We start from the raw sequence: 56,467 nt of genomic DNA, 5'->3' as shown, positions 1-56,467 counted from the left end.
GCAAAAAGGCGACGTGCTGTTCGTCGTCGACAAGGAACGCTACACCAGCGCGCTGGCCCAGGCCGACGCCGTGCTGGCCGCGCAAAAAACGGAAATGGGCCGCCGCGGCAAGGAAGCGCAGCGCCGCGCAGGCCTCGACGCCAGCATCATCTCGACGGAAAGCCGCGAAAGCGCCGCCTACGCCGCCAGCTCGGCCTCGTCGCAAGTGCAGGCCGCCGTGGCCGCGCGCGCGCTGGCGCAACTGAACCTGGAACGCACCACCGTGCGCGCCCCCGTCAGCGGCTACGTGACGAACCTGAACGTGCACAAGGGCGATTTCGCCGCCGTCGGCGCGCCCAAGCTGGCCGTCATCGACAGCGCCTCGTACTACGTCGTCGGCTACTTCGAAGAGACCAAGCTGGGCATGCTGGCGCAGGACGACAAGGCGGAAATGAATTTGATGAGCGGCGGCACCCTGCACGGCCACATCGAGAGCATCGCGCGCGGCATCACCGACCGCGACGCCGCCACGGGCCGCGAACTGCTGGCCGACGTCAATCCCACCTTCAACTGGGTGCGCCTGGCGCAGCGCGTGCCCGTGCGCATCCACATAGATGAACAAGACAGGAATCAGGTCCTGGTAGCCGGCACCACCTGCACCGTGGTGATCACGCCCCATTCGGCACCGGCGCCGAAACCGGCGGCGGCGCACCCGGCATGATCATGATGCGCGGCGGCGCCGGGCGCCTGGCGGAAATCGCCCTGTTCCTCGACGCTGCGGTGCTGGGCAGCTTTTCCGCGGCCGGCCGCAAGCACGGCCTGTCGCCGGCCGCCGCCAGCGCCGCCATCGCGCGCCTGGAAACGGCGCTGGGCGCCACCCTGTTCGAGCGCACCACGCGCCAGCTGCGCCTGACGGCAGAAGGTTTGCACTATCGCCAGTACAGCGAACAGGCGCTGGACTTGCTTGCGCAGGCCGAAGACGGCTTGCACGCGGGCGGCGGCGCCGTGCGCGGCATGGTACGGATCTCGGCGCCGTCCGACATCGGCCGCCAGCTGCTGCTGCCCATGCTCGACCGCTTTGCCGCGCTGCACCCGCAGTTGCGCCATGCGCTGACCCTGACGGACATGACGGCCAATCTGGTGCAGGACGATATCGACCTGGCCATCCGCTACGGCGAGCTGCCCGACAGCGACATGGTGGCGCGCCTGCTGCACCGGGGCAGGCGCGTCGTGTGCGTGGCGCCCGCGCTGGCCGCCAGAGTGGGCGTGCCGGCCGCGCCGCGCGACCTGGCACAGCTGCCGACGCTGGTGCTCACGGCCGGCGACGGCGCGCCGCAGGAATGGCGCTACCGCGAAAACGGCAAGCGCCACAGCCTGCGCCTGGCGGGGGACTGGCACAGCAACGACGGCGAAATCATCCGCCGCTGGGCCGTGGCCGGCCATGGCTACGCCTACAAATCGCTGCTCGACATCGGCGACGACCTGCGCGCGGGGCGCTTGCAGACGGTGCTCGACAATTATTTTGCCGACAGCGTCCCCCTGAACCTGCTGTACCGGCGCAGCCGCTTCCAGCCGCCGCGCGTCGCCCTGCTGGCCGACTTCCTCGTGCAGCAGTTCGCCGCGCTGCAAGCCTGACGGCCGCCCTTACTGCGGCAGCACGCCCAGCTGGCGCAGCAGGGTCAGGTTGTCTTCCAGGTGCCAGTTATCGCTGATGCGCCCTTGCGCATTGACACGGTACAGATCAAACGCATGGAAATCGACGGCTTGTCCCTGCCCCTGCAAGGGTCCCTGCGGCGTGGGGAAGACACCCGTGAAGCGGCCCGTGAAATGCAGGCGCAAAGTCACCCGGTCGCCCGCTACCAGCATCTCCTCGATGGCCACCTTCAAGTCCGGCACGGCCGCGTGAAACACCTGCGACGCCTGCAGCGGGCCGGCCAATCCCTGCGGCCGGCCGGCGGGCAAGGTGCGGTCCGTAAAATCATCGGCCAGCGCCAGACGCGCCACGGCCGGGTCGCCGCTTTCCCAGAACGCGGCATAGCGGCGCGCGGCCAGCGCCACCGCGGCGTCGGCTTTCGCGCCGGACAAATGGGCCGGCATGGGCAGATTGATGGCGCAATGGGCTGGCGCGGCGGCCAGCAGGGACAGGGCCAGGATGGCGGGAGCAAAAGTGGACATGGTGGTTCCAAATGAGTTGATCGGCGTGCATATGGCACACCACCATTCTGGACTCGCTTGCCCTGCTTGATAATTGGCCCCGTGCTTGAAGCAATTGCTTGCAAGGGTTGAAAATAAGTTGAAAATGCGTTGAAAATCAGCGCCCGCCGGCCACGTCGAGGATGCTGCCCGTCACATACGTCGCGTCCGGCCCCAGCAGGTACAGGATGGCATCGGCGATTTCTTCCGGCTGGCCGCCGCGCTGCATGGGCACGCCCGATGCCAGGCGCGCCACCCGTCCCGGTTCGCCGCCCGAGGCGTGGATGTCCGTGTAGATGATGCCGGGCCGCACGCCGTTGACGCGGATGCCTTCGGCCGCCACTTCCTTCGCCAGCCCCAGGGTCAGGGTATCGACGGCGCCTTTCGAGGCCGCGTAATCGATGTATTCGTCCGGAGAACCGATACGCGCCGCCACCGACGAGACATTCACGATGCGTCCGCCCTGCCCGCCGCTCGCCGTCGACATGCGCCGCACGGCCTGCTGGCAGCACAAAAAGTAACTGATCACGTTGGTGCGCAGCACGCGTTCGAGGCGCTGGGCGGACATGTCGACCAGCCGGCATTTCCGCTCCAGCACGCCCACATTGTTGACCAGCGCCGTGAGCATGCCCAGGCGCGCATCGACTTCATCGAACAGGCGCGCCACGTCCGCTTCCTCGCTGACGTCGGCCTGCACGGCGATGGCCTCGCCGCCCGCCGCCACGATGCGCGCGCACAGTTCCCCGGCCGCCTGCGCATCGCGCACATAGTTGATGCAGACGGCATAGCCCTGGCGCGCCGCCAGCAGCGCCGTCGCCGCACCGATGCCGCGGCTGCTGCCGGTAATCAGGATCACTTCCTTCATTGTCCCTCCTCGATGGTTGTGGTCTCATGATACCCGCAAGCTGCAGACGTAAAAAAGCCCGCACAAAGCGGGCAGTTTGCCGATCCATCCCTCATCGTCACGACGCCGGAGAAAATCGTAGCGAGCGGCAGTGAGGCTCGGCGCCCCCTTGTGGCCAAGAAGCGCAACCGTACTTTGTACGGGGGCGCCGAGCCGGTGAGCATCGCCGGCCGCAAAGCGCGACGCGCAGTAGATTTTATCCGGCGTTCTATGACCTGAAGTGCGTCATGGCATAAGTCAGGTGCTGCCACCAGTGTTCGCGCGTCTGCACGCTGGACAGGCATTTCGCATCGACCTCGTTCTTGAACGCGGGGTCCACGCAAGCCTTGCTGGCCAGCGCATTGCGCTGGTTTTCCACGTTGACGATGGCAATCGACAACCACGCCACGAGGGCGACGGCCAGTACGCACAGGGTCCAGGGCAGCTGTTTCATGGTGTTCTCCGGTGTTACTTCTTCGCTGGCGCGGGAGCGCGCTCTTTCAGGACGCGCGCCACCAGTTCATCCATCACGCGCAGGGTCGCAGCCTGGGTTTGCGGCTCGGACTGGCCAGGACGCGACAACTGCGCCGGCGACGTCACGAAGCGGCCGTCGATGACGATGGTCGGCGCGCTGTCGATCTTGCTGGCCGCGATCAGTTGCTCGTTGCGTTTCAGCTTGGTCTGCACGCCGAACGAATTGAACATGTCCAGGTATTTCGCCTTGTCGATGCCGTTCTTGACCAGCAGGTCGAGGATGGCGTCATCGCGGTTCAGGCGGTTGCGCTCGACGTGGATGGCGCGGAAGATCTTGTCGTGGAACTGGTCCAGCTGGCCCATCGCTTCCAGGGTGGCATAAGCGTGCGCCTGCGGATCCTTCGGGCCGGAGAAGGCCAGGTGGATGCGGCGGAAGGCGATCTTGTCGCCCTGCTTCTTGACCCAGTCGTGCATCAGCGGATCGAGCGCGTAGCAATGCGGGCACGAGTACATGAAGTACTCGACCACTTCCACCTTCTTGCCCGTGTCCGTGCGCACTGGCGTCGGGAGCGTGGTAAAGCCGGTATCGGCCGCCATGGCGCCGCCGGTGGCCGCCACCAGGGTGACGGCGGCAAGCAGGGGACGCAAGAAACGCAGAAAACGCATAATAATCCTTCATCATAAGTGGTCGTGAACGGGGCGAGATTACCACTTTTTGCGCCGGGCGATGAAGCCCGGGCGGAAAAAAGGCGCTTTTGCGCGCTCCGTTTGCGCCCGATTAAGCCGCTCTTAAGCGCCGCCGTGCCCGTGCCTCAGAAATGGTAGCGCGCGGCCACGCGCAACTGGCGCGCATCGTTGAGGTAAATGCTGGAGCGGCAGCCCGGCGCATCGCCGTAATGGCGGCGGTTGGCCAGGTTGCTGCCGGCCAGCTCCAGCTCCCACGCGCCCAGCTTGCGCACGTAACGCCCGTCCACGGTGGCAAACGCAGGCACTTGCGCCAGGCAGCTGCCGGCGAAATCGGGGCCGTAACGCAGGGCGCGCAGCCATTGCACGCCCACGTCGGCACTGGCGCCGCCCTGCCCCGTCCAGTACAGGCGCAGGCTGGCCAGGGTTTTCGGCACGAGGGCGATGTCCGGGCCGTCATAGGCGTAATCGTCATAGCGCGCATGCACCTGGCGCAGCTGAGCGTCGAGGCGCCAGTCGCGCGCCAGCGCCATGCCGGCCTCGATGGCGATGCCTGCGCGGCGCGAGGGGTCGAGGTTGCCCGCAAAGCCCAGCTGGCCAAGGTTCTGGTCGAAGACGATCTGGTTGCTCAGGCGCTCGCTGAACACGCGCACGGAAGCGCTGCGCGCCGCGTCGCCGAAGGTGGCACCCACTTCCATTTCGCGCCGCAGCTGTCCCGCCAGGGGACGGTAGCCGGCGCGGGTATAGCCATCGTCATCAATGCGGTAGCTGCGCGCGGCCCTGGCGTACACGCTCAGCTGCGGGCGCAGCTGCAGGCTGCCCTGCAAGTCCCACGCATTCTGGTTTTCCCAGTCGCTGCCGCCGGCGGGCATGTCGGCCGGGTCGAGCTGGAACTGTTCATGCCGCAGTCCCAGCAGCAGGCGCGGCGCATACAGGCCGCCGAAGGCCAGCTCTTCGCGCAGCAACAGCGCGCGCGAGTACTGGCGCCGCTGCGCATCGCCCGCGCGGCCCGAGCGCCGCTGCCACTGCATCAGGTCCAGGCCCACTTCCGTGTCCGTGCCCACGCCAGCCACCTTGCCGTAATGGCGCAGGCGCGGCGCCAGCTGGCGGCGGCGGCTGCTGTACGTCGATTCGATGCTGCCGTCCTCGCCCGCATAGTGGGCCGTAGCGCGCTTTTCCCGCTGCGACAGTTCCACGCCCAGCTCGAAACTGCCCACATAGCGCTGCACGAAGGCGCTGGCGCGCCGCACCTCATAGCGGTACAGGTCTTCCGGGCGGGCCGTCAGCAAGGCCAGGAACGGTGCTTCGGGCGCGGGATAGCGGGTGTCCTGGTTCAGCTGGTCGGCGCTGAAGCCGAAGCGGCCCTGGCGCAGCTTCCATTCCGCGCCGCCGTTGAAGCCGCGCTGGTGAAACACGCTGCCATCGCGGTAATTGCCATTGCGCAGGCCATCGATGGCCACGTCGAGCGACATGCCGCCCTGGTCGCGCGACAGGGCGCCGCGCATGCTGTGCTGGCCGCCCTGCGCCAGTTCGGCGGACAAATCGCCGTGCGTGACGCCGGCCGCGCCACCATCCGCGCCGTCCTGTGCGCGCGCAGGCATGGCCAGGGTGCACAACAGCAAGATGCGCGCGGCGATGGTCAGGGCGGAAGGGGGAGGCATCATGGCGGAAAGCTGGGTGCGCTACCTGGGCGCGAACGCACGGTAGTAGGAGGATGGCAAAAGCGAATCATTATACGCACGGCGCGCGGCGCCGCAACAGCGAGCTGGGCTGTCAGCATAATCCATTGCTTATTTGTAATTTTTACAGGTATATTAACGAGCACCCGGCGATCCTGGGCGCAGCCGACTGCATTTGAAAATCAACAAGTCACTGTGGGAGTCACGCATGGAAAGTCGTAGCACGCCGCGCCGCCGCATTGTCCCCCTCCCGGGCAAGTTCAAGGTTCTGGCCATCGCCGCCCTGCTGCTGGCCGGCCTGGCCCTGCAGGCCGAGCTGTTCGCCCAGCAGGACCAGGGCAAGCTGGCCAGCGCGCCCATGCCGCCGGCGCCGTCGGCCGACGGCATCGCCCTCGCTTCGCCGCATGCGGCCGCCGTCACCACGCCCAGCGCCGGCAACGCCTGGGGCGGCGCGCGCACGGGTGCGCAAGCGACGCTGTCGGACCGCGTGGTCGACTACCAGATCGAAGCGACGCTCGATCCCGTCAAGCACACGATAGACGGCCGGCAGAAACTGCGCTGGCGCAACCGCAGCGCGCAAGCCGTCAGCAGCGTGTACCTGCACCTGTACCTGAACGCCTTCGAGGGCGAGCATTCGACCTTCTTTACCGAGAAGCGCAAGCTCGATACGGGCTTTCGCTCGGGCGTCGGCACGCGCGACGGCGAGTGGGGCTACATGGAACTGCGCAGCGTGACGCAGAACGGGGCCACGGCGCCCTGGCATTTCGTCCAGCCCGACAACGGCCCGGCCACCGACCGCACCGTGGTGCGCGTCGACTTGCCACAGGCCGTCGCGCCGGGCGCCGAGACGACGCTCGACATGCGCTTCTTCGACCAGCTGCCGCGCGTCATCGCGCGCACCGGCTATTTCGGCAGCTTCCATCTGGTGGGCCAGTGGTTCCCGAAGATCGCCGTGCTGGAACTGCCCGGCGAACGGGGCGCCACCGCGCCGCGCTGGAACGCGCATGAATTTCACCTCAATTCGGAGTTCTACGCCGACTTCGGCCGCTACGACGTGAAGCTGACCGTGCCCAGGGAGTACACGGTGGGCGCCACCGGTGAATTGCAGGGCGCGCCGCAGGAGAAAAACGGCATGCTCACGCACCACTATGTGCAGGGCGACGTGCACGATTTCGCCTGGACGGCCGACAAGCGCAGCGCAGCGCCATTGACGGGCAGCTGGAGCGGCCCTGGCAGCCCGCCCGTGGCCATCCGGGTGCTGTACCCGCCCGAGTATGCGTCGAACGCGGCGCCCGCGCTGCAGGCGGCGAAAGACTCGCTGACATATTTCTCGCGTACCCTGGGTCCGTATCCGTACAAGACCCTGACGGTGGTGATCCCGCCGTTCAATGCGGCCGAAGCAGGCGGCATGGAATACCCGACCTTCATCACGGCCTCGAGCTTCGCCAGCCTGCAGCCGAAGACCATCGCCGGATTCGGCCTCGACTTCGTCACCATCCACGAATTCGGCCATGGCTATTTCTACGGCATCCTGGCCTCGAACGAATTCGAGGAACCGATCCTCGACGAAGGCTTGAACGAGTACTGGGACCAGCGCATGCTGCGCGCGCGCGGCCAGGACATCCACGCCACCACGCCCCTGCTCAAGCGCCTGGGCTTCGCTCCCGCCTTCAAGGTCTTCGAGGCCGAACGCATGGCCGCGCCGCGCCAGGATGCGGCCGACCCGCTGGGCCAGAATGCGTGGGAACGCCTGCAGGGCGTGGGGCCCGTCTACAGCCGCACTGCCACCACCCTGCGCGACCTGGAAGCGCGCATCGGCAGCGAGGCCATGGAACGGGGCTTCAAGGCCTATTACGAACAGTGGAAATTCCGCCACCCCAGCGTGGCCGACCTGCGCGAAGCGCTGGCCGAGGCGACGGGCCAGCGGCGCATCGTGGAACAGGTCTTTGCGCAGCAAGTCCATGCCAGCGCGAATATCGACGACCGCATCGGCAGCTTCACCAGCGAAGAGCAGACGCCGCTGGCCGGCCTGGCGCTGGTGAACGGCAAGCGCGTGGAACGCACGCCCGAGGCGCTGGAAAAAGAAGAGGACAAGGTGCGCGCGGCATGGGACAAGGCGCACCCGGACGCCAATCCCGGCACGGGACCGTATCCCTATCTGACCAGCGTGGTGCTGCGCCGCCGCGGCGCGCCCGTGCCGCAGGTACTGCTGGTGAAATTCGCCGACGGCAGTTCCGAACGCGTGGTGTGGGACAACGGGCAACTGTGGCAGCGCTACACCTGGAGCAAGCCCGTGAAGGCCGTCTCGGCCGAACTCGATCCCGACCGCGTGCACTACCTCGACGTCAACAAGCTCGATGACAGCCGTACCCTGAAAGCCGACACGTCCGCCGCGCGGCGCTGGAGCCTCGATATCGCCGCCGCCTTCCAATACCTGCTTTCCCTGATCGCCATCGTATGAGCGCCACTTCCACGCCACGGGCCAGCGGCCTGACCCTGACCACGCGCGCCAGCCGCGCCGCCCTGCAATGGCGCTTGCTGCTGCTGTGGGCCGGCCTGCTGCTGATCCCGACCATCGTTGCCGTCATTCCCGTCTGGCGCACCTTGAGCGCCAGCCTCGACCAGGCCGTGCATGCGGCAGCGCTGGCACAGCGGCTCGACCTGATGACGTTGGCCGACCTGGCCGCCAATGCCAGCCGCAATGGGGCCGCCATCAGCCAGGCCGCCATCGCCGCCATCGTCCTGACCCTGCTGCTGTCGCCGCTGCTGAGCGGCCTGGTGGTGACGGCCGCGCGCGCCCCTGCGCCGCCCGGCTTCGGTGCCCTGCTGACGGGCGCCTTCAGCGAATACGGCCGCATGCTGCGCATGCTGTTGTGGAGCATCGTGCCGCTGGGCGTGGCACTGGCGATCGGCGCCGGCGCGCTGAAACTGGCCGACAAGCATGCGGCGACAGCCATCCTGGAAGCCGACGCCGACCTGGCCCGCCACCTGGCCTTGCTGCTCGCGGGCGTGCTGTTCCTGCTGGCCTGCGCCACGCTCGACGCGGGCCGCGCGGCGCTGGCCGTCGACCGGCGCCGCACGTCGGCCGTCAAGGCCTGGTGGCGCGGGCTCGGCATGCTGCGCCGGCGTCCGCTGGCCTGCCTGGCCATCTACCTCGTCATCACCGTGCTGGGACTGGCCCTGTATGCGCTGCTGGGCGTGGCACGGCTGAACCTGGCCGGCCCCGGTCCGCTGGCCATCGCGGCCGGTTTGCTGGCGACGCAGCTGGCGGCGCTGGTGCTGGCGTGGATGCGCAGCGCGCGCCTGTTCGCGCTGATCGGCGTCAGGCGTTCAATCGCCTAGTCAGGCCCCCAGGCGCGCTTCATCGGCGAGGAAGTCGATGAAGGTGCGCACCTTCGAGGACAGGTAGCGGCGGCTTGTATAGACGGCGTACACCTTGCCGCCCGCCAGCTTGAAATCGTCGAAGAGGCGCACCAGCCGCCCCGCCGCCAGGTCCGCATCCGTCTGCCACGACGGCAGCAGCGCGATGCCCATGCCGTCGAGCGCGGCCGCGTGCAGCAGGCTTTCGTTATTGCATTGCAGCACGGGCGAGAACTTCACCGTTTCGCGGCCCTGCGGCCCGTCGAAGGCCAGCTCATTGCCGTTCGCCAGCAAGGAATAGCTGATCATGGCGTGCTGCGTGAGGTCTTGCGGCAGCTGCGGCCGGCCCGCGCGCGCCAGGTAGGCGGGCGCGGCCACCAGGTGGAAGGCGATGCTGCCGATGGGCCGCGCGATCAGGGCCGGCGACGGCGCCTGGCTCACGCGCAGGGCAAGGTCGAAACCCTCTTCCACCAGGTTGACCACCCTGCCGCTCAAATCGATGTCGAACGTCACTTCCGGGAAGCGCTCGCGGTAAGCCACCAGGGTGCGCGTAAAGATGGCATTGGCGAACCAGACGGGGGCGCTCAGGCGCAGCATGCCGCGCGGCACCACCGTCGTGCGGCCCACGGTCGCTTCCACTTCGTCGAGGTTGTCGAGCATGTCGCGGCACTGTTCAAAATACACCTTGCCGATTTCCGTCAGGCTCAGGTGGCGGCTGCTGCGGTTCAGCAGGCGCGCGCCCAGGTGGCGTTCCAGGTGCATCACGTGCTTGCTGACCATGGCCGGCGACAGATCGAGGCGCTCGCTGGCCCGCACGAAACTGTCCAGCTCCACCACGGCGCGAAACACGCGCATGCTGCGCAAGGTATCCATGACTGCCCCATCATCAACAAAATGGAAATGATATATCAATAATAGCGATCTTGATCAACTGACCGCGCATGACTATCATCGATAGCATCAGTCATTCCACTGCGGAGCCGCCATGCAAGAGCACACCTTCCCCACCTATTTCCTGTCGCACGGCGGCGGCCCTTGGCCGTTCATGAAAGACCAGTTCGGCGGCCGCTACGACGTGCTGGAAGCGTCGCTGCAGGATATCCCGCGCCAGATCGGCGCGCGCCCGAAAGCCGTGCTGGTCGTGACGGCGCACTGGGAAGGGCCGCAGTTTCTCGTCTCGGCCAGCCCCAAGCCGGGCATGATCTACGATTATTCGGGCTTTCCGCCGCACACCTATCAAATCCAGTACCCGGCACCGGGCGCGCCGGCACTGGCGGCGCAGGTAAAACAGTTGCTCGATGCGGCCGGCCGTCCGGCACGCCTCGACCACGAGCGCGGTTTCGACCATGGCACCTTCAGCGCCCTGTTCCCCATCTACCCGCAGGCGGACGTACCGCTGGTGCAACTGTCACTGAAACACGGCTACGACCCGCTGACGCACGTCGAGGTGGGCCGCGCGCTGGCCGGCCTGCGCCGGCAAGGCGTGCTGATCGTCGGCAGCGGCCTGAGTTACCATAACCTGCGCCAGTTCGGCCAGGCGGGCGCCGTCGCCTCGCATCAGTTCGACGCGTGGCTGCGCCAGACGATGGCCTTGCCGCCGGCACAGCGGCTGGAACAGTTGCTGGCCTGGGACCGGGCGCCCGGCGCGCGCCAGGCCCATCCGCAGGAAGACCATCTGCTGCCGCTGATGGTGGCGCTCGGCGCGGCCGAGCAGGAAGCGGCCCACGTCGTCTACCACGAAGAGGATTTCTTTGGGGCGCTGGCCGTGACCAGTTTCAGGTTCGGGGCGGCGAGCGGAAATGAGCAGCAAGCCGGGGTCAGACCCTCAACACCGCTAACGGCTGGTTCAGCGTCAACGTAACCGGGGGTCTGACCCCAGAATTTGCTTTGGAGTGAATTCGGAAGCCGGGGTCAGACGGGGACGCCGAGTCCCGCAACACCGCCAACGGCAGGTTCGACGCCTACGTCACCGGGGGTCTGACCCCAGAATTTAAAAAAGCCGCTAGCTAGCGGCTTTTGTTTCATTACGTGCCGCGCTTGCCCCGCGCCGCATTCTTCGCCTTTTCAGCGGCAATTTCCGCCGCCTTCGCCGCTTTTTCCGCCATTTCGGCCGCATGCTGGGCCATCAGGGCCGCGCGCGTGTCCGGCGTTTCCAGCGAGATGCGGCCCAGGATGCCGCTGCGGTAGTCGAGCAGCAGGGTGTGCGACGCTTTCTCGAAATCGTAGTCGCCGCCCTTGATGCGGAAGCCGCGTTTGGCGGCGATGCCCTCGACCACGCCGATGGCGTCGACTTCGCCGATCTTGGTGCCGTAGCGGGTTGCCAGCAAGTCGGGGTAGCGCTTGAGCAATTCCTCGGCCAGGAAGACGGCCACTTCATCTTCGATCAGCGCGTTCGAGCCGATCGCGTGGCTGGCCGCCAGCATCAGGCCGTCGCTGGGGATGGCGATCTTCGGCCACAGCATGCCTGGCGTGTCGACGAGAATGGTGTTCTTGTCCAGGTACAGCTTTTGCTGCATTTTCGTCACGGCCGGCTCGTCGCCGACCTTGGCCACGCGTTTTTTCAGCAGCGCGTTCATCAGCGTCGACTTGCCCACGTTGGGAATACCCATGATCATGATGCGCAGCGGCTTGGTCGGCACGCCGCGGTGCGGCGCCAGCGACTTGGCCAGGTCCGGGATGCGCGCCACGTCGCCCGGCTTCTTGGTCGTCATCGCATACGCGGTCACGCCTTCCTGGGCATTGAAATAGGCCACCCAGGCGGCGGTGGCGGCAGGGTCGGCCAGGTCGGTCTTGTTGAGGATTTTCAGGCAAGGGCGCTGGCGGAACAGGCGCAGCTCGTCCACCATGGGATTGCAGCTGGCTGCCGGCAGGCGCGCGTCCACCACTTCAATCACCAGATCGGTGTTTTCCATGGTTTCGGCCGCTTTCTTGCGGGCCGCGTTCATGTGTCCTGGGTACCATTGTATCGCCATGCTCTTGCTTTCAAAATCGTTCGGTCAATCCGCTATTTTACGTGGTTGCCGCCGCGACGTCCCATTTTCCGCCGCCAGCGCCAGCCGTGCGACGCGAACGAGACAATTGGTGATAATTTGGCAGTTACACGAATGATAAGATCCGCAGTCCGTCCAGCCTGGCCGGTTTCCACATTGCAAGTACAACCTGGCACGCATTCCATGCATCTTCCCCGTTTTTTCCTCCTCGTCCCCCTTTGCGCCTGTCTGCTGCCCGCCATGGCCCAGGAACAAGCGGCGGCGCCAGGCGACGCAGCGAACCAGGAAATACAACAGATTGTCGACGTGCAAGGCACGCGCGATCCCGACCTGCGCCCCTACCGCACCATGCTCAAGGGACTCGACGCGTACGCCGACTACCAGCGCCTGGCGCCAGGCGCGCCGCTGCGCTTCATGCTGATCCCCGCCACGCCGAAGGCCAGGCTCGAAGGCGTGACCCTGCACCTGTCGGCCGACAATCTGTCCATCCCCGTGCCGCTGGCAGCGGACGGCGGTTTCACCTTGACGCGCGACAAGACCGCCTACGATGCAAATGCCGACCTGGTCAGCAACAAGAAGCGCGACACCGTGCGCTGGCGCGCCGACATTCACACGCCGGGCCTGCCCCAGAACGTGCGCCGCCTGGGCGACTTGCGTCTGGAATGCGAAATCCGCTGGGCCGTCGAGCAGGATGACCTGCCGTTTGTGCGGCGCAACCTGTTCCGTCTGGCGGGCGGGCCTTGCCACTCGTCGCTGATCCACGTGCCCTTTCCCGTATTCCGCAAGCTGCTTGCCGTGCAGGCGCGCTCGGGCGAGCGCACGCTGGACATCCGCATCACGGAAGACCGCCAGCGCTACGTGCCGCCGCTGCATGACGTGAGCTGGGACGACAATACCCTGCTGACCCTCACGTATGCCGATGACGGCAACATGACGGAAGCCGCCCCGGCACCACCCAAGAAGGCGGCGCTGCGCCAGTGATACGCGCGCGGGAACCGGGTCAAATATTTCTACGCGGACTTTTATATTTACTGAAAGAAACAAAAAAGTATGCTCTAATATCGCCTCTTAAATGAAAAGCAATGTTTTCCGGACTGGCTGGCACAGGCGCACGGAGACAGGCGATGGGATAGCTCGATATGATGATGGAACACACTGGCATGGCGCCCAAGCGCGTGCCGCGCAATGACTGGAAGAAGGAATGCCGGCAGCTGCAGGGGCAAGTGGCGCAGCTCGAGGAGCGCTTGAAACGTCAGAGCGCCGACAGTTATGGCTTGCAAATGCTGTATGACCAACTGGTCAATGAAATCAAGCACCACCGCGACATGTTGCAGCTCGACAGCTTCGATGCGGATAAATCATCGCTTGTCTACACGCAAGCATGGCGCCGCTTCATGGCCGGCGACGCGCTCGACTATCAGACCCACCGCCACACGCATTCCAGCCGCCGTCCCACCTTGCTGTAGTGCGCTGCGCCGTTACAGTTCCGCCAGCGCCTTCACGTGCGCCGCCACGCTGCGGCCCAGGGACGACAGGTTGTAGCCCCCTTCGAGACAGCTGACGATGCGGCCCTTGCCATACTGATGGGCCACGGCCATCATCTGCTGCGTCATCCATGTGTAGTCGGCCTCCACCAGGCCCATGCCGCCCACGTCGTCTTCGCGGTGGGCATCGAAACCGGCGGAAATGAAAATCATCTGCGGCTGTTGCCGGTGCAGCGCCGGCAGCCAGTGGTCGAGCACCAGCTGGCGCACGGCATCGCCCTTCGAGCGGGCCGGCACGGGCACGTTGACGCGCGTGTCGGTGTAGGATTCGACATCGCTGTACGGATAGAACGGGTGCTGGAAAAAACTCACCATCAGGATGCGCGGGTCGTGCGCCACGGACTCGGCCGTGCCATTGCCATGGTGCACGTCGAAGTCGACGATGGCAACGCGCTCGAGGCCACGCACGTCGAGCGCATGCTTGGCGGCGATGGCGACATTATTGAACAGGCAGAAACCCATCGGTTCGCTGGGCCGCGCATGGTGGCCGGGCGGGCGGATCGCGCAGAAGGCGTTGCTGATCTCGCCATCGATGACGGCATCCGTGGCTGCCACGGCCGAGCCGGCCGCAGCCAGTGCCGCCTCATAGCTGTGCGCATTGAGCAGGGTGTCGCCGTCGAGCGGATAGTAGTCGCCCTCCTGCGGCACATTGTCGCGCACCAGGCCGATGGCCGTGGCGCTGTGGTTGCGCTCGATATCGGACAATTGCGCGCGCACGCCGTCACGGTGCTCGACCAGGTCGCTGATGTGCGCGAGGATCAATTGATCGTTGATGGCCTGCAAGCGGGCCGGTGATTCTGGGTGCCAGTCGCCCATTTCATGGCGCTGGCAATCGGGATGGGTATAAATGGCTGTGCTCATGCGCTGTACTGGTTACCTCTGTCTCTGTCCATTCTCCGGGAACACTGCATGGCATTCCTGTTCGCCCTGCGCGTTCTCGCATAAAATCACTGGCTGGTCTGTGCCGCCCTTGCCGTCCTTGCTGCCTCTCTAATCTACCACGTGCGCGCAACGGGCGGGCGGCACGACTTGACCTGTCCAAAGCGATTGTAAATTAAATAATCCGACTTACTGTGATAGAAATAGCATGTTTTCGAAAATACACCAGGCCGCACAGCAGATCGGCGAAGTTCTCGTCGGCAAACACTTGCAGATCCGCCAGGCCCTCGCCTGCGTGCTGGCCGGCGGCCACCTGCTGATCGAAGACGTGCCCGGCGTGGGCAAGACAACCCTGGCCCACGCGCTGGCCATCTCGCTGGGCCTGCAATGGAAGCGCCAGCAATTCACCAGCGACCTGCTGCCCGCCGATGTGGCCGGCATGAGCGTGTATGACCGGGGCAGCGGCAGCTTCCTCTTTCATCCCGGCCCCCTGTTCACACAAGTGCTGCTGGCCGACGAGATCAACCGCGCCACGCCGAAGACGCAATCGGGCCTGCTCGAAGCGATGGAAGAGCGGCAAGTGACGCTCGATGGCGTCACGCATGCGCTGCCGCAGCCGTTTTTCGTCATCGCCACACAGAACTGCGCGCACCAGCTGGGCACCTTCCCCCTGCCCGAATCGCAGCTCGACCGTTTTCTCATGTGCGTCACCCTGGGCTACCCCGATGCGGCCGCCGAACGGGCGCTGCTGCTGGGCGCCGACCGCCGCGCCATGCTGCACACCTTGCCTGCCGTCATGAACGCGGAAGAATTGCTGCAGGCGCAAGCGGGCCTGCGCGCCATCCACGCCTCGGCCGCCGTCGTCGACTACGTGCTGGCCCTCGTGCATGCCACGCGCGCGCCGGGCGTGTTTGCCGATGGCCTGAGCCCACGCGCCGCATTGGCACTGCTGCAGGCGGCGCGCGCCTGGGCCGCGCTGGCCGGACGCGACCACGTCACGCCCGACGATGTGCAAGCCGTGCTGCTGCCCGTCTGCGCCCACCGCCTGCATGCGGCGCAAGGCTCGCTGGATAGCCGCGCGCTGCTGCAGCACATGCTGTTGAGCATTCCCGTCTGAGCGGCATGCGCTGGCGCAATATCTCTTGGCTGCCGGCGCGTCCCTGGCTGGGCGCGCAGCGCGTGCACATCCGCCCTTCGCGCGCGGGCCTGGCGTTTGCCGCGCTGCTGCTGGCGCTGTGGATCGCCGCCGTCAATTACCGCCTGGGCCTCGGTTATGCGCTCACGTATTTCGCCGCCGCCTGCGCCATCGCCGACATGCTGTTTGCCAGCCGCAACCTGGCGGGCCTGGCGCTGGCCGCCACGCCGGGCAGCCCCGTGTTCGCGGGCAGCCACGCCTTGTTCACCTTGCACCTGATCAACCGCAGCGCGCGCCCGCGCCATGCGATCCACCTTGCCATCAGCGGTGTAGAGGCAGCGCCCAGCCTGGCCGACATCGCCGCCCACGGGGAAACAGCCGTCAGCATCGTCGTGGCGGCGCGGCAACGCGGATGGCTCGATGCACCCTCCGTGCGCCTGTCCGGCAGTTTTCCGCTGGGCCTGTTTGTGGCATGGTGCCACTGGCAGCCCGACGCGCGCGTGCTCGTGTATCCGCAGCCAGAACAGGGCGCGCCGCCGCTGCCCTTGCCTGCCTTCACGGTGCGGCCGGCAAAGCAGGCATGGCAGCCAGACCCGCCCGATGGCACCCTGGAACTGGCCGGCGTGCGCGCCTACCGGCCCGGCGACCCTTTGCACCGCCTGGCCTGGCGCCAGATCGCCCGCCACGACGGCGAGCACGTATTCAGCAAGCAATTCCAGCCTGCCGCCGGCGCGCCGGCAGGCGCATCCCATGGCAGCATCGTGTTCGAGCACGCCTCGCTGCACGCGCTGGCGCCGGAAGCGCGCCTGTCGCGCCTGGCCGCCTGGGTGCTGCAGGCGGAACGCACGGGCTTGTCATATGGCTTGCGCCTGGGCGCGCTGACCTTGGCGCCGGCCCTGGGCGCCAGCCAGCGCGACGCCTGTTTGCGCGCACTGGCCCTGCACGACTCACCTCCCAGCAAGGAGTCAACATGATCCGCTGGTTCAACAGCTTGCCGCGCGAGAAAGCCGACATTGTGCTGCTGTTGCTGGCGGCCGCCATGGTGCTGGCGCCGCACGCGCTGCACCTGCCCCCATGGCTGTCGATGGCAAGCGCCGCCCTGCTGCTGTGGCGCGCCGTCATTACCGTGCGGGGCAGGCGCCAGCCGCAGCTAACCCTGCTTGCGCCGCTGGCCCTGTTCGGCATCGCCGGCGTCTACGCCAGCTATGGCACCGTGCTGGGACGCGATCCCGGCGTGGCCATGCTGGCCCTGCTGCTGGCCTTGAAGTCGCTGGAAATGCATGGCCGGCGCGACATCTTCGTCTTCGTCTTCCTCAGTTTTTTCCTTCTGCTGGCGAACTTTTTCCATACGCAAGGCATCCTCAGCGCTGCCTGGATGCTGGCCACCGTCATCGTCCTGCTGGCCGCCCTGCTGTCGGCCCAGTACGGCGCCGTGCAGCCCCGCCTGGCGCAACGGTTAAATTTGCTGGGACGCATGCTGGCACTTGCCGTCCCCCTGTCGGCCGTCATGTTTCTTGCCGTGCCGCGCGTCGACGGCCCCCTGTGGGGCGCCGCACCAGAAGACGCGCAGGCACGCACGGGCTTGTCCGACAGCATGCAGCCGGGCGCCATCGCCTCGCTGGTCCTGTCAAGCGACCCTGTCTTTACGGCCCGTTTCAGCACGCCGCTCCCGCCGCAAGACCAGCTGTATTGGCGCGGCGTGGTGCTGGGCGACTTCGATGGCGCCACCTGGACGCGCAGGGGCGCAAAGGGGCGCGCGCCTGCCAGCGACAGCCGCATCGACATCGCGCTGCAAGGCCAGCCCAGCCAATACGAAGTCACCTTGCAGGCGAGCGGCCAGCGGCGCATCTTCGCGCTTGACGTGCCGCGCAGCATCGAACGCTTGCCCGGCAACCCGTATGTCGTGTCGTCGGCGCTGGAAGTGCTGACCATACAGCCCATTACTTCGACCGTGCGTTACCGCGCCAGTTCCCAAGCGCGCTACCGGCTGCAGGCCGGCTTGTCGGCCGCGCAGCAACAGCCATGGCTGGCCTTGCCCGCTGGCAGCAATCCGCGCAGCGTGGCCTGGGCCCGCGCCCTGCGCGGCCATAGCGCGCATGCGCTGGCGCCCGCCGACGCCGTCGCCGCCGTGCTCGAGCACTTCCGCCGCGCGCCCTTCCGCTACACCCTGCAGCCGCCGCTGCTGGGCAAGCATGGCGTCGACGACTTCCTGTTTCGCACGCAGTCGGGCTTCTGCGAACATTACGCGGGCAGCTTCGTCGTGCTGATGCGCGCCATGGGCATTCCCGCCCGCGTCGTCACCGGTTACCAGGGCGGCGCACGCAACAGTGACGGCGCCAGCCTGACGGTGCGCCAGTCCGACGCCCATGCCTGGAGCGAAGTGTGGCTGGCGGGCCGGGGCTGGGTGCGCATCGATCCCACGGGCGCCGTCGCGCCCCTGCGCACGGAGCGCAACCTCGACGCCGCCCTGCCGCCGCCCCCGTCGCCGCTGACGGCGTGGCGCGCCCTGGCCGGCCTCGACGGCGGCGCGCAAGGAGCGCTTGCCGCATGGCGCCAGCAATGGCAGCAGGCCGAGCACGCCTGGAGCAGCTGGGTGCTCGACACCACGCCGCAGCGCCAGCGCGCCATGCTCGATCACTTGAAAAACTTGCCAGCGAAGCAGCTGGCAGTCGCTTGCGCCGTGCTGGCCGTGCTGTCCGCCGTGGCCGGTGGACTGGTCTGGTGGCGGCAGGCGCGGCAAGGCGATCCGCTCGACCTCCTGTACGCGCAGTTTTGCCGCCAGCAGGCGCGGCGCGGCTACAGCCGTGCGCCGCATGAAGGTCCGCACGGTTATGCTGCACGGTTGGCCGCAGGCAAGGCCACACAAGAGGCGCACGCCGCCATCGCACAGTTTCTGGCAATCTATGCCGCGATGAAGTATGGTAATGCCCACCCAGACGAACAACTCCGCGCGCGGCGCAGCTTGCGCCGCCTGTTAACCCAATGCCGATGAGACGCTCCTTGTTACCGATCAAAACCTCCGCCCTGTCCCTGCTCCTCTCCCTTCCCCTGTGCCTGACGACCGCGCACGCTGGGGAAAACAGCCATATTTCCGCTGCCGACCGCGCCCGCGCCGTGCGCGCGGCCAAGGCCCCGCCTGCCAAGGCGACAGCCAAGAAAGCACCGGCAAAATTCGACTTCGAAGGCGAGTTTGTCGACTATGCCAACTGGAAAGAAGTACGCGCCTTCCTCGACGACATGTCCGCCAAGCATGGCTTTGACCGCGCCGGGCTCGATACCCTGATCGGCAAGGTGCGCTATGTCGAATCGACCGTGCAGCTGATGAAGCCGGCGCCGCCCGGCAAGCCGAAGAACTGGCAAGCGTACAGCGCCCGCTTCATCGAGCCGGTGCGCATCAATGCGGGCGTGAGATTCTGGGAAGAGAATGCGGAAGCGCTGGCGCGCGCCGAGCGCGAATATGGCGTGCCGGCCGAGATCATCGTCGGCATCATCGGCGTGGAAACCGTGTACGGACGCAATACGGGCCGTTTCCGCGTGCTCGACGCGCTGACGACCCTGGCGTTTTCCTATCCGGACAGTCCGACCCGCGCCGCGCGCATGGAATTTTTCAAGGGAGAACTGGAAAACGCGCTGTTGTACGCGCGCAAGGATGGCATCGATCCCTTGACCCTGCTCGGCTCGTATGCGGGTGCCATCGGCCTGCCTCAATTCATGCCCAGCAGCATCATGAAATATGCGGTGGACTTCGATGGCGATGGCCATATCGACCTGCGTAATTCCACGGCCGACGCCATCGGCAGCGTCGCGCATTTCCTCGTCGAACATGGCTGGCGGCGCGACGACCCGGCCATCAGCACGTATCCCGTCACCGTGTCGGCCAGCCGCACGTGGGAAAAGTTCGTCGGCCAGGGCTTGCAAGCCAAATACCGGCTGGGAGAATTGCAGGAAGCCGGCGTGAGTACCGTCGTGGCCACGCCCCAGAACATGTTGTTTGGCTTGATCGATTTACAAAATGGTTCAGAAGCAACTGAGTATCACTTGGCAACCAATAACTTCTTTGCTATAACTCAGTACAACAGAAGTTATTTTTATGCCATGTCAGTGATTGACCTGGGCAAGGCCATCAGTCAAGTGCGCGCACGCTAACCGAAAGTCAGTGTAAAGTTATAATATTACTTGTAAGAAAGCGTAAGCGATGTTGAAGCGACCGGCAAACAGGTCTATGGTGGGGCCGATAACATGTGCCAGCCTCGCTCGCCAGCCTTTGTGCGGCACGGGATGCAGTAGTGGTTTTATACTTAACTTTTGTCAAAGTACAATTTTTGCTCTATCATAGAGCATAATAAAGAATAAATAGGTGTTGCAGCTAGACAACACCGGTTCTGTACAAAGCAAGATTAGCGGGCTTTCCCGCCTGAAATTGAATCCTGTTGTACAATTGTGTATATATCATGAAAAACTGTATCCCGGATCGTACCGTGTGTGAATTCGTTCCTTTTAGTAAAGAATGAACATGAACGCAGCAAGAGCGAGCTCCGAGTGTTTTTTACTTTGCAGTGCAACTACAGAAGGAACAATAACATCATGACAAACCAAGTCGGCATTGATATGAACAGCGATTCGGACTCCGACGATCTGCTTCAGTACAACCCAAACAGACTGCTCGATACCCTGATCGAAAACCTGCGCCTGAAAAACGACGCAGCCCTGTCCCGCGCGCTGGAAGTGGCGCCACCGGTCATCAGTAAAATTCGCCACCACCGCCTGCCGGTCGGCGCATCGCTGTTGATCCGCATGCACGAAGTCAGCGACCTGAGCATCCGCGACCTGCGTTACCTGATGGGTGACCGTCGTAACAAATTCCGCATCAGCGACAAGCAATTCAAGCCAAAAGAAGGCGAAACGCCACAAGGCTGATCCTGCCAGTTCGCAGGTTTTCCCTCCCCGCCATGGGGAGGGGGTATTTCCAGCAGTTCTCAGGCCGTTCTGGCCGACCTCACTTCACATCCTTCCCCGTTACGCAGGGAAAACACCTGTGGACAGATATCTGTCGCCACGGTCGCAGACGACGAACACGATGGTCGCGTTTTCCACCGTTTGCGAGATGCGCAGCGCGATTTCGCACGCGCCGGCTGCCGAGATGCCGCAGAACAAGCCCTCTTCCGCCGCCAGGCTGCGCGCCATGCGCTCGGCCACGCCCTGGCTCACGTATTCCACCTGGTCGACGCGCGATTTGTCGTAAATTTTCGGCAAGTACGCTTCCGGCCACTTGCGGATGCCGGGAATCTGCGAGCCTTCCTCGGGCTGGGCGCCGATGATCTGGATGGCGGGATTTTGCTCCTTCAAATAGCGCGACACGCCCATGATGGTGCCCGTCGTACCCATGGCGCTGACGAAATGCGTGACCTGGCCATTGGTATCGCGCCAGATTTCCGGCCCCGTGCTTTCATAGTGGGCGCGCGAATTGTCTTCGTTGGCAAACTGGTCGAGGATGACGCCGCGGCCATCCTTCTGCATCTGCTCGGCCAGGTCGCGCGCATACTCCATGCCGCCCGTCTTCGGCGTCAATAAAATGTCGGCGCCGTAGGCGGCCATGCTCTGGCGGCGCTCCACGCTCAGATTGTCGGGCATCAGCAACAGCATCTTGTAACCGCGCAAGGCAGCGGCCATGGCCAGCGCGATGCCCGTATTGCCGCTGGTCGCCTCGATCAGGGTATCGCCGGGCTTGATGACGCCGCGCTCTTCAGCGCGCTTGAGCATGGACATGGCCGCGCGGTCCTTCACGGAGCCGGCCGGATTGTTGCCTTCCAGCTTGCCCAGGATGACGTTGTTGCGCGCGAGCGCATCGGCACCCGGCAAGCGCGTCAGTTGCACCAGCGGGGTATTGCCTATCGTATCTTCAAGTGTCTTGTAAGCCATCGTGTCTGTTTGAGTAGATTCAACAAAGACCCATTCTAATATGAGATGCTGGACGGCGTATCGCTGATCGGCGGCGGCATTCGGGCCCGCGCGCGCGCGCCGCTGCGCCGCCATTGGCCGCATGGCGCCTGCCGCCCCGCCATTTCCGGGCGTGCGCAAGGGGTATTGCGGCAGGCGCGCGCCGCATGCGCTAGACTCGCCACTGTTAGTTATTTTTGTTATTTGCTTATTCAGCCTCCGAACGGACCCGCCATGGCCAGCAGCACACCCGAATTCATTCCAGAAACGACGCAGGACGATCCCGTCCAGTTCGCCACGCTCGACTTGCAGGGCCGCAGCCACCAGATCTCGCCCGTTTTCAATGCGCTCGAACTGCAGCGCTTGCAGCGCTACGGCACGCGGCGGCGCTTTGCCGACGGCGAAACGCTGTTCGAAGCGGGCAGCAGCAGCTTCGGCATGCTGGTGATACTGTCCGGGCGGGTCAGCATCACGCGCCACGAAGTGCTGGGGCAGGCGTCCGTGCTGCGCGAAGTGGGCGTCGGCCACTTCATTGCCGAGGTGGCGCAATTGTCCGGCCGCCCTACCCTCGTCAATGGCAGCGCCGTGGGCGAGGTGGAATTGCTCGACATCAGTTCGGAATCCTTGCGCGCGCTGATCGTGGCCGAGGCGGAGATGGGTGAACGCATCGTGCGCGCCCTGATCCTGCGCCGCGTGGCGCTGATCGAATCGAATTCGGGCGGGCCCGTGCTGGTGGGCCCGCGCGGCAACGGTAATCTGTTCCATCTGCAAAGCTTTTTATCGAGCAATGGCCATCCGCACACGGTGCTCGATCCGGCCACCGATGCGGCCGCCGCCACGCTGGCCCAGCGCTACCAGCCCACGCCGCAGGAATGGCCGCTGGTGGTCTGTCCGGACGGCAAGATCATGAAGAATCCCGGCAATGCGGAACTGGGACGCTGCCTGGGCATGCTGCCCGATTTGTCCGGCGACAAACTCTTCGACGTGCTGGTGGTGGGCGCCGGTCCCGCCGGCCTGGCCACGGCCGTGTATGCGGCCTCGGAAGGGCTATCGGTGCTGGCGCTCGAGCAGCGCGCGTACGGCGGCCAGGCGGGTGCCAGCGCACGCATCGAAAATTATTTGGGCTTTCCTACCGGCATTTCCGGCCGCGCACTGGCAGGACGCGCCTACGTGCAGGCGCAAAAGTTCGGCGTCGAGATCGCCACCCCGGCCAGCGCCGCCAACTTGCTGTGCGACAGCTGGCCCCTGCGCGTCAAGCTGTGCGACGGCACGCAGGTGCGCGCCCGCACGGTGGTGCTGTCGTGCGGCGCGCGCTACCGCCGTCCCTCGCTGGCCAACCTGAAAACGTATGAGGGACGGGGCGTGTATTACTGGGCCTCGCCCATCGAAGCCAAGCTGTGCCGGCAGGAAGAGATCATTTTAGTCGGCGGCGGCAACTCGGCCGGCCAGGCCGCCGTGTTTCTCTCAAGCCACGCCGCAAAGGTCCACATGGTGATCCGCGGCGAGGGACTGGCGGCCAGCATGTCGAGCTATTTGATCGAGCGCATCGCCGCCACGCCCAATATCACCTTGCACACGCACACGGAAATCATCGCCCTCGAAGGCGACGACGACGGCTTGACGGAGGTGCGCTGGCGCAACAACCAGACGGGCAAGGAGTGCGATTGCGCCGTGCGCCGCGTATTCCTGTTTGTCGGCGCCGATCCGAACACGGACTGGCTGCACGACTGCGCCGTGGCCGTCGACGAGCAGGGTTTTATCCGCACGGGCTTCGACGTCACGCGCGCCGAATGCCGCGCCCACGGCCATGCCGCGCATTTAGCCTACCCGCCTCCGGACTTGCCGGAACGGGCCGCGCTGGAAACGAGCGTGCCGGGCGTGTTCGCCATCGGCGACGTGCGCGCCGGTTCCACCAAGCGCGTCGCTGCCGCCGTGGGCGAAGGCGCGGCCGTCGTTTCCCAGATTCACGGTTTCCTTGCCCGCTTGCCTGTCAACAGCGCCTAGCGCAAGGGCATGGGATACGTGGCCACGCTGACATTGCCGTCGCGGTCGATGGCCTGGACGCCAAAGAAATAGCTGTCTTTCGATAGCTTGACCTTGGCCTCGGTGACATTGCCCACATCCTGCGCGCCCTGCCACTGGTCGGCCGTCGTGGCGCGCCAGACGATGCGGTAGCCGGCCAGGTCCGGCTCCGTGTTCGGCTGCCACAACAGCGTGGTGGCGTTTTCCAGCTGGGCCGTGCGCACCTGCACGCCGGCGGGCGCGGCCGGCGCCAGGGCCAGCGAAGCGAGCGCCGCCGCATTCACGCGCGCCACTTTCGCCACGTAGTCATAGTCGACGAATTGCGGCAGGTCGCCATACTGCAGGCCATTTTCCACGCGCACATCCTGGTGCTGGTGAGCAAAATCCTCGTGCGGTTCCGTGAAACGCAGCGCCGCGTAGCCTTGTGCCAGAAACGGCATATGGTCGCCGCCGCGCAGGTAACGGTCGGCGCGCTGGATGACGTTGACCTTGAAACCGGGAACGTAGCGCTCGCCCACCTGTTTTACATGGCGCGCCAGCTGGCGCGAGAGCGAATCGTTTTCGCCGCCCGTCGCCACCAGGGCGCGCACGCCGTCGCTCATCTCCTTGACGGCCGGGATACCCTCGGCAAACAGCCGCACCTGGCCGCCATCGACGGTGCCGTCTTCCGCGCGCGAACTGCCGATGATGTCGTTATTGAGCATGCCGGCGATGTTGAGTTTATTCAACTTTGCCTGCTGCGCCCAATGGCCGGAACCCAACAAACCCTGTTCCTCGGCCGCCACGGCCATGAAGACGAGCGTGGCGTCGAACTGGTGGCGCGCCATCGCGCAAGCCATTTCAATGACGGCCGCCGTGCCCGAGGCGTCATCGTTGGCGCCGGGCGCGTCGCCCTGCGCATCCATCACGTCGGTGGCGCGCGAGTCATAATGGCCGCTGACGACATAGATGCGCCCGGCCGACTGCGGCTGGCTGCCCGGCAAGGTCGCCACCACGTTGACGATTTCCGTCGGCCGCGCAATGCGTTTCGACACGGGCGCCACATGGCTGTCGAACGCCACCTGCAGTCGTCCGCCCGCCTGCGCGCCGCAGCGCTCCAGCTCGGCCTTGATCCAGCGCCGGGCCGCGCCGATGCCGCGCGTGTCGGACACGGTATCGGACATGGTGTGGCGCGTCCCGAAACTGACCAGCTTGCGCACATGCGCCTCGATGCGCTGCGGCGAGATGTCGGCCACCACCTGCCGTATCTGCTGCTGCGCCGGGTCGGCGCCCGGCGCCGCCGCCACACTCGCCGACAGCATGGCTGCCGTCATTGCCGTCATTGCCGTCACAATCCCTGCCATGCCGCCGTCTCCCGATGATTGATTGAGCTGACCATTCTCGCATTTTTGACGGCAGGCAAGGATGTTCCAGGTCGAAAATCGTGCATTGTAGAAACTGCTACAATCGGCCACTCCCCCGTTCACGAAAGGCACGCATGCGCCAGACCGCCCTCCATCCCGCACGCCGCAGCATGCGCGCGGTCCGCTGACGGTGCGCCGCATGCTCGTCAAATTGCTGCTGCTGGCCACCTTGTTTGCCGTGCTCAGCATCGCTGCCCTGTACAGCTACGGGCGCTTCGCCGAACGCTCGCTGGGCGCGCCGGGAACGGCCTTGCCCGTGGCGACGGATGCCACCCTGCTCGACCGCGTACTGGCGCCCCAGCTGGCGCAACGGCCGGGCCACAGCGGCACGGCCCTGATCGACGACAACCTGGAAGCGTTTGCCCTGCGCGCCCTGAGCGCGCGCGAAGCGGGCCGCAGCATCGACCTGCAATACTACATCTGGCATAACGACGTCACGGGACGCCTGCTGGTGCGCGAACTGCTGCGCGCGGCTGACCGCGGCGTACGCGTGCGCGTGCTGCTCGACGATATCAACGCACGGGGCCAGGACGCCGCCATCCTCGCGCTCGACAGCCATCCGCTGATCGACGTGCGCATCTTCAATCCAAGCCGCAACCGCGACGGCATCTGGTGGCGCGCCGTGGAAATGGCCTTGCGCGCCGTCAGCCTGAACCGGCGCATGCACAACAAGGCCTGGATCGTCGACGGCAGGGTGGCCCTCGTCGGCGGGCGCAATATCGGCGATGAATATTTTGATGCCGCCGAGCAAGTCAATTTCCAGGATGCCGACTTGCTGCTGGTGGGACCCGCCGTGCAGCAGACGAGCGACATCTTCGACCGCTTCTGGAACAGCCGCGCCGTCCTCCCCATACGCGCCTTGCACGCCGGCAAGGACGCGGGCGCGCCGGAACTGCAGGCTGTGCGTGCGCGCCTCGATACGCTCACGGGCGAAGTGGGCGCTTCCCCCTACCTCCAGCAGCTGACCGATGCGGGCCAGCTGCAGGCCCACCTCGATGGCCGGCTGCGCCTGCACTGGAGCGGGCAAGTGCAGGTGCTGTCGGACCCGCCGGAAAAAGCCGCGCCCGTGGCCAGTTTGCAGCGCAGCGAGCACTGGCTCATGCACAGCCTGCTGCCGCTGCTGACGGACGCGCGCGAGGAAGCGCTGCTGACCTCGCCCTACTTCGTGCCCGGCGCGGCGTTGAGCACGATGCTGGCCGACAAGGTGGCGGCCGGCGTCCAGGTCCAGGTGCTGACCAACTCGCTGGCCGCCACCGATGTGGCCCTCGTGCATGCGGGCTATGCGCGCTACCGCCAGGCGCTGCTCGATGGCGGCGTCGCCCTGTTTGAATTGAAGACCCAGCACCGCAAGCGCATCAGTCTGATGGGGTCGAGCCGCGCCAGCCTGCATACCAAGGCCGTGGTGGTCGACGGCCAGCGGGGCTTCGTCGGTTCCTTCAACCTCGATCCCCGCTCGGCCCAGCTGAATACGGAAATGGGCGTGCTGTTCGACGATGCCGCGCTGGCGGCCGACATGCGCGCGCTGTTCCTGCATTCGACGGCGAGCGACACCAGCTATCGATTGTTCCTCGACAACGGCGCCCTGCGCTGGTCCGACGCCACCGAGCAGCCCGCCAAAGTGTGGACGCACGATCCGGAGTCCGGCTTCTGGCGCCGCCTGCTGGTGTCCGTGATGCGCTGGCTGCCGATCGAATCGCAGCTGTAGGTGTATAAAAAAAAAACCCCGCGCGGCCGGTACCACGCGGGGTTTTCTTCTCGTGCTGCGCGGCACCACCACGCAACACGCTTTACGACAAAACGCTTATTTTTTCTCGGCTTCCGCTTTCTTCGCCTCGGCGGCAGCCAGTTTCGCTTCTTTCTTCGCGGCAGCGGCAGCAGCCTTCGCTTCTTTCTTGGCAGCGGCAGCTTCCTTCTTCGCTTCGGCAGCCGTTTTCACGGGAGCGGCATCGGCCGCTGCAGCGGCAGGCGCGGCGGCAGCTTCTTTCTTGGCGGCAGCGGCGGCAGCCTTGGCTTCTTTCTTCGCGGCAGCAGCTTCTTTTTTCGCTTCAGCGGCTGTCTTGGCTGGCGCCGCAGCGGTGTCGGTCGCAGCAGCTGGCTTCGGTGCGGCTTCTTTCGCTGCAACTTCCTTCACAGCAGCTTCCTTTTTTACCGGGGCAGCTTTCGCCGCCGGAGCGGGTGCCGCCGGCGCGCCGGACTTGGCCTGGCCATTCACTTGCAAGCCCGCTTCCGACAACTTCACGGAACTTTTCGGACCGATGCCCTTCACGCGGCTTTCAAAATCGGCCCAATCCTTGAAGGCGCCGCCCTTGGCACGCTCGTCGATGATGGCTTTCGACGTGACGGGGCCGATGCCCTTGACGCTGTCGAGTGCCGCCTGGTCCGCCTTGTTGACATCGACCTGGGCAAAGGCAAAGCCCATCGTCGCGATCAAGGTGGCGATGGCCAGCAGTATTTTTTTGAACATGGGTATCTCTCCGTGGTGTGGTTTCAAGATGACTCGAACGCAAGGGAAGAGCAGCGCCTTAACGGCTTTAACGGCTGGGACGTGATACGGTTGACAAGACGGGACGGCGGAAGGATGGGAAAACCTGCGCCAGATCAAACGCTCCGGCGCAGGTGGTACAGCATGGTTATTGGGAGAACAGCTCGTCGCGGGTGACGGTGGCCGTGCCCAGCTTGCCGACGACGATGCCGCCGGCCCGGTTGGCCGTGCGCACGGCGTCGCCCAGGCCCATGCCGGCGCCCAGCATGGCCGCCATGGTGGCGATCACCGTGTCGCCGGCGCCCGAGACGTCGAACACTTCGCGCGCATCGGTGGGCATGTGCAGCACCTCGTCGGCCGTGTACAAGCTCATGCCCTCTTCGGAACGGGTCAGCAGCAAGGCGTCCAGGCCCAGCTGCGCGCGCATCTGCTGCGCGCGTTCCGTGAGCTGCTCTTCCGTGCTCCAGTTGCCGATCACGCGGCGCAGTTCCGACTTATTCGGAGTGAGCACTGACGCTCCCGTATAGCGGCTGAAATCATCGCCTTTCGGGTCGACCATGACGATCTTGCCGGCCGCCCGGGCCGCCTTGATCATCTCGGCCACGTTCACCAGGCTGCCCTTGGCATAGTCCGACAGGATCACCACGTCGTAGTGCGGCAAGAGGGCATTGAATTGCTTGAGCTTGTCGCGCAGCACGGTATCACTCGGTGCATCCTCGAAGTCGATGCGCAGCATCTGCTGCTGGCGGCCGATCACGCGCAGCTTGATGATGGTGGAAATGGCCGCATCGCGCTGCAGATAGCTGTGGATGCCGCCGCCTTCGAGCAGGCGCTCGACCTGGCTGCCGGCCTCGTCGTCGCCGACCACGCCCAGCAAGCTCGTCTTCGCTCCCAGCGCGGCCGCGTTGCGCGCCACGTTGGCCGCGCCGCCCAGGCGCTCTTCGCGCTTCTCGATGCGCACGATGGGCACGGGCGCTTCCGGCGAAATACGGCTGACATCGCCGAACCAGTAGCGGTCCAGCATCACATCGCCCACCACCAGCAGGCGTACCTGGGCCAGCGCGGCCGGCGCCGTCAAGGCGACTACCTCCTGGGCGCTCATGCGCGCGTCAGGATCGAGCGACCGATCCCGTGGTATTCGATGCCGTTCTCGGCCATGACGGCCGGCTCGAACAGATTGCGTCCGTCAAAGATCACTGCCTGCTTCAGGCGCGCCTTGACCTGCTCGAAGTCGGGGCTGCGGAAGGCTTTCCACTCGGTCACGATGACCAGCGCATCGGCGTCCTGCAGCGCATCCTTCGGACTGTCGGCAAAACGCACCCTGGCCAATTGCTCCGGCGTCAAGTCCAGTTGCAGCACGCGGCGCGCCTCGGCCATGGCGACGGGGTCGTACACGGCCACCGTGGCGCCGCGTCCCAGCAAGTCGGCCAGCAGCACGCGGGCCGATGCTTCGCGCATGTCGTCCGTATTCGGCTTGAAGGCCAGGCCCCACACGGCGAAATGCCGGCCCGTCAGATCTTCGCCGAAGCGAGTGACCACTTTGCGTCCCAGCACCTGTTTCTGCTGGTCGTTGACGGCTTCGACGGCGCGCAGGATCAGCAATTCCTGGCCGTGGCCGCGTGCCGTGCGCTCGAGCGCCTGCACGTCTTTCGGGAAGCAGGAACCGCCATAGCCGCAGCCCGCATACAGGAAGCTGTGGCCGATGCGCGGGTCGGAACCGATGCCGTGGCGCACGGCTTCGATATCGACGCCCACCTTGTCGGCCAGGTTCGCCAGTTCATTCATGAACGAGATGCGCGTGGCCAGCATGGCGTTGGCCGCATATTTCGTGAATTCGGCCGAGCGTACATCCATCCAGTAAGTGCGTTCGTGGTTGCGGTTGAACGGCGCGTACAGGCTTTTCAGCAATTCGCGCGCGCGTTCGCCTTCCGGCGTGGCGTCGACGCCGATGACGATGCGGTCGGGGCGCATGAAGTCTTCGACGGCCGCGCCTTCCTTGAGGAATTCCGGATTCGATGCCACCGAGAACGTGGCGGCCACGCCGCGCGCGTCCAGTTCGCCCTGGATGGCGGCGCGCACTTTTTCGGCCGTGCCGACGGGCACGGTCGACTTGTCGACGATGACCTTGAAGTCCGTCATGTACTTGCCGATGCCGCGCGCGGCGGCCAGCACGTATTGCAGGTCGGCCGAGCCGTCTTCATCGGGCGGCGTGCCGACGGCGATGAATTGCATCGCGCCGTGCGCGGCGGCCGCTTCGACGTCGGTGGAAAAGGTCATGCGTCCGGCGGCGCGGTTGCGCGCCACGACTTCTTCCAGGCCCGGTTCATGGATGGGGATGCCGCCGCTGTTGAGCAAGGCTACCTTCTGTGCGTCCAGGTCGAGGCAAAAGACGTCGTTGCCCAGCTCCGCCAGGCAGGCGCCGGTCACGAGGCCAACATAGCCGGTGCCGATAATAGTGATTTTCATGGATGTACCGTATGGATAAAAAGCAGGTCTTACATAGAAGTACACGCCACATTGCTCAGGGCAAGGTGACGTGTACGAATCAGTTCATGACGTTAAGTTCTTCTGTGCGGCGCGGTGGATACGTTTCCCACTTGTTGCAGCCAGGGCAGTGCCAATAGAACTGGCGTGCCTTGAAGCCGCAATGGCTGCACTGGTAGCGGGCCAGCTTCTGCGTGTAGCCGTGCACGAGGTTTTTCACCATCGACAGCTCGGACCAGATGGCGGCCGGGGCGTCCATCATGCGCGCTTCCAGCAGTTTGTCGAGGCCCAGCAGGGTCGGCGTGCGGCGCAGCTCGGCGCTGACCAGCTGCTTCGCCGCTTCCACGCCGTCGAGCTCGATAACGGCCTTGAAGACGACTTCGATCAGGTCGATCGACGATGCCTCTTCCAGGTAGGAACGCAGCAGGTTGACGCCTTCCTGTGCACGGCCCAGCTTGGTGTAGCCATCCATCAGGCGCTGCGCGACCAGGGCCACGTGCGGCACGCTTTGCTGCTCCACGCGGCGCCAGGTGGTCAGCGCGCCTTCCACGTCGCCGCGCGCCAGCAGCACGTCGCCCGTCAGGATGGTGGCGCGCACGCTCTTGCGGTCCGTCTGCAAGGCTTTTTCCAGCAGCGGCATGGCGTCGTCCGGCTTCATGTGCACGAGGGCGTCATGCGCCAGTTCGCAATAGAACTGGGCGATTTCCTTCTGGCGCGCGCCGGCGCCCGATTCCTGCAAGCCCACGGCCGCTTCGATGGCGCGTGGCCATTCCTTTTCGCGCTGGTAGATTTCCAGCAGCGCGCGGCGCGCCTGGGCCGCATATTGCGTGTCGACCAGGCTGTTGAAGGTTTCTTCGGCGCGGTCCAGCAAACCTGCTTTCAGGTAATCCATGCCCAGCTCGTAGGCGGCGTGGCCCTGCTGTTCCAGCGGCAAGTCCGGACGGGCCAGCAAGTTCTGGTGCACGCGGATGGCGCGCTCCGTTTCGCCGCGGCGGCGGAACAGGTTGCCCAGCGCAAAGTGCATATCGGCCGATTCCGGGTCCAGCTTGACGACTTCGATGAAGGCGTCGATGGCCTTGTCATGCTGCTCGTTGAGCAGGAAATTCAAGCCCTTGAAGTAATTGCGCGGCAGGCTGCGCGATTCCGACACCAGTTGATGAATGTCCACGCGCGCGGCGATCCAGCCCAGCGCGAAAAACATCGGGATACCCAAGAGCCACCAGAGTTCAAAATCCATGCGATTGTTTTTATTCGAGTAAGAGAGATAGGAGCGACGGCGCCGCTTACTGCGCGCTCACGCTGTCCGGTTGCGGCTGGACATTGCTGGCCACGCCAACGGTCTGCAGCGCGGCAATGGTGGTCTTTTGCTTGTTCGCTTCGCGGCGGTGACGGAACACGGTCGGCGTCAGCGCCAGTACGCCCAGGCTGGCGCCGGCGACAAAAAAGCCCAGCAGCATCAGGACCAGGGGGCCGCGAATTTCATAATTGAGGAAAACATGCAGGTCGACAACCTGCGCATTCTTCAGCGCAAAACTGAAGAACAGGACGAAAAGAACACAGCCAACGATGGTGGAGATGATTTTCATCGATAGGTCCAGAGTGAACAAAAAAATGCCCGTACCACATGGCACAAACGTAGAGTGCTGATCAAACCGTAGCGAGCGGCAGCGATTTGTGGCCGAGAAGCGCAACCGTACTGAAGTACGGTGAGCATCGCCGGCCGCAAAGCGCGACGCGCAGTAGGTTTGAGCAGTGCTCTACAGCATATTAACAAAAAAAAGCGGCATCCAAGGACGCCGCTCTTTATGTCGCCTTCCAGCAGACGATTAATCCTCGATGATCGGTTGCCCGACCATCGCGTCCACCCGCTCGCGCAACTGTTTGCCCGGTTTGAAGTGGGGTACCCGTTTTTCAGGAACCATCACCTTGTCGCCGGATTTCGGGTTGCGGCCGATGCGCGGGGGCCTGCTGTTCAGGGCAAAACTGCCAAAACCGCGGATCTCGATACGCTGACCGGTCGCCAGGGCGTTGGTCATCGCATCGAGAATGGTCTTGACGGCATACTCCGCATCCTTCGCCACCAGCTGAGAATAACGCTCAGCGAGGCGGTTGATCAGCTCGGACTTTGTCATCTGCCGTATCCGCAGTCTTAGTTCTTGTTATCGAACTTAGCTTTCAACAAGGCGCCCAGGCTGGTGGTGCCCGAAGCTGCGTTGTTGTCGGTAGCTGCCATCTTCTGCATGGCTTCCTGGGTTTCAACGTTGTCTTTCGCTTTGATCGACAGTTGGATACCACGGGCTTTGCGGTCGATGTTCAACACCATCGCTTCGACGGTGTCGCCAACTTTCAGGTGCGTACCAGCATCTTCAACGCGGTCGCGCGAGATTTCGGAAGCGCGCAGGTAGCCTTCAACTTCTTCGGACAGTTGGATCACGGCGCCTTTAGGCTCAACCGATTTAACGGTACCGGTGACCAGCGAACCTTTGTCGTTCATGGCTGCGAAGTTGTTGAATGGGTCACCTTCCAGTTGCTTGACGCCCAGGGAAACGCGCTCGCGCTCAACGTCGATGGCCAGAACGATGGCTTCCAGTTCGTCACCTTTCTTGAAGCGACGCACGGCTTCTTCGCCGGTTTCGGTCCAAGACAGGTCGGACAGGTGCACCAGACCGTCGATGTTGCCGGCCAGGCCGATGAACACGCCGAAGTCGGTGATCGATTTGATCGCGCCGCGGACTTTGTCACCTTTCTTATGGGTAACACCGAAGTCGTCCCATGGATTGGCTTTGCACTGTTTCATGCCCAGCGAGATACGACGACGCTCTTCGTCGATTTCCAGAACCATTACTTCTACTTCGTCGCCCAGTTGGACAACTTTGTTAGGAGCAACGTTTTTGTTCGTCCAGTCCATTTCGGAAACGTGTACCAGACCTTCGATACCCTGTTCCACTTCAACGAACGCGCCGTAGTCGGTCAGGTTCGTTACTTTACCGAACAGACGGGTGCTTTGTGGGTAACGACGGGACAGACCGGTCCAAGGATCGTCGCCCAGTTGTTTCACGCCCAGCGAAACACGGTTTTTCTCTTGATCGTACTTCAGGACCTTGGCGGTGATTTCCTGGCCAACCGTCAGTACTTCCGACGGGTGACGTACACGGCGCCATGCCAGGTCGGTGATGTGCAGCAGGCCATCGATACCGCCCAGATCCACGAACGCGCCGTAGTCGGTGATATTTTTGACGACGCCGGTCACGACCGTGCCTTCTTTCAGCGTTTCCATCAGTTTCTGACGCTCTTCGCCCATCGAAGCTTCGATGACGGCGCGGCGGGACAGAACCACGTTGTTACGCTTGCGATCGAGCTTGATCACTTTGAATTCGAGGGTCTTGCCTTCGAATGGGGTGGTGTCTTTGACAGGACGGGTATCAACCAGCGAGCCCGGCAGGAATGCGCGGATGCCGTTGGTCAACACGGTCAGACCGCCTTTGACTTTACCATTGACGGTACCGACGACGATTTCGCCCGATTCCATCGCTTTTTCCAGAGCCAGCCACGAAGCCAGACGCTTGGCTTTATCGCGCGACAGGATGGTATCGCCGAAACCGTTTTCCAGCGATTCGATCGCCACGGAAACGAAGTCACCAACTTTGACTTCCAGTTCGCCGTGGTCGTTCTTGAATTCTTCGACAGGGATGAATGCTTCGGATTTGAGGCCAGCGTTCACGATCACGAAATTGTGGTCGAGGCGCACGACTTCAGCGGAAATAACTTCGCCGGAGCGCATATCTTGACGCGACAACGATTCCTCGAAGAGCGCAGCAAAACTTTCCATACCGGTAGATTCGTTAGTTGTAACAGTAGACATAGGGTTCACACAGGTTATCCAGCAGAGATCGCACGATGCGACTTAAACTGGGTTAGGTTTTTGACACACCCGGACAGGCCAGGAGCCGTCAACGGGCACCACATAGCATAGAAATCACACTATTTTGCTGCAGCTGCATACCATTTCAACACGGTTTCAACGGCATCATCTGCCGTCATTGCCGACGTATCGAGGACATGCGCCCCTTCCGCGGGGACCAGCGGCGCAATCGCACGGTGAGTATCACGTTCGTCCCGCGCCTGCAAATCCATCAGAAGGTCTTCCATATTAGCAGAAAAACCCTTGTCTATCAATTGCTTGTAGCGCCGTTGCGCGCGCGCCTCGACGCTGGCCGTGAGGAAGACCTTCAATTGGGCATGCGGGAAGATCACCGTGCCCATGTCGCGCCCGTCGGCCACCAGGCCCGGCGTCTTGCGAAAACCCAGCTGCAAGCTGACCAGGGCATGACGCACAGTTGGCAATACGGCAATTTTCGACGCCGTATTGCCCACCTCTTCGGCACGGATCTGCTCGGTGACGTTTTCCTGCGCCAGCAGGATCTCGCCATTGGCGAAGTGGCAAGGCAAGTGCTCGGCCAGCTTGGCCAGCGCGTGCTCGTCGCGCAAGTCCGTGCCGCGGCGCAGCGCGCTCAGGGCCGTCAGGCGGTACAGCGCGCCCGAGTCCAGGTAATGAAAGCCCAGCTTGTCGGCCACGCGGTGCGCCACCGTGCCCTTGCCGGAAGCGGTGGGGCCGTCGATGGCGATGACTGGGATGGTGGATGTTGGCATTATTTTGTCACTTTAAAAAAACTAAACCCAAAAGGGCTGGGGTCAGACCCCCGCTTGCGTCAACGCCTGAACTGGCGTTGCGGGTGGAGAGGGTCTGACCCCGGATTTCGGTTAGATAAGGGTCTCTTTGGCAATCCCCGCGAAGGCGGCGAAATACTCGGGGAAGGTCTTGGCCACGCATTTCGGGTCGTTGATGCGCATCTCGTTGCCGCGGCGCGCGGCGCCGTCCAGCGAAGCGAGCGAGAAGCACATGGCCATGCGGTGGTCGTCATACGTGTCGATGGTCGCGGCCTGGATTTCGGCCGGCGGCGTCACGCGCAGGTAATCGGCGCCCTCCTCCACTTCGGCGCCGAGTTTGCGCAATTCCGTCGCCATGGCGGCCAGGCGGTCCGTTTCCTTCACCCGCCAGCTGGCGATATTGCGCAAGGTCGAGGTACCGTCCGCGTACAGGGCGGCCACGGCGATCGTCATGGCCGCGTCGGGAATATGGTTAAAGTCCATGTCGACGGCTTTCAGCACACCGTTCGAACGCGCCTCGATCCAGTTCTCGCCCATGGTGATGGTCGCGCCCATCTGCTGCAAGGCTTCGACGAAACGCACGTCGCCCTGGATGCTGTCGCGTCCCACACCTTCCACCCGCACGGGACCGCCGCCGATGGCGCCGGCCGCCAGGAAATACGAGGCCGACGAGGCATCGCCTTCCACGTGGATCGTGCCCGGGCTTTGATACTGCTGGCCCGGCTGCACGGTGAACGACTGCCAGCCGTCATGCTCGACGGTCACGCCGAAACGGCGCATCAGGTTCAGGGTGATCTCGATATACGGCTTCGAAATCAGCTCGCCCGTGACATCGATGGTCACGGCATGGTCGCGCGCCATCAGCGGCGCCACCATCAGCAGGGCCGTCAGGAACTGGCTCGACACGTTGCCGCGCACGGCGATGCGTTGCGCGTGAATGTGGCCGCGGCGGATGCGCAGCGGCGGGAAGCCCTGCTCGCCCGTGTACTCAATCTGCGTGCCGACGGCGTTCAGCGCGTCGACCAGGTCGCCGATCGGGCGCTCGTGCATGCGCGACACGCCGTGCAAGGTGTAGTCGCCGCCGATCACGGCCAGCGCCGCCGTCAGCGGGCGGATCGCCGTGCCGGCGTTCCCCATGAACAGGTCCGCCTCGTGGTGCGGGAACACGCCGCCGCAGCCTTCCACGTGGTGCACCTGGTGGGCGGTGGCCGGATCGCCCGTCAATTCATCCTGCGTCCATTTGACGCCCAGCGACGTCAGGGCAGTCAGCATGACGAAGGTGTCGTCGGAGGCGAGCAGGTCGATGATCTTCGTCGTGCCCTTGGCCAGCGCGGCCAGCAGCAGCACGCGGTTGGAAATGCTTTTCGAGCCGGGCAAGCGCACCGTGCCTTCCGCGTGCATCACCGGCTTCAGATCGATATGGTGGGGGTAGTGCTTGGTCTGGGTCATGCTGGAATCCTTGAGTATTTATCGTGTGGGCGCGGCCGGTACTTCCGCCGTTTCGATCGCCTCGATCCATTGCTGGCGCGCGTGCTGGGCGTTCGCATACACGCCCTCGATGGCGGCGCCGTCGTGCGCGGCCAGGTGGGCGCGCAAGGTCGTCAACTGCGCCAGGTAGGCGTCCAGTTCATGCAGCAGCGCCGGCTGGTTGGCCAGGCTGATGTCGCGCCACATTTCCGGCGATGAGCCGGCGATGCGCGTAAAGTCGCGAAAGCCGCTGGCCGCGTATTGGAACAGCAGGCCCGCGTGCGGTTTCTTGGCGATGTCGTCGACCAGCGCAAAGGCCAGCAAATGCGGCAGATGGCTGACGGCGGCAAACACCTTGTCATGTTCTTCAGGGCTCAAGGTGTGCAGGATGGCGCCGCAGGCGCGCCACGCGGCCGCCACGCGCTCGACGTCGACTGCGGCGTTCTCCGCCAGCGGCGTGAGCACCACTTTCTTGCCTTGATACAGGTCGATGATGGCCGCATCGGGGCCATTCGTCTCGCGTCCCGCGATCGGGTGGCCGGGCACGAATTGCGCCACCTTGCCCCCCAAGGCCGCGCGCGCGGCCGCCACCACGTCGCTTTTCGTGCTGCCCGCGTCGGTGACGATGGTGCCGGGCTGCAGGTGCGGCGCGATGGACGCCAGGATGGCGCCCGTCTGCGCCACGGGCGCGGCGACCAGCACCAGGTCGGCGCCAAGCAAGGCAGCAGCCATGTCGCCGCCGATCTCGTCGATGATGCCCAGTTCGAGCGCGCGCGCCATCGAGGCCGGCGAGCGGCCCATGCCGACCACCGTGCCGACCGCGCCCGCATGTTTCAAGGCGCGCGCGAACGAACCGCCAATCAGGCCCACGCCAAAGATGACTACCTTGTTCAGTGCAGGCGTCATCATATCGTCAGGCCAGCGCTTTCGTCAGCGCGGCGATGAGGATGGCGTTTTCCTGCGGCAGGCCGATGGAAATGCGCAGCCATTGCGGCAAGCCATAGCTGCCGACGGGACGCACGATCACGCCCTGCTTGAGCAATGCCAGGTTGACGCGCGCGCCCGCTTCATCATCGTCGCCCACCTTCACCAGCACGAAATTGCCGTGCGACGGCACGTATTCCAGGCCCAGGGCGTCGAACGCCTCCGTGAACTGCTGGTAGCCGGCCGCGTTGTTGCGCGCGCTTTGCTCGAGGAAGGCCTTGTCGTTCAGGGCGGCGATCGCGGCGGCCTGCGCCAGCGAGTTGACGTTGAACGGCTGGCGGATGCGGTTCATCAGGTCCGTCAGCACCGGCTGGGCGATGGCAAAGCCGATGCGCAGGCCGGCCAGGCCATACGCCTTCGACAAGGTGCGCGACACCACCAGGTTCGGATACTGGCGCACCCACGCCGTCGACTCGTACTGGTCGTCGGCCGACAGGAATTCGTTGTAGGCTTCGTCGAGCACGACGACGACATGCGCCGGCACTTTCTGCAGGAAGGCTTCCAGCTGCGCGGCCGATAGGAAGGTGCCGGTCGGGTTGTTCGGGTTGGCGATGAAGACCAGACGCGTGTCGTCGGCAATCGCCGCAGCCATCGCGTCGAGGTCATGGCCGTAGGCTTGCGCCGGCACGACGATGTGGCGCGCACCCAGGCCTTGCGTGGCCAGCGCGTACACGGCAAACGAGTACTGCGAGTAGACGACGGATTGGCCATGCTGCACGAAGGCGTGCGCGGCGATTTCCAGGATGTCATTGCTGCCGTTGCCCAGGGTGATCCAGTCGGCAGGCACGTCGTAGCGCTTGGACAGCACGGCTTTCAAGTCGAAGCCGTTGGCGTCCGGGTAGCGGCCCAGGTCATCGATGGCGGCGATCATCGCCTGCTTCGCCGATTCCGGCATGCCGTACGGGTTTTCATTCGACGCCAGCTTGACGATGGCTGCCTCGTCGAGGCCGAATTCGCGCGCAACTTCCGCGATCGGTTTGCCGCTCTGATAAGGGGCGATGGCGCGGACGTATTCTGGACCGATATTTTTAGACATGGTGTTCTTTAAAAGTTGGTGAATGATTAGGCTGGTGGCTGTTGTTGGGTTACGCTGCGCTAACCCAACCTACAGCTTACCGTGGTTGTTTGTTGGGTTACGCTGCGCTAACCCAACCTACAGCTTACCGTAGGTCGGATTAGCGCAGCGTAATCCGACACCAGTCAACGAAGTCACAAACTGACCGGATACGACCCCAGCACCTTGAAAAACGCCGCATTGCTCTGCAGCTCGGCCAGCGCCTGGGCGACGGCCGCATCGTGCACGTGGCCCTCCACGTCGACATAGAAATAATACTCCCAGCTGCCCATGCGCGCCGGGCGCGACTCGAAGCGCGTCATCGACACGCCGTGCTTGGCCAGGGGCGCGAGCAGCTGGTACACGGCGCCCGCCTTGTTCGGCACGGCCAGCACCAGCGAGGTCTGGTCCTTGCCCGACGGCGCCGTCTGCAAGGTGCCCACGACGGCAAAGCGCGTGCGGTTGTGCGGGTCGTCCTGGATATGGCCCTTGACCACGCCCAGCTTGTACTGCGCGCCGGCCAGTTCGCTGGCAATCGCCGCCACCGTGCCGTCTTCGCCGGCCATGCGGGCCGCCTCGGCATTCGAGGCCACGGCGCGGCGCTCGATATGCGGGTAGTTCTGGTTCAGCCAGACCTGGCACTGCGCCAGCGCCTGCGAATGGGCGCAGATGGACGTGACGCCATCCATGTTGCCGCTCTTCGTCATCAGGCTGTGGTGCACGGCGATCGCCACCTCGCCGCTGATGATGAGACTGGTCTGCAGCATCATGTCGAGCGTGCGGTTGACGGCGCCTTCCGAGGAATTTTCGATCGGCACGACGCCAAAGTCCGCCGTTCCCGCCTCGGCGGAACGGAATACTTCATCGATGGACGCGCACGGCAAGCCTTCGACGGCGCTGCCGAACTGCTGATACACGGCCTGTTCGCTGAAGGTGCCGGCCGGGCCAAGGTAGGCCACGGTCACGCGCTTTTCCAGCGAGCGGCAGGACGACATGATTTCGCGGAAGATGGTCTGCACTTCGCGGTTGCCCATGGGGCCGGGATTGCGCTCGGCCACGCCGCGCAGCACCTGCGCTTCGCGCTCGGGACGGAATACGGGTGCCTGCGTCTCGGCCTTCACGTGGCCCACCTGCTGGGCGATTTGCGCGCGGCGGTTCAGCAGTTCGAGGATTTGCGCGTCGATCGCATCGATCTGTTCGCGCAGCGGTTTCAATTTATCGGTCATGGATGGTTTGTTTCGTCAGCTGTACTTCAATCATGGCCGCGCGGCCTGCGCCGGCGGCGGGCCGGCGCGGTCGGTTAAGCGACTCAGCGTCCGGCAAACTCGTTCAAATAGGTGACCAGGGCTTGCACGCCCTCGATCGGCATCGCGTTATAGATCGATGCACGCATGCCGCCGACGGACTTGTGGCCCTTCAGTTGCAGCAGGCCGCGCTGCTTGGCGCCGGCCAGGAATGCTTCGTTCAGACTTTCATCGCGCAGATAGAACGGGATGGTCATGCGCGAACGGTATGCGGGGTCGACCCGGTTCTGGTAGAAGTCGTCCGCGTCGAGCGCCGCGTACAGCAGCGCCGCTTTCTCAATATTACGCTGTTCCATGGCTGCAACGCCACCCTGGCGTTTGAGCCACTGGAAAACCAGGCCGGCGATATAGATGCCGTAGGTGGGCGGCGTGTTGTACATCGACTCATGTTCGGCCACGATGGTCCAGTCGAAAGCCGACGGGCAGATCGGCAGCGCCTTGCCCAGCAAGTCTTCGCGCACGATGACCAGGGTCAGGCCGGCCGGGCCGATATTTTTCTGCGCGCCGCCGAAGATCACGCCGTATTGCGACACGTCGATCACGCGCGACAAAATGTGCGAGGACATGTCGGCCACGATGGTGGTGCCTGGCGGCACGCTTGGCGCCTGCTGGAACTCCACGCCGTCGATGGTTTCATTGGTGCAGATGTGCAGGTAGGCGGCGCCTGGCGTCAGCTTCCATTCGGCGACGGGCGGCACGCCAGTGAAACGGGCAGCCTTCGAGGACGCGGCCACGTTCACATTGGCATACTTGGCCGCTTCCTGGATCGACTTGCCCGACCACGAGCCCGTGTGCACGAAGTCGACGGTGGCCGGCTGCTGCGCGGCCAGGCCCACCAGGTTCATCGGGATGATGGCGTTCTCGCCCAAGCCGCCGCCCTGCAAGAACAGGATTTTGTAGTTCTCGGGCACGGCCAGCAGCTCGCGCAGGTCGGCCACGGCCTGCTTGTAAATGGAGATGAATTCGGGACCACGGTGGCTCATTTCCATCACCGACATGCCGCTGCCGTGCCAGTCCTGCATCTCGGCGGCCGCTTGCGCCAGCACTTCCTTGGGCAGAACGGCGGGGCCGGCGGAGAAGTTGTAGATATGGGTCACGATACGGTCCTTAGTGAAATGAAATTATTGGGGCGATTGCGTGGCCGCCCGCATGACCTGATCAAGCACGGCGTTCACGCGGGGGATCAGCACGCGCTGGCTGATGGCCATCGATTCGGCCGACAGCTGCGGCATGGTGGCCAGCATCTTGCGGCCCAGCGGCGTCTTGTAGAAGGCCGTCAGCTGCTCGACTTCCGGCACCGTGTAAAAACGCGCATACAGGGGCACCATTTCGTCGCCCAGCTCGTCGATCAGGGTCGGGTCGGCCAGTACCTGCGTCAGGGTGGCGATGGCCAGGGGGATTTCTTCCTCGGCGCTGGCCAGCGCGCGCGCCTTGCGCTGCTCGTCCAGTTTCGGGTTGCTGTTGATTTGCTGCTGCGCCGACTGGCGGATCATGGCGGGCACCGATTGCAGCATCTGGTCGAAGATGCTGCGCGTCAGTTGCGGGAACTGCATCGCGTCGAGCATGCGCCGCACGGCCACTTTCATGGCGGGGCTTGGCGCCGCCTGGCGGGCGGGCGTGGCTTGCGTGCTCTGGGCCAGGGCCGGCAGGGTCGCAAGGAAGGCCAGCGAAAACGCGGCGAAGAAGGTGGCGACGATTTTTCTCATGGCATGCGGGATGTTGAATGACTGGTAAAAGGGCACTGCCGGATGCATGTCGGCTTACGCCCGACGGGCTAAGCCGACCTACGAAATTCTGCTGGCAGCACCACGAAAAGACGCGCCAATAGCAATTGGGGCTCCCGAAAGAGCCCCAATCATCTTACTCCGGCTGGGCCGGGTCGACAGGATCGGCTGGTTCGGCCGCTGCCGGCGCGGCATCCGTGCCCGCCTCCGTCGTCAGCTCGACTTCGTCGATATCCGTTTCCACCACGCGCTGCAGGCCGGACAGCTTGGTGCCGTCTTCCACGGCGATCAGGGTCACGCCCTGTGTCGCGCGGCCCATCTCGCGGATTTCCGACACGCGGGTGCGGATCAAGACGCCGCCGGTGGTGATCAGCATGATTTCATCGCTGGCATCGACCAGGGTCGCGGCAACCACTTTACCGTTGCGCTCGCTGGTCTGGATGGCGATCATGCCTTTCGTGCCACGACCATGGCGCGTGTATTCGGTGATCGGCGTACGCTTGCCGTAGCCGTTTTCCGTGGCCGTCAGCACCGACTGCTGCTCGTTCTCGGCCACCAGCAGGGCGATCACGTGCTGGCCTTCTTCCAGGTTCATGCCACGCACGCCGCGCGCCGTGCGGCCCATCGGACGCACATCGTTTTCGTCGAAGCGCACTGCCTTGCCCGAATCGGAGAACAGCATCACGTCGTGCTGGCCGTCCGTCAGCGCCGCGCCGATCAGGAAGTCGCCGTCGTCCAGGTCGACCGCGATGATGCCGGCCTTGCGTGGATTGCTGAAGTCCTTCAGCGGCGTCTTCTTGACGGTACCGAGGCTGGTCGACATGAACACGTAATGGTCTTCCGGGAACGTGCGGTTCTCGCCCGACAGCGGCAGGATCACGGTGATCTTTTCGTTGTCCTGCAGCGGGAACATGTTGACGATCGGCTTGCCGCGCGAGTTGCGCGAGCCTTGCGGCACTTCCCACACCTTCAGCCAGTACATGCGGCCGCGATCCGAGAAGCACAGGATGTAGTCGTGCGTGTTGGCGATGAACAGCTGGTCGATCCAGTCTTCCTCTTTGGTCGCCATGGCCTGCTTGCCGCGTCCGCCGCGCTTCTGCGCGCGGTATTCGGTGATCGGCTGGGCCTTCATGTAGCCGGTGTGCGACAGGGTCACGACCATGTCCTGCGGCGTGATCAGGTCTTCCGTTTCCAGGTCGGTCGCGTTCAATTCGATCTGCGAGCGGCGCACGTCCTTGTTGCCGGCGCCGTATTCGTTCTTCGCCAGGGTCATTTCATCGGTAATGATGACGGTGACGCGTTCCGGCTTGGCCAGGATGTCGAGCAAGTCGGCGATATGTTCCATCACGTCCTTGTACTCGTTGACGATCTTGTCCTGCTCCAGGCCGGTCAGGCGCTGCAGGCGCATTTGCAGAATTTCCTGCGCCTGATCGTCCGACAGCTTGTACAGGCCATCCGTCTGCATGCCGTAGTGTTTCGGCAGGTTTTCCGGACGGTAGGCATCGACGCCGCCCGGCGTCGTGCCGTCGCCCGTACGGGCCAGCATTTCGCGCACGACGGACGAATCCCAGGCCTTGGCCATCAGCTCGACCTTCGCGATCGGCGGCGTCGGCGCGGCCTTGATGATGGCGATGAAGTCATCGATGTTGGCCAGCGCGACCGCCAGGCCTTCGAGCACGTGACCGCGTTCGCGCGCCTTGCGCAGTTCGAACACGGTGCGGCGCGTGACCACTTCGCGGCGGTGCGACAGGAAGCATTGCAGCATCTGCTTGAGGTTCAGCAGCTTCGGCTGACCATCGACCAGGGCCACCATGTTCATGCCGAAGGTGTCTTGCAACTGGGTCTGCTTGTACAGGTTGTTGAGCACCACTTCCGGCACTTCGCCCCGCTTCAGCTCGATCACCACGCGCATGCCCGACTTGTCGGATTCGTCGCGGATGTCGGAAATGCCGTCGAGCTTCTTGTCGCGCACGTTTTCAGCGATGCGTTCCAGCAAGGATTTCTTGTTGACCTGGAAGGGCAGCTCGTCGACGATGATGGCGATGCGGCCGCCATCCTTGCCGTATTCCTCGAAGTGGGTCTTGGCGCGCATGACAACGCGGCCGCGGCCCGTGCGATAGCCGTCGCGCACGCCGGACACGCCATAGATGATGCCGGCCGTCGGGAAGTCCGGCGCCGGGATCAGCTCGATCAATTCATCGATCGTGCAATCGGGGTTGCGCAGCACGTGCAGCGCGCCGTCGATGACTTCGGTGATGTTGTGTGGCGGAATGTTCGTCGCCATGCCGACGGCAATACCGGACGAGCCATTGATCAGCAGGTTCGGGATACGCGTCGGCAAGACCGTCGGTTCCTTTTCCTTGCCGTCGTAGTTGGGCTGGAAGTCGACGGTGTCCTTGTCGATATCAGCCAGCAGCTCGCCGGCGATCTTGTCGAGGCGGCACTCGGTGTAACGCATCGCCGCGGCGCCGTCGCCGTCGACGGAACCGAAGTTGCCCTGGCCATCGACGAGCATGTAGCGCAGCGAGAAATCCTGCGCCATGCGCACCAGTGTGTCGTAGATCGAGGCATCGCCGTGGGGATGGTATTTACCCATGGTTTCGCCGACCACGCGGGCGCACTTGACGTAAGGGCGGTTCCACACGTTATTCATTTCATGCATCGCGAACAAGACGCGGCGGTGCACTGGCTTCAAGCCATCGCGCGCATCGGGCAAGGCGCGACCGACGATCACGCTCATGGCGTAATCGAGGTAGCTCTTGCGCATCTCTTCTTCGAGGGAAATAGGAATTGTTTCTTTTGCGAATTGATCCATTGGCGGTTCGACTGATCTCAGGCTGTGGTTAACTTATCTGTTACGCAATGTATGACGCAATACTGCATATCCTGGGTGGCTGTCGTCGTGGAAGCCGCGCCGCGCGCTGCTGGCGTGGCCCGACTTCCATGTCGCAGAGTGCCAAAACAAATCGGCGGGCTGGCGGCAAGGCCAGTACGGGTACCGCAAGGATACGTGCTGGCCATGCAGTGCCGCCGTGGGCATTTGCCCGGCACTCTTAACAGTCAAGCGCACGATTTTAGCATGCGCGCCCAGCTACCTGTACAAATTGGCCAGACCAGCAACATTGGCAGTTTGCACCGGGGTCGTGCATGTTGCTCTGCCGATAATGCACAACGGCAATGTCAGTTCAAGACACCTGCCCTTAAAAGTGGCAAGAAAAGCGATCAATTGTTACAGATGCGTTACAAATGGGCATTTTCGTTGCGCAAAAACAACGCACGGTCTAAAATCGGGCAAGCTTTGATTTAACCACGGTCGTGCGCCCCTGATGCGTGTGGCAAAATGACTGGGAAGTTAATTGCTAGTTTCGCAATCTGAAACGAGCGCATATGGTCTACATGATAAAATCTTGGCACGTAGCACCAGTAGCGCAGTGTTGTTCTGCGGATATCACCCCCCGAAAGGAAAAAAGAATGAATAAATTTGTAACGCTGTTTTTCGCTGCATCCGCAGTGATTGCTGGCTCGGCTTCGGCCCAAACCCCAACCTCCCCACCATTCGCGCCAGTTACCACTGACATCCAAGCACCAAGCCCAAAAAGCGCTTACGTGCAAGATGCCCGCGGCGTGATCGTGCGTGACCCATTCGGCCTGTGCTGGCGCACCGGCTACTGGACACCTGCTGACGCAGTGCCAGGTTGCGACGTACCACTGTGCGTAGAGCCAGAAACCCTGCAAGACGGCAAATGCGTAGCACCTCCAGCGCCAGTCGTACCTGCACCAGCACCAGCACCAGTCGTGCCAGTGCCAGTCGTCGTTGCTCCTACCTCGGAAAAAGTCAGCTTCGCCGCTGATGCATTCTTCGATTTCGACAAAGCTACGCTGAAGCCAGAAGGCAAAGCCAAGCTGGACGAGCTGACCGCACAACTGGGCGGCATCAACCTGGAAGTCATCATCGCTGTGGGTCACACCGACTCCGTCGGCACCGATGCTTACAACCAAAAACTGTCGGTACGTCGTGCTGATGCTGTCAAAGCCTACCTGGTTACCAAAGGCGTTGAAAGCAACCGCGTGTACACCGAAGGCAAAGGCGAAAAACAACCTGTTGCTGATAACAAAACTGCCGAAGGCCGTGCGAAAAACCGTCGCGTGGAAATCGAAGTTGTTGGTACCCGCAACAAGTAATAGCTGCCCCCTCGACTCGGCGCAAATCATCGCGCAAGTCAAGAACAGCTGAAAAACCCCGCCACGGCGGGGTTTTTTTTCGTCCGTGGCTGCCCAATTGTAAAATTGCCGCTATTATTCGACCTATGAACGCCGACCCTCTCGAAATCCAAAAATTCAGTGAGCTGGCCCACCGCTGGTGGGACCCCACTTCCGAGTTTCGTCCCCTGCACGAAATTAATCCCCTGCGCCTGGAATGGATCAACGCGAAAGTGCCGCTGGCCGGCAAACGCGTGATCGACATCGGCTGCGGCGGCGGCATCCTGGCCGAATCGATGGCCCGCAAGGGCGCCGACGTGACGGGCATCGACCTGTCCGACAAGGCATTGAAAGTGGCCGACCTGCACAGCCTGGAATCCGGTGCCAAGGTACGCTACAAGCTGATCGCCGCCGAAGCCATGGCCGCGGAAGAGCCGGGCCAGTACGACGTCGTGACGTGCATGGAAATGCTCGAGCACGTGCCGGACCCCGCCGCCATCGTCAAGGCTTGCGCCACCCTGGTGAAACCGGGCGGCCACGTTTTCCTGTCGACCCTGAACCGCAACCCGAAAGCGTATCTGTTCGCCATCCTGGGCGCCGAATACCTGCTGCGTCTGCTGCCGAAAGGCACGCACGACTATGACAAATTCATCACCCCGGCCGAACTGTCGCAATACCTGCGCAGTGCCGGCCTGGACGTCAACAGCATGCGCGGCATGGGCTACAATCCGCTGACCAAGATTTACTCACTTAATAGCGATACCAGCGTCAATTATCTGGTGGCCTGCACCCGGCCGCTGTAACCATCACGCACAATACAAGGCGGCTGCGGCCGCCATTTTTCATTCCCACTTGACACACTTTGCCCGCCATGATCACTGACCATCTGCCAGCCCCGCGCGCCATCCTGTTCGACCTCGACGGCACCCTGGCCGACACCGCGCCCGACCTGGCAGCGGCCATCAACCTGCTGCGCGCGCGCGCCGGCCTGGCGCCGACTCCGTATGACATCTTGCGCCCCACGGCCTCGGCGGGCGCGCGCGGCATGATAGGCGCATCGTATGGCGTCCAACCGGGCGAAAGCGGCTACGAAGCCCTGAAAGACGGCTTCCTGAACAATTACGAAGCGGCCCTGGCCGTGGAAAGCCGTTTATTCGACGGCATCCCCGCCATGCTGGAAGGCTTGAGCGCCTTGGGCCTGGCCTGGGGCGTGGTCACCAACAAGGCCGCCCGCTTCACCGACCCGCTGGTGGGCCAGATCGGCCTGGGCGGCGCCGGCTGCGTGATCTCGGGCGACACCATGGCGCACCCGAAACCCCACCCCGCCCCCCTGCTGGAAGCGGCCCGCCGCCTGGACCTGGCGCCGGAAGACTGCTGGTACGTGGGCGACGACCTGCGCGACATCCAGGCCGGCCGCGCCGCCGGCATGCGCACGGTCGCCTGCGCCTGGGGCTACTGCGGCCCCGTCGAGCCGCAGCACTGGAACGCCGACCATTTGCTCGATACGCCGCAAGCGTTGCTCGAGTTGGTGAGTACTGTGGTGAAGGCGGCGCAGGAGCGGCAGCTGGCGGCTTGATGGCTTGAAACTGCATCTGCCTGGCCTTCTATCCATTACTGCGAATGCATCATGCAAGAGTGTGAAGATTGCGCTACAATGAAGGTTCTGTGGGGACGACCTGGTTTCGACGTGGGTTGCAAAGCAGCGCAGGGCATACCGAGGGCGGGCTACCTCGTAAATACAACCTGAAAAAACTTAACTGCAAACGATAACTCGTACGCACTGGCAGCTTAATCGCTGTTAGCTCTAGAACACCTCGTCCCTGGGGTGGGCCGTCAAAAGCTCTAGAGTCATTTACAGGGACTCGTCGTATGCTGGGTTACTTAGCGTCCGACTAAATAATAGGTAACTCGCTTGCCCATAACGTGCACATCCGTGCTGGCTGAGTTAAATTAAATGATAGTGCTAAGTATGTAGAACTGTCTGTGGAGTGCTTGCGGACGCGGGTTCGATTCCCGCCGTCTCCACCACTGAATTCTTTAGAATCAAATAGTTAGCAAGAAGAAGGCTGTCATTATTTGGGTTGTTTTTGGGCTATTCTAGCCTAGGAATGACAACAAAATGACAGCCTTTTTTTTGCCAGTACGCCGGGTGGATCGGTGATACCAGTGCTCATCAAACATTCGCGCGCCTGCGGCACGCGAGGGCTACCACGCAGCGGCAACAGTTAGAGCATGCGGAGTGCAACGCTCTGCATATGATTTTTAAAGTTCTATCATGTCAGCTATCTGATATCCGCGATTGCTGACTTCAAAAATTTCACCATTGTGACCGCGCGCGACTACGAGGCCCTCTTGGACCAGTTCATCTAGTGCTTGCTCCCATTTTGCAACATCCCTGTGCGCGTCGGACGGAATAAGATTCTTCGCGTTTGTTTGAATAGCAGTCCCATCAATAGCTCTCATAAAAATAATAATGCCCTGTGGATCGAGACTCGCTTCTTTTAATAAAATTCGGGATTCAGACAGTAGAGTTGGAATCGAGGTTTTAGAGTCAACTAACGCAGAAGTAGTAGATTGTTCAGAAATTCTAAAAAGAGGGTGATCATTCACCTTAATTTGAAGATGGCGATAAAGCTTTTCCTTGAAGCTAGTATGACTGTCATAGCTTTCGTACAATGAACGGCTTTGCATTGATTTTTTAAATTCTTTTAGCTTCTCAATCTGAGCAGGATCAACCGTATCCAGTGCCACTGGTTGGCTGGAGAAATAGAGCATTGCTGGCTTATCACCAGCAATGTGTTTTTCTATTTCTTCAACCGTACCACTAGAAAACTTGTCCGTTTCCGTCCCAATGCGAGTCCAAAACACTCCAATCAACAAGTCGCACTTAGATAAAATTTGTTTGTTGATAATTCCTTGTGCCGTTTCGCCAGTCTCAGGTGACGAATGCGACTCCCATCCTATTGGCAATAGAACAATTTTCCTCGTGCCAGAATTTACCGCATTCCATTCGTACACTACATCACGAACAATCGCACGCTCTGATGCAACATCACCTGGAGACGCAATCATTACGTTGAAGGTGGTGGCTGTATAGCTCATTTATATCTCCGTTATTAAGTTTTAATATTGACAACACTTACAGAGCACGTGCTGTTTTGGAACCCAAAGCTGTAAAGCTTTTTCCCGATTACTAGACCTCCCTCGCTCTCAAGCAACCAGGTCGGTGTTCATTTTTTCACACGCGGCGGAAGCGGATCAGCAACAGCCACGAGGCGCTCTGCTGGATACTGCTGAAACAAATCATCTTCACTCACAAGGGAGCCATCAAGCCAGCCTTGATACTGGTTCGGGTCGAGGATCATCACCATGCGCTTTTCATCATCCGGCTTGTGGAAGCGCTGCATGAGCGGGTGGCCATCGGCATTTATCGTCAGCATCGAGAACGACAACAGCAAATCTTGCGGCCGGAACTCCCATATCCCGGCGATGGCGGCCGGCATGCCATCGGCGCGCTCGATGCGCCAGCGAACAGGCTTTCCAGTCTCATAGCAAGGTTCAAAGAAATTGTCTGCGGGGATAATGCAGAACTGTTTGCGCTTCCAGGCATTACGGAAGGAAGGCTTCTGCGCCACGGTTTCAGTACGGGCGTTGTAGGTCTGGCGCGCCAGCTTGATATCGGCCCAATGCGGAACCATCCCGAAACATGCCGGCGCGACTTCCAGCTCACCGGGCACATCGTGCGACGCGCGAATGATCGGCGCCATGTAGCCTGGCCAGGCTTCCGGCGGCAGATCAAATTGAGGGGAGCGAACAGCGAAATGCTGTTCGATTTGATCGCTACGGCTGGGGGTATAGTCGGCGCACATGCAATTTATTCTACCTGCCTTCCGGCATTGGCGGCGGCTCCGTTCCGACAAAACACAGCCAGGACTGCGCATAGTCGCAAAATTGCATATCTTTTTTGCTGCGCTCAAACCCTGACAACACCATGCGCCCATCCCGATACCAGAGCAAATTCACGTCGAACAGTGTGTCAACGTAGTTTCCGCTCTCGCCGTAAGTGAAGCGGGCCAGCTTCACCAACCGATGCAAGCCCTGGTCTGTCGTTTCAACGACTTCCAACTTGCCGGGCCGTGCCGAGTTATAGCGATCATGCAGCCGGCGCTTGGGCACTTCCACCCCAGCAAGGCGCATCTTTAACATTTTGACAATCATTGTGACACCCAAGTAAAATACTGTGTATACATACAGCATATCAAGAGTTCTTGAGCCCGCAATACCCGGCAACGACGCGAGGGCGCGACGATGAATGATGCTCAGAGCAGGGACGCCATTACATGGGCCAGAACCGCGCCAGGACGCGGCGCAGCGCGAAAACAACACCGCTCCCACGTTCGCAACACCACCCGCACGAAAAACCGCTCAAAGTGCGTCAAAATGCGTCAAATCGCATCCCCACTCTTCGCCCCGCCGCGCCAGTCCTCATGCGCCTTCGGCCATGATGCAAATTTGAGTCAAAAGAGTCCTATATAGCGGGCAGGTGTGGAGGGGGGACAACTGCGCGCGCCGGGCCGATAAAGGGCATTTGATTGCTTTTAAGATATTGAACATATTCATGACCGTGGGCACGGGCGGCCGCTGCGGCGCTGACAGCCCTGCCGCAGCATCACCTTGGCATGCGAGCGCAAGGGATGGGGGGGTAAGGTCGACATTCAGACTGCTGCGCAACAGGCACTCATTCGCCCCCAAAATACCAGGCGAGCGTCACTAGCATGTAACCCGGCTCTCGAAATTTCCATTGCACAGAGTTCACAGAAGTCTCATAATGTCCACTGGCGTCCACACCACTTCGAAAGGAAATTTATGAGCTTTTTTAATTTCACCAACGACAACATTTTACGTATCGAAGATGTTATGGCTCGAACTGGACTTTCGCGATCAATGATCTACAAGCTACAGAGCGCACAGGAATTCCCAAAATCTATCTCCCTCGGTGAACGTGCGGTGGGCTGGAGCCAAGCCGACGTGGATATTTGGATCAGCAAGAAACGTGGTCGCCGAACTGCATCGCGTGACCTGCCGATAATCTATATGGCGGGAAAAATGGGGGAGCCTTTCGACAACAAGCAACCGGGGCACAGCTTTTCATGTTGGCGGATATTTAACGTTGCTGAATCCATGAAGAGCGGAGAGTTAGAGATGGATAGAGGCGACAACGACGTTTTAATTGCTGAACCTGAATTAATGACATTTCATGGCACAAATGTCAACTTCCTTTACTCCGGCCCCTGGAAGGCACGAGGCAGTTATCACGGCTATAGGCACGGAATCACCACATGCAGCCCCGAATGGGCGGAAGGCGCCGCTTATCGAGGTGCAATCCAAGGCATAACACGTGCAGATATCTTTGTCGCTTTTTTGGAAGATCTCACGGCATTCGGTACATTGGTTGAGATCGGTTATGCGCGTGCTCAAAACAAAAAAATCATTGTGGTGACTCCTTATGGGAGTGGTGATTATGGGCGATCAGAATTGCAGAACGATTTATGGTTCGCGTTACGAGCGGCTGACAAGCACATTGTATTGCCAAATAAGCGGTTCGAGAGCAACGAGGAAAAGTGGTCACATGCTCACGGCGCCGTCGCGGCAGTAGTGAGCGAATGGTACCCAGCCACTGCACTTTAACGGTACGTCGCAAATACAAAAGCCGCCTCGTGGGCGGCCTGTGCGGTGGCTGGGGCGCTCTGACGTGGCTGCGCTGGCGCGGCCCCGCCCTGCCGGTCAGCGCGGCGTGGCGGTCATGCTGGACGGCCGGCGCGCACCTTGGCCGCCTGCTCCTTGTCGTAGTCGTCGCGGCAGTCCACATCGCAGAACAGCAGCGCGGGCGCCAGCGCCTCGTCGCAGTAATGGCAGCAGCCGTGCGCCACCAGGGCGGACCGGCCACGCACCGCGGCCAGGCCGCGCGCCACTTCGGCGAAGATGATCTTGTCGGTGTTGTCGATGTGGTCGCTCATGCCGTGCCCTCCCCGCCCGTGGCCAGGTCATACGGGGCGAACCTCACCACTTCCACGCCGGCCCACTCGTTGATCGCCTCGAACTGCGCCTGCAGCGGCACCAGCTCATTGCGCGCGAAGACGCGCGCGGCCGGCTCGACGGCGCCGAAGCCGCCGGCATTGTTCGGCAGGATGCCCATCAACTGGGGCGGCACGCGGTGCGCGGCCAGCTGGTCGTCGCGCGTGACGCTCTTGATGTTGAAAAACTCGTCCTTGGCGGCCACGTCCGACACGGGCAAAATCTGGATGCCGTCCTTCTTGCCGTTCGGCGCGTACATGAACAGGTTGCGGAAGTTGCCCGGCCCCTTGCTGTCGCGCATGGCCTGGCGCAGGTTGTCCACGTCCTGGGTGTTGGCGGCGGCATCTGTCATGTAGAAGACGAAACCGGCGTGCGAACCGTTCTTGTAGTACTTGCGGCGGAACAAGGTGGCCGCCTCGTTGAGCCAAGCCGATTGCAGCGCGCTCAGATACTGCGGCACGCCATACAGCTCCTGATTCACGTCCGGTTCCATCAGGTGAAACACGCGGCCCCTGTCGAACTGGTGCACGGCCTGGTAGCCGTTCACAAAAAAATACGTGTCCAGATCGACGCCGCGCCGCATGTACTTGGCCAGCGCATGCTGGTACGCCAGCGCCTTGCCGCTGCGGCTGGGCCGGTCTTCCAGGTAGGCATTGCCGAAGGTCAGGAAGTCCAGCGCCATGCGTTTGAAGGCGTCGCGCGACAGGTACTTGCTGGGAATCAGGGTGGACGCCAGCACGTTGGCCTTGAAGTGGATGGCGCTGCTGTGGTGCACGCCGGCATTGAAGGACTTGGCCAGGCCGGCCAGGTTGACGGGCGGCTCGTACCAGTGGCCGTTCTTCCAGCATTCGAAGCAGTCGAGAATGTCGGCGTGCTCGAGCACGGGCGTCGGGTCGCCGAAGGAAAACGCCTCGATGCCGGCGGCGGCCGGCGCCGTGGCCGCTGTTGATGGGGCGCCCTGGGCCTGCCGGCCGCGCGCGCGCAGGTGTCGTGCTTTGCTCAAGAATAAATCTCCATGAAAGATTGGTGGTTGTCGGTGGTGCCTTCGAAGGGCTCGTGATCGAGGGCGTGCATGCAGGCCCACGCCAGATCGGCGTGGCCGGTTTCGTCGCTGCGGCCGGCGACATAGGTCACGTGCCGGCCGCTGGGGGTAATGGTCTTGTGGATGGCCATGAAGGACTGCGCGATGTCGATCCAGCCGGCGTCGAATTCCAGCCGGCCCTTGCTGATGATGTTTTTGGCCTTCAGCACCATGCGGGTTTTGACTTCGGGCGAGTAGTTCAGCGCCGTGACGGCCGGGAAGAAGCCACGCACAATCGGCAGCACGCCGATACCCATGCCCGTGGTATCGATGCCGATGTATTCGACGTTGTAACGCTGGGTCATCTGGCGGATGGCGTCGGCGTGGTCTTCGAAGCTCTGCCCGCGCCACTGGTGGCGCTCCAGGATGCGGAACTTGCCGCCGGCCGTCATGGGCGGCGCCAGCACCACGCAGCCGGCGCTATCGCCGTTCAAGGCCGGGTCGTAGCCGATCCACACGGGCCGGTTGCCGAACGGGCGCAGGCCCAGCAACGGCTTGTAGTCGTCCCACTCGAGCCAGGAATCGACCATGCAGCGCTGCAGCTCGGCCAGCGGGAAGACCGAGGCCGAGTCGTCAATAAAATTGCACATCAGCAGGTTGTCGAACTGGTCGGGGCTGTATTCGAAGTTGCGCAGCTCGTCGATGTCGAACAGGTTGCAGCCGCCACGCTCGGCGTCCAGGATGGTGACGATCTGGCGCCAGATCTTGTCCTCGCCCGTGAAACCCGACGACAAGCGGCCATGGCTCACATCGATATTCACCTGATCCGCCTTGGCGCGGCGCTTGTTGAACAGCTCGCCCGTCCAGAACGGATAGGCCTGGTGAGTGGTCGAGGATGGCGTTGAAAAGTAGGTCTTGCGCCATTTCTTGTGAATGGCCATGCCCGAGGCCACCTTGTTGAGTTCCTGGAAATTCTGTGTCCAGAAGAATTCATCGAAGTAAAAATTGCCGTGGTAGCCCTGCGCCGTGCGCGCGTTGGTGCCCAGGAAGTACAGGTGTGCGCCGTTCGGCAGCACGATGGGGTCGCCCGTCAGCTCGATGCCGGCCGCCTCGCGCGCGAATTGCACGATGTATTGCTTGAAGACGTGCGCCTGGCTTTTAGAGGCGGACAGGAAGATCTGATTGCGGCCCGTCGCCATGGCGTCGGCCAGCGCCTCGCGCGCGAAGTACCAGGTGGCGCCGATCTGGCGGCTCTTGAGGATGGCGCGCGTGCGCTGGTCGCCGTTGCGATACCAGACCTTTTGATAATCGAAGAGAGAATCATGGAAGGCGTCGAGCAGCTGGATTTTCTGTTCTTCGCTGAAGTCGTTGCGCGTCGGTTTCTTCTTCGGGCCGGCGTTGCGGTTTGCCAGCTTCGGATTGAGATCGACCTCGTTGCCGCCCGGTTGCTCGTAGCGGCGCACGCGCGCCATCTGCACGATGGTGCGGGCGAGTAAATCGATTTCCTTGTAATCGCTGCCGCTCTTGACCTCTTTTTCGATCAGTTTTACGAGGCGCAGCTCGGCCGACGCCTCCACGTGCTCGATGGCCTGCGCCTTGTCCCACTCGTCGCGCAGCTTCCAGCTATTGATGGTGCTGCGCTTGATTCCCAGGTGGCGGGCGATGGACGAAATGCGCCAGCCCTTCCAGTACAGGGCGCGCGCGGCGCGGCGCGGCTCGGATTCGGGCACGGCCAGTTCGGCGATTTTTTCTTCAGGGGTTTGATGGATTCCTAACATGCCGCCAGCGTAGGCCGCGCGCGCGCGGAGCGGGGAAAGGCAAAAGTCGCTATGGCCCATAGCAACCCGCGCCGCATTGAATCGCAGCGCCAAGACGTTGACCATGGCGTTATCCGATCAACCGAGACACGCCACCATGCCTAAATCCCAATTTTTCCGCGTCGCCACCGAAGGCGCCACCACGGACGGCCGCAACATCGACCGCGCCACCATCGAGCAGATCGCCGCCACCTACAACCCGAAAACCTACGGCGCGCGTATCTGGCTGGAACACATTCGCGGCATCCTGCCCGACAGCCAGTTCAAGGCCTACGGCGACGTGATTGCCGTGAAAGCCGAAGAGGTGGACACGGACAGCGGCAAGAAACTGGCCCTGTTCGCGCAGATCGAACCCACGCCGGAACTGGTGGCCATCAACAAGGCGAAACAGAAGCTGTACACCAGCCTGGAAATCCAGCCCGACTTTGCCGACTCGGCGCAGCCTTACCTGGTCGGCCTGGGCGTCACCGACAGCCCGGCCAGCCTGGGCACCGATGCGCTGAAATTCTCGGCCGGCCGCAAGCAGCAATCCGACAACCTGTTTACTTCGGCCGTCGAGGTGACGCTGGAATTTGAAGAGCCGCAGGGCACCAAGCTGGCCGATGCCGTGAAAAACCTGCTGTCGCGCTTCTCCCATAAATCCGGCGCCGACGCCGCGCAGTTCGCCGACATCAGCGAAGCCGTGGAGGCGCTGGCCGGCCACGTCGTTACCGCCAACGACAACTACGCCGACGCCATCAAGCGCCTCGATGCCGCGGAAAAGGCGCAGAAAGCGACCCAGGACGAGCTGGCAACCTTCAAGGCGCAGATGGACGAGGCGCCCGGCAACGGCCCGCGCCGCCCGGCCGCCACCGGCAACGACGGCGCCGTGCAGACCGAGTTTTAAGCGCCCGCGCCATCCACTACACCCTATTCAACAACGGAGCACCAATATATGAAAAAGCAAACGCGCCAGGTCTTTGGCCAGTATGAAACCCGCCTGGGCCAACTGAACGACACGGACAACGTGGCCAAGACCTTCAGCGTCACGCCCAGCGTGCAGCAAAAGCTGGAAACCAAGATGCAGGAATCGAGCGAGTTCCTGTCGAAGGTGAACATCATCGGCGTGACCGAGCAGGAAGGCGAAAAGCTGGGCCTGGGCGTCTCCGGCCCGATTGCCGGCCGCACCAACACCAAGGACAAGGAACGCAAGACGCGCGACCTGTCCACCCTGGACGGCACCAAGTACCGCTGCGAGCAAACCAACTTCGACACGCATTTGAACTATGCCAAGCTGGACGCCTGGGCCAAGTTCCCCGACTTCCAGTCTCGCGTGGCCAATGCCATCCTGACGCGCCAGGCACTCGACCGCATCGTCATCGGTTTCAATGGTGTGAAAGCCATGGCCGACACCGATCTGGATGCCAACCCGCTGCTGCAGGACGTGAACAAGGGCTGGCTGCAGCACCTGCGCGAACTGGCGCCCGAGCGCGTGCTGGGCCTGGTGGCCAGCGGCATGCCGGGCAAGGTCATCATCGGCGATGTGGACGGCGCCGACTATGCCAACCTGGACGCGGCCGTCACCGATGCCGTCAACCTGCTGGACCCGTGGTATCAGGAAGACACCAACCTGGTGGCCATCGTCGGGCGCAAGCTATTGAACGATAAATATTTCCCGCTGGTCAACACCAAGCAGACGCCCACGGAAACGCTGGCGGCCGACATCATCATCAGCCAGAAGCGCATCGGCGGCTTGCCGGCGGCGCGCGTGCCCTTCTTCCCGGACAACGCCATCCTGATTACCCGCTTCGACAATCTGTCGATCTACTTCCAGGAAGGCGCGCGCCGCCGCCGTGTCGAGGACGTGCCCAAGCGCGACCGCATCGAGAACTACGAGTCGTCCAACGACGCCTACGTGATCGAAGACCTGGGCCTGGCCGCGCTGGTGGAAAACATCGAGCTGAAAGACAAATAATGGCCAATCCATCCCCTGCCCTGCGCCACCGCGCGCGCATGCTGGCCGAGCGCACGGCCGGCGCCGCCGCG

Annotated in this window: 52 protein-coding genes and 1 other RNA gene (2 of these 53 running past the window's edge); 22 read left to right on the top strand and 31 right to left on the bottom strand. The window is 63.1% G+C overall.

The annotated features are described in order from the left end of the window. Positions 1-700: the 3' portion of an efflux RND transporter periplasmic adaptor subunit gene (locus IGS60_RS09175; protein ID WP_230503914.1), read on the top strand. Its footprint begins 197 nt before the window's first position; the window shows 700 of its 897 coding nt (coding positions 198-897); the start codon falls outside the window, past its left edge; it ends in the stop codon at positions 698-700. Continuing rightward, positions 697-1,614 carry a LysR substrate-binding domain-containing protein gene (locus tag IGS60_RS09170; RefSeq protein ID WP_230503912.1) on the top strand — a complete coding sequence of 306 codons (918 nt, stop codon included), beginning with the start codon at positions 697-699 and terminating at the stop codon, positions 1,612-1,614. Before IGS60_RS09175 ends, IGS60_RS09170 begins: the two co-directional genes overlap by 4 nt. Positions 1,615-1,623: 9 nt before the next feature. Here IGS60_RS09170 and IGS60_RS09165 read toward each other — a convergent pair whose 3' ends face one another. The 5 genes from IGS60_RS09165 to IGS60_RS09145 form a co-directional block, all read right to left on the bottom strand. Further along, entirely contained in the window at positions 1,624-2,154 is a 531-nt protein-coding gene (locus IGS60_RS09165) for an ester cyclase (RefSeq protein ID WP_230503910.1), read from the bottom strand. Between the two features lie 136 nt (positions 2,155-2,290). Continuing rightward, complete coding sequence (locus IGS60_RS09160; protein WP_230503908.1) at positions 2,291-3,037, bottom strand: SDR family oxidoreductase; 747 nt, start codon at positions 3,035-3,037, stop codon at positions 2,291-2,293. A 247-nt stretch (positions 3,038-3,284) separates the two neighbouring features. After that, the gene (locus IGS60_RS09155) at positions 3,285-3,509 is read right to left on the bottom strand and encodes a hypothetical protein (protein ID WP_230503906.1); all 225 of its coding nucleotides are present in this window, start codon (positions 3,507-3,509) and stop codon (positions 3,285-3,287) included. A gap of 14 nt (positions 3,510-3,523) precedes the next feature. After that, on the bottom strand, positions 3,524-4,195 hold the full coding sequence (locus tag IGS60_RS09150) for a thiol:disulfide interchange protein DsbA/DsbL (RefSeq protein ID WP_070219418.1): 672 nt from the start codon (positions 4,193-4,195) through the stop codon (positions 3,524-3,526). A 146-nt stretch (positions 4,196-4,341) separates the two neighbouring features. Beyond that, complete coding sequence (locus IGS60_RS09145) at positions 4,342-5,877, bottom strand: TonB-dependent receptor (protein WP_230503904.1); 1,536 nt, start codon at positions 5,875-5,877, stop codon at positions 4,342-4,344. 223 nt (positions 5,878-6,100) lie between these two features. Here IGS60_RS09145 and IGS60_RS09140 point away from each other — a divergent pair, with 223 nt between their 5' ends. Then, positions 6,101-8,353 carry a M1 family metallopeptidase gene (locus IGS60_RS09140; protein ID WP_230503901.1) on the top strand — a complete coding sequence of 751 codons (2,253 nt, stop codon included), beginning with the start codon at positions 6,101-6,103 and terminating at the stop codon, positions 8,351-8,353. Beyond that, a complete protein-coding gene (locus IGS60_RS09135) occupies positions 8,350-9,234 on the top strand; it encodes a hypothetical protein (protein WP_230503899.1) in 885 nt (294 codons plus the stop codon). Before IGS60_RS09140 ends, IGS60_RS09135 begins: the two co-directional genes overlap by 4 nt. Here IGS60_RS09135 and IGS60_RS09130 read toward each other — a convergent pair whose 3' ends face one another. Further along, positions 9,235-10,125 carry a LysR family transcriptional regulator gene (locus tag IGS60_RS09130; RefSeq protein ID WP_230503897.1) on the bottom strand — a complete coding sequence of 297 codons (891 nt, stop codon included), beginning with the start codon at positions 10,123-10,125 and terminating at the stop codon, positions 9,235-9,237. Positions 10,126-10,237: 112 nt separating this feature from the next. On the opposite strand from IGS60_RS09130, the gene IGS60_RS09125 reads away from it, so the two are divergent. Then, positions 10,238-11,113, top strand: coding sequence for a class III extradiol ring-cleavage dioxygenase (locus IGS60_RS09125; RefSeq protein WP_230503881.1), 876 nt, complete (start codon positions 10,238-10,240; stop codon positions 11,111-11,113). A 163-nt stretch (positions 11,114-11,276) separates the two neighbouring features. Here the strand turns inward: IGS60_RS09125 and ylqF are convergent, their stop codons facing one another. Beyond that, complete coding sequence (ylqF, locus tag IGS60_RS09120; RefSeq protein WP_268993995.1) at positions 11,277-12,224, bottom strand: ribosome biogenesis GTPase YlqF; 948 nt, start codon at positions 12,222-12,224, stop codon at positions 11,277-11,279. A gap of 201 nt (positions 12,225-12,425) precedes the next feature. Between ylqF and IGS60_RS09115 the strand changes: the two genes are divergently transcribed. Further along, positions 12,426-13,223 (top strand): hypothetical protein, encoded by a 798-nt coding sequence (locus IGS60_RS09115; RefSeq protein ID WP_230503879.1) that lies wholly within the window; start codon positions 12,426-12,428, stop codon positions 13,221-13,223. A gap of 158 nt (positions 13,224-13,381) precedes the next feature. Further along, on the top strand, positions 13,382-13,708 hold the full coding sequence (locus IGS60_RS09110; RefSeq protein ID WP_070219412.1) for a hypothetical protein: 327 nt from the start codon (positions 13,382-13,384) through the stop codon (positions 13,706-13,708). A 12-nt stretch (positions 13,709-13,720) separates the two neighbouring features. Here IGS60_RS09110 and IGS60_RS09105 read toward each other — a convergent pair whose 3' ends face one another. Beyond that, positions 13,721-14,647 (bottom strand): histone deacetylase family protein, encoded by a 927-nt coding sequence (locus IGS60_RS09105; RefSeq protein ID WP_070219411.1) that lies wholly within the window; start codon positions 14,645-14,647, stop codon positions 13,721-13,723. A gap of 226 nt (positions 14,648-14,873) precedes the next feature. Between IGS60_RS09105 and IGS60_RS09100 the strand changes: the two genes are divergently transcribed. The 5 genes from IGS60_RS09100 (at position 14,874) to IGS60_RS09080 (ending at position 20,717) form a co-directional block, all read left to right on the top strand. Next, positions 14,874-15,782 carry a MoxR family ATPase gene (locus tag IGS60_RS09100; RefSeq protein ID WP_070219410.1) on the top strand — a complete coding sequence of 303 codons (909 nt, stop codon included), beginning with the start codon at positions 14,874-14,876 and terminating at the stop codon, positions 15,780-15,782. 5 nt (positions 15,783-15,787) lie between these two features. After that, positions 15,788-16,774: a DUF58 domain-containing protein gene (locus IGS60_RS09095; protein ID WP_230503877.1), complete on the top strand. Its 987-nt coding sequence runs from the start codon at positions 15,788-15,790 to the stop codon at positions 16,772-16,774. Continuing rightward, the gene (locus IGS60_RS09090) at positions 16,771-18,792 is read left to right on the top strand and encodes a DUF3488 and transglutaminase-like domain-containing protein (protein ID WP_230503875.1); all 2,022 of its coding nucleotides are present in this window, start codon (positions 16,771-16,773) and stop codon (positions 18,790-18,792) included. Before IGS60_RS09095 ends, IGS60_RS09090 begins: the two co-directional genes overlap by 4 nt. A gap of 8 nt (positions 18,793-18,800) precedes the next feature. Continuing rightward, positions 18,801-19,946, top strand: coding sequence for a lytic murein transglycosylase B (gene mltB / locus IGS60_RS09085; RefSeq protein ID WP_230503873.1), 1,146 nt, complete (start codon positions 18,801-18,803; stop codon positions 19,944-19,946). Between the two features lie 438 nt (positions 19,947-20,384). Then, complete coding sequence (locus tag IGS60_RS09080) at positions 20,385-20,717, top strand: hypothetical protein (RefSeq protein WP_034751784.1); 333 nt, start codon at positions 20,385-20,387, stop codon at positions 20,715-20,717. 99 nt (positions 20,718-20,816) lie between these two features. Here the strand turns inward: IGS60_RS09080 and cysM are convergent, their stop codons facing one another. Next, on the bottom strand, positions 20,817-21,719 hold the full coding sequence (gene cysM / locus IGS60_RS09075; RefSeq protein WP_035825682.1) for a cysteine synthase CysM: 903 nt from the start codon (positions 21,717-21,719) through the stop codon (positions 20,817-20,819). Between the two features lie 252 nt (positions 21,720-21,971). On the opposite strand from cysM, the gene IGS60_RS09070 reads away from it, so the two are divergent. Further along, complete coding sequence (locus IGS60_RS09070; RefSeq protein WP_230503871.1) at positions 21,972-23,741, top strand: FAD-dependent oxidoreductase; 1,770 nt, start codon at positions 21,972-21,974, stop codon at positions 23,739-23,741. Here IGS60_RS09070 and IGS60_RS09065 read toward each other — a convergent pair. Further along, a complete protein-coding gene (locus IGS60_RS09065) occupies positions 23,738-25,102 on the bottom strand; it encodes a M20/M25/M40 family metallo-hydrolase (protein ID WP_230503869.1) in 1,365 nt (454 codons plus the stop codon). The genes IGS60_RS09070 and IGS60_RS09065 overlap by 4 nt on opposite strands. A gap of 199 nt (positions 25,103-25,301) precedes the next feature. Between IGS60_RS09065 and IGS60_RS09060 the strand changes: the two genes are divergently transcribed. Then, a complete protein-coding gene (locus tag IGS60_RS09060) occupies positions 25,302-26,867 on the top strand; it encodes a phospholipase D family protein (RefSeq protein WP_121668732.1) in 1,566 nt (521 codons plus the stop codon). Between the two features lie 96 nt (positions 26,868-26,963). Here IGS60_RS09060 and IGS60_RS09055 read toward each other — a convergent pair whose 3' ends face one another. The 15 genes from IGS60_RS09055 to gyrA all read right to left on the bottom strand — a co-directional run bounded on the left by IGS60_RS09055 (position 26,964) and on the right by gyrA (position 44,144). After that, on the bottom strand, positions 26,964-27,626 hold the full coding sequence (locus tag IGS60_RS09055; RefSeq protein ID WP_070313774.1) for a helix-hairpin-helix domain-containing protein: 663 nt from the start codon (positions 27,624-27,626) through the stop codon (positions 26,964-26,966). Positions 27,627-27,792: 166 nt separating this feature from the next. Further along, on the bottom strand, positions 27,793-28,746 hold the full coding sequence (rfaE1, locus tag IGS60_RS09050) for a D-glycero-beta-D-manno-heptose-7-phosphate kinase (RefSeq protein WP_070219403.1): 954 nt from the start codon (positions 28,744-28,746) through the stop codon (positions 27,793-27,795). Then, positions 28,743-30,110 carry a UDP-glucose/GDP-mannose dehydrogenase family protein gene (locus IGS60_RS09045; RefSeq protein WP_230503867.1) on the bottom strand — a complete coding sequence of 456 codons (1,368 nt, stop codon included), beginning with the start codon at positions 30,108-30,110 and terminating at the stop codon, positions 28,743-28,745. The genes rfaE1 and IGS60_RS09045 overlap by 4 nt, the downstream gene beginning before the upstream one ends. A gap of 79 nt (positions 30,111-30,189) precedes the next feature. Then, positions 30,190-31,365, bottom strand: a complete 1,176-nt coding sequence (gene lapB, locus IGS60_RS09040; protein ID WP_070219401.1) for a lipopolysaccharide assembly protein LapB — start codon at positions 31,363-31,365, stop codon at positions 30,190-30,192. Positions 31,366-31,411: 46 nt separating this feature from the next. Beyond that, complete coding sequence (locus IGS60_RS09035) at positions 31,412-31,714, bottom strand: lipopolysaccharide assembly LapA domain-containing protein (RefSeq protein WP_029496228.1); 303 nt, start codon at positions 31,712-31,714, stop codon at positions 31,412-31,414. A gap of 240 nt (positions 31,715-31,954) precedes the next feature. Then, positions 31,955-32,260, bottom strand: coding sequence for an integration host factor subunit beta (locus IGS60_RS09030; protein ID WP_008446215.1), 306 nt, complete (start codon positions 32,258-32,260; stop codon positions 31,955-31,957). Positions 32,261-32,277: 17 nt separating this feature from the next. After that, complete coding sequence (gene rpsA, locus IGS60_RS09025; protein WP_071650172.1) at positions 32,278-33,990, bottom strand: 30S ribosomal protein S1; 1,713 nt, start codon at positions 33,988-33,990, stop codon at positions 32,278-32,280. 119 nt (positions 33,991-34,109) lie between these two features. Beyond that, positions 34,110-34,778, bottom strand: coding sequence for a (d)CMP kinase (gene cmk, locus IGS60_RS09020; protein ID WP_070219400.1), 669 nt, complete (start codon positions 34,776-34,778; stop codon positions 34,110-34,112). Between the two features lie 111 nt (positions 34,779-34,889). Further along, the gene (aroA, locus tag IGS60_RS09015) at positions 34,890-36,245 is read right to left on the bottom strand and encodes a 3-phosphoshikimate 1-carboxyvinyltransferase (protein ID WP_230503865.1); all 1,356 of its coding nucleotides are present in this window, start codon (positions 36,243-36,245) and stop codon (positions 34,890-34,892) included. A gap of 18 nt (positions 36,246-36,263) precedes the next feature. Beyond that, positions 36,264-37,172 carry a prephenate dehydrogenase gene (locus IGS60_RS09010; protein WP_230503863.1) on the bottom strand — a complete coding sequence of 303 codons (909 nt, stop codon included), beginning with the start codon at positions 37,170-37,172 and terminating at the stop codon, positions 36,264-36,266. 4 nt (positions 37,173-37,176) lie between these two features. Further along, positions 37,177-38,283: a histidinol-phosphate transaminase gene (gene hisC, locus IGS60_RS09005; RefSeq protein ID WP_070219398.1), complete on the bottom strand. Its 1,107-nt coding sequence runs from the start codon at positions 38,281-38,283 to the stop codon at positions 37,177-37,179. Positions 38,284-38,456: 173 nt separating this feature from the next. After that, positions 38,457-39,527 carry a prephenate dehydratase gene (gene pheA, locus IGS60_RS09000; protein WP_099410369.1) on the bottom strand — a complete coding sequence of 357 codons (1,071 nt, stop codon included), beginning with the start codon at positions 39,525-39,527 and terminating at the stop codon, positions 38,457-38,459. Positions 39,528-39,610: 83 nt separating this feature from the next. Then, positions 39,611-40,702: a 3-phosphoserine/phosphohydroxythreonine transaminase gene (serC, locus tag IGS60_RS08995; protein WP_230503861.1), complete on the bottom strand. Its 1,092-nt coding sequence runs from the start codon at positions 40,700-40,702 to the stop codon at positions 39,611-39,613. Between the two features lie 24 nt (positions 40,703-40,726). Next, positions 40,727-41,311: a DUF2059 domain-containing protein gene (locus IGS60_RS08990; protein WP_070219422.1), complete on the bottom strand. Its 585-nt coding sequence runs from the start codon at positions 41,309-41,311 to the stop codon at positions 40,727-40,729. A 154-nt stretch (positions 41,312-41,465) separates the two neighbouring features. Beyond that, complete coding sequence (gyrA, locus tag IGS60_RS08985) at positions 41,466-44,144, bottom strand: DNA gyrase subunit A (RefSeq protein ID WP_230503859.1); 2,679 nt, start codon at positions 44,142-44,144, stop codon at positions 41,466-41,468. A gap of 656 nt (positions 44,145-44,800) precedes the next feature. Between gyrA and ompA the strand changes: the two genes are divergently transcribed. The 4 genes from ompA to ssrA all read left to right on the top strand — a co-directional run bounded on the left by ompA (position 44,801) and on the right by ssrA (position 47,557). Further along, positions 44,801-45,511 (top strand): outer membrane protein OmpA, encoded by a 711-nt coding sequence (ompA, locus tag IGS60_RS08980; protein WP_070219395.1) that lies wholly within the window; start codon positions 44,801-44,803, stop codon positions 45,509-45,511. A gap of 125 nt (positions 45,512-45,636) precedes the next feature. Further along, entirely contained in the window at positions 45,637-46,332 is a 696-nt protein-coding gene (ubiG, locus tag IGS60_RS08975) for a bifunctional 2-polyprenyl-6-hydroxyphenol methylase/3-demethylubiquinol 3-O-methyltransferase UbiG (RefSeq protein ID WP_070219394.1), read from the top strand. 68 nt (positions 46,333-46,400) lie between these two features. Then, positions 46,401-47,105, top strand: coding sequence for an HAD family hydrolase (locus IGS60_RS08970; protein ID WP_230503857.1), 705 nt, complete (start codon positions 46,401-46,403; stop codon positions 47,103-47,105). Positions 47,106-47,196: 91 nt separating this feature from the next. After that, positions 47,197-47,557: a transfer-messenger RNA gene (gene ssrA, locus IGS60_RS08965) on the top strand. Between the two features lie 234 nt (positions 47,558-47,791). On the opposite strand, the gene IGS60_RS08960 is transcribed toward ssrA, so the two are convergent. The 3 genes from IGS60_RS08960 to IGS60_RS08950 all read right to left on the bottom strand — a co-directional run bounded on the left by IGS60_RS08960 (position 47,792) and on the right by IGS60_RS08950 (position 49,747). Next, complete coding sequence (locus IGS60_RS08960) at positions 47,792-48,631, bottom strand: DUF4062 domain-containing protein (RefSeq protein ID WP_230503855.1); 840 nt, start codon at positions 48,629-48,631, stop codon at positions 47,792-47,794. Positions 48,632-48,759: 128 nt separating this feature from the next. Beyond that, entirely contained in the window at positions 48,760-49,398 is a 639-nt protein-coding gene (locus IGS60_RS08955; RefSeq protein WP_230503853.1) for an SOS response-associated peptidase, read from the bottom strand. 10 nt (positions 49,399-49,408) lie between these two features. Beyond that, positions 49,409-49,747: a hypothetical protein gene (locus IGS60_RS08950; protein WP_230503851.1), complete on the bottom strand. Its 339-nt coding sequence runs from the start codon at positions 49,745-49,747 to the stop codon at positions 49,409-49,411. Positions 49,748-50,395: 648 nt separating this feature from the next. On the opposite strand from IGS60_RS08950, the gene IGS60_RS08945 reads away from it, so the two are divergent. Further along, a complete protein-coding gene (locus IGS60_RS08945) occupies positions 50,396-51,217 on the top strand; it encodes an AlpA family phage regulatory protein (protein WP_230503849.1) in 822 nt (273 codons plus the stop codon). A 113-nt stretch (positions 51,218-51,330) separates the two neighbouring features. On the opposite strand, the gene IGS60_RS08940 is transcribed toward IGS60_RS08945, so the two are convergent. From IGS60_RS08940 to IGS60_RS08930, 3 genes are read right to left on the bottom strand one after another with little or no spacing between them, the layout of a single operon-like run. Further along, positions 51,331-51,546 carry a hypothetical protein gene (locus IGS60_RS08940; protein ID WP_230503847.1) on the bottom strand — a complete coding sequence of 72 codons (216 nt, stop codon included), beginning with the start codon at positions 51,544-51,546 and terminating at the stop codon, positions 51,331-51,333. Continuing rightward, positions 51,543-52,589: a phage portal protein gene (locus tag IGS60_RS08935; protein WP_230504068.1), complete on the bottom strand. Its 1,047-nt coding sequence runs from the start codon at positions 52,587-52,589 to the stop codon at positions 51,543-51,545. The genes IGS60_RS08940 and IGS60_RS08935 overlap by 4 nt, the downstream gene beginning before the upstream one ends. Before the next feature lie 14 nt (positions 52,590-52,603). Then, positions 52,604-54,403 carry a terminase ATPase subunit family protein gene (locus IGS60_RS08930; RefSeq protein ID WP_230503845.1) on the bottom strand — a complete coding sequence of 600 codons (1,800 nt, stop codon included), beginning with the start codon at positions 54,401-54,403 and terminating at the stop codon, positions 52,604-52,606. Positions 54,404-54,539: 136 nt separating this feature from the next. On the opposite strand from IGS60_RS08930, the gene IGS60_RS08925 reads away from it, so the two are divergent. The 3 genes in view from IGS60_RS08925 to gpM are tightly spaced (at most 48 nt apart) and all read left to right on the top strand, a layout consistent with a single transcriptional unit that may run on beyond the window. Then, complete coding sequence (locus tag IGS60_RS08925) at positions 54,540-55,328, top strand: GPO family capsid scaffolding protein (protein ID WP_230503843.1); 789 nt, start codon at positions 54,540-54,542, stop codon at positions 55,326-55,328. A 48-nt stretch (positions 55,329-55,376) separates the two neighbouring features. Next, on the top strand, positions 55,377-56,396 hold the full coding sequence (locus IGS60_RS08920) for a phage major capsid protein, P2 family (protein ID WP_230503841.1): 1,020 nt from the start codon (positions 55,377-55,379) through the stop codon (positions 56,394-56,396). After that, positions 56,396-56,467, top strand: the start of a protein-coding gene (gene gpM / locus IGS60_RS08915) for a phage terminase small subunit (protein ID WP_230503839.1). The gene runs 645 nt beyond the window's last position; only the first 72 of its 717 coding nucleotides appear in the window; the start codon lies at positions 56,396-56,398; its stop codon lies beyond the right edge, outside the window. Before IGS60_RS08920 ends, gpM begins: the two co-directional genes overlap by 1 nt.

Source organism: Janthinobacterium sp. FW305-128, from assembly GCF_020858135.1.
GTDB lineage: Bacteria > Pseudomonadota > Gammaproteobacteria > Burkholderiales > Burkholderiaceae_D > Janthinobacterium.
The sequence above is the reverse complement of the archived record's forward strand: the minus strand, read 5'-3'. Positions and strand labels throughout refer to the sequence as shown.

Bases quoted from the DNA above. Each gene is read 5' to 3' on its own strand.
- IGS60_RS08930 (WP_230503845.1), bottom strand. From the start codon at position 54,403: ATGTTAGGAATCCATCAAACCCCTGAAGAAAAAATCGCCGAACTGGCC.
- IGS60_RS09095 (WP_230503877.1), top strand. From the start codon at position 15,788: ATGCGCTGGCGCAATATCTCTTGGCTGCCGGCGCGTCCCTGGCTGGGC.
- pheA (WP_099410369.1), bottom strand. From the start codon at position 39,527: ATGACCGATAAATTGAAACCGCTGCGCGAACAGATCGATGCGATCGAC.
- IGS60_RS09065 (WP_230503869.1), bottom strand. From the start codon at position 25,102: ATGGCAGGGATTGTGACGGCAATGACGGCAATGACGGCAGCCATGCTG.
- IGS60_RS09045 (WP_230503867.1), bottom strand. From the start codon at position 30,110: ATGAAAATCACTATTATCGGCACCGGCTATGTTGGCCTCGTGACCGGC.
- cmk (WP_070219400.1), bottom strand. From the start codon at position 34,778: ATGCCAACATCCACCATCCCAGTCATCGCCATCGACGGCCCCACCGCT.
- IGS60_RS09105 (WP_070219411.1), bottom strand. From the start codon at position 14,647: ATGAGCACAGCCATTTATACCCATCCCGATTGCCAGCGCCATGAAATG.
- rpsA (WP_071650172.1), bottom strand. From the start codon at position 33,990: ATGTCTACTGTTACAACTAACGAATCTACCGGTATGGAAAGTTTTGCT.
- IGS60_RS09060 (WP_121668732.1), top strand. From the start codon at position 25,302: ATGCTCGTCAAATTGCTGCTGCTGGCCACCTTGTTTGCCGTGCTCAGC.
- cysM (WP_035825682.1), bottom strand. From the start codon at position 21,719: ATGGCTTACAAGACACTTGAAGATACGATAGGCAATACCCCGCTGGTG.
- IGS60_RS08955 (WP_230503853.1), bottom strand. From the start codon at position 49,398: ATGTGCGCCGACTATACCCCCAGCCGTAGCGATCAAATCGAACAGCAT.
- IGS60_RS09130 (WP_230503897.1), bottom strand. From the start codon at position 10,125: ATGGATACCTTGCGCAGCATGCGCGTGTTTCGCGCCGTGGTGGAGCTG.
- IGS60_RS09160 (WP_230503908.1), bottom strand. From the start codon at position 3,037: ATGAAGGAAGTGATCCTGATTACCGGCAGCAGCCGCGGCATCGGTGCG.
- IGS60_RS08990 (WP_070219422.1), bottom strand. From the start codon at position 41,311: ATGAGAAAAATCGTCGCCACCTTCTTCGCCGCGTTTTCGCTGGCCTTC.
- ompA (WP_070219395.1), top strand. From the start codon at position 44,801: ATGAATAAATTTGTAACGCTGTTTTTCGCTGCATCCGCAGTGATTGCT.
- IGS60_RS09155 (WP_230503906.1), bottom strand. From the start codon at position 3,509: ATGAAACAGCTGCCCTGGACCCTGTGCGTACTGGCCGTCGCCCTCGTG.
- IGS60_RS08940 (WP_230503847.1), bottom strand. From the start codon at position 51,546: ATGAGCGACCACATCGACAACACCGACAAGATCATCTTCGCCGAAGTG.
- rfaE1 (WP_070219403.1), bottom strand. From the start codon at position 28,746: ATGAGCGCCCAGGAGGTAGTCGCCTTGACGGCGCCGGCCGCGCTGGCC.
- IGS60_RS09150 (WP_070219418.1), bottom strand. From the start codon at position 4,195: ATGCGTTTTCTGCGTTTCTTGCGTCCCCTGCTTGCCGCCGTCACCCTG.
- IGS60_RS09030 (WP_008446215.1), bottom strand. From the start codon at position 32,260: ATGACAAAGTCCGAGCTGATCAACCGCCTCGCTGAGCGTTATTCTCAG.
- IGS60_RS09010 (WP_230503863.1), bottom strand. From the start codon at position 37,172: ATGATGACGCCTGCACTGAACAAGGTAGTCATCTTTGGCGTGGGCCTG.
- hisC (WP_070219398.1), bottom strand. From the start codon at position 38,283: ATGTCTAAAAATATCGGTCCAGAATACGTCCGCGCCATCGCCCCTTAT.
- IGS60_RS09135 (WP_230503899.1), top strand. From the start codon at position 8,350: ATGAGCGCCACTTCCACGCCACGGGCCAGCGGCCTGACCCTGACCACG.
- ylqF (WP_268993995.1), bottom strand. From the start codon at position 12,224: ATGGCGATACAATGGTACCCAGGACACATGAACGCGGCCCGCAAGAAA.
- IGS60_RS08950 (WP_230503851.1), bottom strand. From the start codon at position 49,747: ATGATTGTCAAAATGTTAAAGATGCGCCTTGCTGGGGTGGAAGTGCCC.
- IGS60_RS08925 (WP_230503843.1), top strand. From the start codon at position 54,540: ATGCCTAAATCCCAATTTTTCCGCGTCGCCACCGAAGGCGCCACCACG.
- IGS60_RS08970 (WP_230503857.1), top strand. From the start codon at position 46,401: ATGATCACTGACCATCTGCCAGCCCCGCGCGCCATCCTGTTCGACCTC.
- IGS60_RS08920 (WP_230503841.1), top strand. From the start codon at position 55,377: ATGAAAAAGCAAACGCGCCAGGTCTTTGGCCAGTATGAAACCCGCCTG.
- IGS60_RS09165 (WP_230503910.1), bottom strand. From the start codon at position 2,154: ATGTCCACTTTTGCTCCCGCCATCCTGGCCCTGTCCCTGCTGGCCGCC.
- lapB (WP_070219401.1), bottom strand. From the start codon at position 31,365: ATGGATTTTGAACTCTGGTGGCTCTTGGGTATCCCGATGTTTTTCGCG.
- IGS60_RS09090 (WP_230503875.1), top strand. From the start codon at position 16,771: ATGATCCGCTGGTTCAACAGCTTGCCGCGCGAGAAAGCCGACATTGTG.
- IGS60_RS08945 (WP_230503849.1), top strand. From the start codon at position 50,396: ATGAGCTTTTTTAATTTCACCAACGACAACATTTTACGTATCGAAGAT.
- IGS60_RS09055 (WP_070313774.1), bottom strand. From the start codon at position 27,626: ATGTTCAAAAAAATACTGCTGGCCATCGCCACCTTGATCGCGACGATG.
- IGS60_RS09070 (WP_230503871.1), top strand. From the start codon at position 21,972: ATGGCCAGCAGCACACCCGAATTCATTCCAGAAACGACGCAGGACGAT.
- IGS60_RS09035 (WP_029496228.1), bottom strand. From the start codon at position 31,714: ATGAAAATCATCTCCACCATCGTTGGCTGTGTTCTTTTCGTCCTGTTC.
- IGS60_RS09145 (WP_230503904.1), bottom strand. From the start codon at position 5,877: ATGATGCCTCCCCCTTCCGCCCTGACCATCGCCGCGCGCATCTTGCTG.
- gyrA (WP_230503859.1), bottom strand. From the start codon at position 44,144: ATGGATCAATTCGCAAAAGAAACAATTCCTATTTCCCTCGAAGAAGAG.
- IGS60_RS09100 (WP_070219410.1), top strand. From the start codon at position 14,874: ATGTTTTCGAAAATACACCAGGCCGCACAGCAGATCGGCGAAGTTCTC.
- IGS60_RS09125 (WP_230503881.1), top strand. From the start codon at position 10,238: ATGCAAGAGCACACCTTCCCCACCTATTTCCTGTCGCACGGCGGCGGC.
- ubiG (WP_070219394.1), top strand. From the start codon at position 45,637: ATGAACGCCGACCCTCTCGAAATCCAAAAATTCAGTGAGCTGGCCCAC.
- IGS60_RS09170 (WP_230503912.1), top strand. From the start codon at position 697: ATGATCATGATGCGCGGCGGCGCCGGGCGCCTGGCGGAAATCGCCCTG.
- IGS60_RS09115 (WP_230503879.1), top strand. From the start codon at position 12,426: ATGCATCTTCCCCGTTTTTTCCTCCTCGTCCCCCTTTGCGCCTGTCTG.
- aroA (WP_230503865.1), bottom strand. From the start codon at position 36,245: ATGACCCAGACCAAGCACTACCCCCACCATATCGATCTGAAGCCGGTG.
- IGS60_RS08960 (WP_230503855.1), bottom strand. From the start codon at position 48,631: ATGAGCTATACAGCCACCACCTTCAACGTAATGATTGCGTCTCCAGGT.
- IGS60_RS09080 (WP_034751784.1), top strand. From the start codon at position 20,385: ATGACAAACCAAGTCGGCATTGATATGAACAGCGATTCGGACTCCGAC.
- IGS60_RS09110 (WP_070219412.1), top strand. From the start codon at position 13,382: ATGATGATGGAACACACTGGCATGGCGCCCAAGCGCGTGCCGCGCAAT.
- IGS60_RS09140 (WP_230503901.1), top strand. From the start codon at position 6,101: ATGGAAAGTCGTAGCACGCCGCGCCGCCGCATTGTCCCCCTCCCGGGC.